The 57,671-nt window shown below is 61.2% G+C and carries 42 protein-coding genes and 1 pseudogene (2 of these 43 cut by a window edge); 11 read left to right on the forward strand and 32 right to left on the reverse strand.

Annotation, left to right across the window (positions count from 1 at the left end; genetic code table 11):
- Together EQV97_RS16405 and hemE are read left to right on the forward strand one after the other, a co-directional pair.
- Positions 1-1,412, forward strand: partial view of an FAD-dependent oxidoreductase gene (locus EQV97_RS16405; RefSeq protein ID WP_045061932.1) — the 3' portion only. The gene continues 7 nt to the left of window position 1, outside the view; only the last 1,412 of its 1,419 coding nucleotides appear in the window; its start codon lies off the left edge, out of view; the stop codon is at positions 1,410-1,412.
- Positions 1,413-1,661: 249 nt separating this feature from the next.
- Positions 1,662-2,729 carry a uroporphyrinogen decarboxylase gene (gene hemE / locus EQV97_RS16410; protein ID WP_122841490.1) on the forward strand — a complete coding sequence of 356 codons (1,068 nt, stop codon included), beginning with the start codon at positions 1,662-1,664 and terminating at the stop codon, positions 2,727-2,729.
- Between the two features lie 123 nt (positions 2,730-2,852).
- Here hemE and EQV97_RS16415 read toward each other — a convergent pair whose 3' ends face one another.
- Complete coding sequence (locus tag EQV97_RS16415; protein ID WP_122841491.1) at positions 2,853-4,127, reverse strand: MFS transporter; 1,275 nt, start codon at positions 4,125-4,127, stop codon at positions 2,853-2,855.
- Between the two features lie 119 nt (positions 4,128-4,246).
- Here EQV97_RS16415 and EQV97_RS16420 point away from each other — a divergent pair, with 119 nt between their 5' ends.
- On the forward strand, positions 4,247-5,149 hold the full coding sequence (locus tag EQV97_RS16420; protein ID WP_240889266.1) for a LysR family transcriptional regulator: 903 nt from the start codon (positions 4,247-4,249) through the stop codon (positions 5,147-5,149).
- 66 nt (positions 5,150-5,215) lie between these two features.
- Here EQV97_RS16420 and EQV97_RS16425 read toward each other — a convergent pair whose 3' ends face one another.
- Genes EQV97_RS16425 through EQV97_RS16520 form a run of 20 tightly spaced genes read right to left on the reverse strand, consistent with a single transcriptional unit; the run spans position 5,216 to position 23,284 of the window.
- Entirely contained in the window at positions 5,216-6,442 is a 1,227-nt protein-coding gene (locus EQV97_RS16425; RefSeq protein WP_122841493.1) for a beta-ketoacyl-ACP synthase, read from the reverse strand.
- Positions 6,442-7,170: a 3-oxoacyl-ACP reductase FabG gene (fabG, locus tag EQV97_RS16430; RefSeq protein ID WP_240889267.1), complete on the reverse strand. Its 729-nt coding sequence runs from the start codon at positions 7,168-7,170 to the stop codon at positions 6,442-6,444. Before fabG ends, EQV97_RS16425 begins: the two co-directional genes overlap by 1 nt.
- A complete protein-coding gene (locus tag EQV97_RS16435; RefSeq protein ID WP_240889268.1) occupies positions 7,163-7,627 on the reverse strand; it encodes a hotdog family protein in 465 nt (154 codons plus the stop codon). Before EQV97_RS16435 ends, fabG begins: the two co-directional genes overlap by 8 nt.
- On the reverse strand, positions 7,624-8,820 hold the full coding sequence (locus tag EQV97_RS16440; protein ID WP_240889269.1) for a beta-ketoacyl-[acyl-carrier-protein] synthase family protein: 1,197 nt from the start codon (positions 8,818-8,820) through the stop codon (positions 7,624-7,626). Before EQV97_RS16440 ends, EQV97_RS16435 begins: the two co-directional genes overlap by 4 nt.
- On the reverse strand, positions 8,817-9,338 hold the full coding sequence (locus EQV97_RS16445; RefSeq protein ID WP_240889270.1) for a hypothetical protein: 522 nt from the start codon (positions 9,336-9,338) through the stop codon (positions 8,817-8,819). The genes EQV97_RS16440 and EQV97_RS16445 overlap by 4 nt, the downstream gene beginning before the upstream one ends.
- Positions 9,338-10,063 (reverse strand): class I SAM-dependent methyltransferase, encoded by a 726-nt coding sequence (locus EQV97_RS16450; protein ID WP_122841498.1) that lies wholly within the window; start codon positions 10,061-10,063, stop codon positions 9,338-9,340. Before EQV97_RS16450 ends, EQV97_RS16445 begins: the two co-directional genes overlap by 1 nt.
- Positions 10,060-11,307, reverse strand: a complete 1,248-nt coding sequence (locus EQV97_RS16455) for an NAD(P)/FAD-dependent oxidoreductase (RefSeq protein ID WP_122841499.1) — start codon at positions 11,305-11,307, stop codon at positions 10,060-10,062. Before EQV97_RS16455 ends, EQV97_RS16450 begins: the two co-directional genes overlap by 4 nt.
- Complete coding sequence (locus EQV97_RS16460) at positions 11,294-12,454, reverse strand: sodium:proton antiporter (protein ID WP_225569309.1); 1,161 nt, start codon at positions 12,452-12,454, stop codon at positions 11,294-11,296. The genes EQV97_RS16455 and EQV97_RS16460 overlap by 14 nt, the downstream gene beginning before the upstream one ends.
- Positions 12,451-14,793, reverse strand: a complete 2,343-nt coding sequence (locus tag EQV97_RS16465) for a hypothetical protein (RefSeq protein ID WP_240889271.1) — start codon at positions 14,791-14,793, stop codon at positions 12,451-12,453. Before EQV97_RS16465 ends, EQV97_RS16460 begins: the two co-directional genes overlap by 4 nt.
- Positions 14,777-15,388 (reverse strand): outer membrane lipoprotein carrier protein LolA, encoded by a 612-nt coding sequence (locus tag EQV97_RS16470; RefSeq protein WP_240889272.1) that lies wholly within the window; start codon positions 15,386-15,388, stop codon positions 14,777-14,779. The genes EQV97_RS16465 and EQV97_RS16470 overlap by 17 nt, the downstream gene beginning before the upstream one ends.
- Positions 15,385-15,810, reverse strand: coding sequence for an acyl-CoA thioesterase (locus tag EQV97_RS16475; RefSeq protein WP_045061919.1), 426 nt, complete (start codon positions 15,808-15,810; stop codon positions 15,385-15,387). Before EQV97_RS16475 ends, EQV97_RS16470 begins: the two co-directional genes overlap by 4 nt.
- On the reverse strand, positions 15,803-17,347 hold the full coding sequence (locus EQV97_RS16480; protein WP_122841502.1) for an aromatic amino acid ammonia-lyase: 1,545 nt from the start codon (positions 17,345-17,347) through the stop codon (positions 15,803-15,805). Before EQV97_RS16480 ends, EQV97_RS16475 begins: the two co-directional genes overlap by 8 nt.
- Complete coding sequence (locus EQV97_RS16485) at positions 17,328-18,272, reverse strand: glycosyl transferase (RefSeq protein ID WP_240889273.1); 945 nt, start codon at positions 18,270-18,272, stop codon at positions 17,328-17,330. The genes EQV97_RS16480 and EQV97_RS16485 overlap by 20 nt, the downstream gene beginning before the upstream one ends.
- Entirely contained in the window at positions 18,269-19,003 is a 735-nt protein-coding gene (locus tag EQV97_RS16490; protein WP_122841675.1) for a glycosyltransferase family 2 protein, read from the reverse strand. The genes EQV97_RS16485 and EQV97_RS16490 overlap by 4 nt, the downstream gene beginning before the upstream one ends.
- A gap of 44 nt (positions 19,004-19,047) precedes the next feature.
- Entirely contained in the window at positions 19,048-20,730 is a 1,683-nt protein-coding gene (locus tag EQV97_RS16495) for an acyl-CoA synthetase family protein (RefSeq protein ID WP_240889274.1), read from the reverse strand.
- Positions 20,727-21,272 (reverse strand): hypothetical protein, encoded by a 546-nt coding sequence (locus EQV97_RS16500; protein ID WP_240889275.1) that lies wholly within the window; start codon positions 21,270-21,272, stop codon positions 20,727-20,729. The genes EQV97_RS16495 and EQV97_RS16500 overlap by 4 nt, the downstream gene beginning before the upstream one ends.
- Positions 21,269-21,523, reverse strand: coding sequence for an acyl carrier protein (locus EQV97_RS16505; protein WP_045061913.1), 255 nt, complete (start codon positions 21,521-21,523; stop codon positions 21,269-21,271). The genes EQV97_RS16500 and EQV97_RS16505 overlap by 4 nt, the downstream gene beginning before the upstream one ends.
- Before the next feature lie 9 nt (positions 21,524-21,532).
- Positions 21,533-21,793: a phosphopantetheine-binding protein gene (locus tag EQV97_RS16510; protein WP_122841506.1), complete on the reverse strand. Its 261-nt coding sequence runs from the start codon at positions 21,791-21,793 to the stop codon at positions 21,533-21,535.
- Positions 21,774-22,583, reverse strand: coding sequence for a lysophospholipid acyltransferase family protein (locus EQV97_RS16515; RefSeq protein WP_225569316.1), 810 nt, complete (start codon positions 22,581-22,583; stop codon positions 21,774-21,776). The genes EQV97_RS16510 and EQV97_RS16515 overlap by 20 nt, the downstream gene beginning before the upstream one ends.
- Entirely contained in the window at positions 22,559-23,284 is a 726-nt protein-coding gene (locus EQV97_RS16520; protein WP_122841508.1) for a beta-ketoacyl synthase chain length factor, read from the reverse strand. Before EQV97_RS16520 ends, EQV97_RS16515 begins: the two co-directional genes overlap by 25 nt.
- A 353-nt stretch (positions 23,285-23,637) precedes the next feature.
- On the opposite strand from EQV97_RS16520, the gene EQV97_RS16525 reads away from it, so the two are divergent.
- Positions 23,638-24,408, forward strand: a complete 771-nt coding sequence (locus tag EQV97_RS16525; RefSeq protein WP_122841509.1) for a ParA family protein — start codon at positions 23,638-23,640, stop codon at positions 24,406-24,408.
- A gap of 96 nt (positions 24,409-24,504) precedes the next feature.
- On the opposite strand, the gene trxC is transcribed toward EQV97_RS16525, so the two are convergent.
- Positions 24,505-24,939 carry a thioredoxin TrxC gene (gene trxC, locus EQV97_RS16530; RefSeq protein WP_201149616.1) on the reverse strand — a complete coding sequence of 145 codons (435 nt, stop codon included), beginning with the start codon at positions 24,937-24,939 and terminating at the stop codon, positions 24,505-24,507.
- A gap of 112 nt (positions 24,940-25,051) precedes the next feature.
- Here trxC and EQV97_RS16535 point away from each other — a divergent pair.
- Positions 25,052-25,210: pseudogene (locus EQV97_RS16535) on the forward strand (helix-turn-helix domain-containing protein); the annotation flags it as partial.
- 6 nt (positions 25,211-25,216) lie between these two features.
- Here the strand turns inward: EQV97_RS16535 and selO are convergent.
- The 4 genes from selO to EQV97_RS16555 all read right to left on the reverse strand — a co-directional run bounded on the left by selO (position 25,217) and on the right by EQV97_RS16555 (position 33,674).
- Positions 25,217-26,680, reverse strand: a complete 1,464-nt coding sequence (gene selO / locus EQV97_RS16540) for a protein adenylyltransferase SelO (protein ID WP_225569318.1) — start codon at positions 26,678-26,680, stop codon at positions 25,217-25,219.
- Between the two features lie 48 nt (positions 26,681-26,728).
- Positions 26,729-30,079 (reverse strand): mechanosensitive channel MscK, encoded by a 3,351-nt coding sequence (gene mscK, locus EQV97_RS16545; RefSeq protein WP_122841512.1) that lies wholly within the window; start codon positions 30,077-30,079, stop codon positions 26,729-26,731.
- 33 nt (positions 30,080-30,112) lie between these two features.
- Positions 30,113-31,855 carry a potassium/proton antiporter gene (locus tag EQV97_RS16550; protein WP_122841513.1) on the reverse strand — a complete coding sequence of 581 codons (1,743 nt, stop codon included), beginning with the start codon at positions 31,853-31,855 and terminating at the stop codon, positions 30,113-30,115.
- Positions 31,856-32,048: 193 nt separating this feature from the next.
- Positions 32,049-33,674, reverse strand: coding sequence for a methyl-accepting chemotaxis protein (locus tag EQV97_RS16555; RefSeq protein WP_240889276.1), 1,626 nt, complete (start codon positions 33,672-33,674; stop codon positions 32,049-32,051).
- A gap of 385 nt (positions 33,675-34,059) precedes the next feature.
- Here EQV97_RS16555 and EQV97_RS16560 point away from each other — a divergent pair, with 385 nt between their 5' ends.
- The 3 genes from EQV97_RS16560 (at position 34,060) to EQV97_RS16570 (ending at position 36,627) form a co-directional block, all read left to right on the forward strand.
- Entirely contained in the window at positions 34,060-34,290 is a 231-nt protein-coding gene (locus EQV97_RS16560; protein ID WP_045061903.1) for a hypothetical protein, read from the forward strand.
- Positions 34,287-34,589, forward strand: coding sequence for a cell division protein ZapA (locus EQV97_RS16565; protein ID WP_045061902.1), 303 nt, complete (start codon positions 34,287-34,289; stop codon positions 34,587-34,589). Before EQV97_RS16560 ends, EQV97_RS16565 begins: the two co-directional genes overlap by 4 nt.
- A gap of 100 nt (positions 34,590-34,689) precedes the next feature.
- Positions 34,690-36,627, forward strand: coding sequence for a methyl-accepting chemotaxis protein (locus EQV97_RS16570; protein ID WP_240889277.1), 1,938 nt, complete (start codon positions 34,690-34,692; stop codon positions 36,625-36,627).
- Positions 36,628-36,775: 148 nt separating this feature from the next.
- On the opposite strand, the gene EQV97_RS16575 is transcribed toward EQV97_RS16570, so the two are convergent.
- Both EQV97_RS16575 and putA read right to left on the reverse strand, forming a co-directional pair.
- Positions 36,776-38,578, reverse strand: a complete 1,803-nt coding sequence (locus EQV97_RS16575) for an acyl-CoA dehydrogenase (protein WP_240889278.1) — start codon at positions 38,576-38,578, stop codon at positions 36,776-36,778.
- A 212-nt stretch (positions 38,579-38,790) separates the two neighbouring features.
- Positions 38,791-42,741 carry a trifunctional transcriptional regulator/proline dehydrogenase/L-glutamate gamma-semialdehyde dehydrogenase gene (gene putA / locus EQV97_RS16580; RefSeq protein ID WP_122841517.1) on the reverse strand — a complete coding sequence of 1,317 codons (3,951 nt, stop codon included), beginning with the start codon at positions 42,739-42,741 and terminating at the stop codon, positions 38,791-38,793.
- Between the two features lie 463 nt (positions 42,742-43,204).
- Here putA and putP point away from each other — a divergent pair, with 463 nt between their 5' ends.
- Positions 43,205-44,689, forward strand: a complete 1,485-nt coding sequence (gene putP / locus EQV97_RS16585) for a sodium/proline symporter PutP (protein WP_122841518.1) — start codon at positions 43,205-43,207, stop codon at positions 44,687-44,689.
- A gap of 179 nt (positions 44,690-44,868) precedes the next feature.
- A complete protein-coding gene (gene rlmJ / locus EQV97_RS16590) occupies positions 44,869-45,705 on the forward strand; it encodes a 23S rRNA (adenine(2030)-N(6))-methyltransferase RlmJ (protein ID WP_045061897.1) in 837 nt (278 codons plus the stop codon).
- Between the two features lie 139 nt (positions 45,706-45,844).
- Here the strand turns inward: rlmJ and msrA are convergent, their stop codons facing one another.
- From msrA to aceE, 4 genes are all read right to left on the reverse strand, one after another.
- A complete protein-coding gene (gene msrA, locus EQV97_RS16595; RefSeq protein ID WP_122841519.1) occupies positions 45,845-46,492 on the reverse strand; it encodes a peptide-methionine (S)-S-oxide reductase MsrA in 648 nt (215 codons plus the stop codon).
- Between the two features lie 174 nt (positions 46,493-46,666).
- The gene (locus EQV97_RS16600) at positions 46,667-49,360 is read right to left on the reverse strand and encodes a GGDEF and EAL domain-containing protein (RefSeq protein WP_240889279.1); all 2,694 of its coding nucleotides are present in this window, start codon (positions 49,358-49,360) and stop codon (positions 46,667-46,669) included.
- 405 nt (positions 49,361-49,765) lie between these two features.
- Positions 49,766-51,733 (reverse strand): dihydrolipoyllysine-residue acetyltransferase, encoded by a 1,968-nt coding sequence (gene aceF / locus EQV97_RS16605; RefSeq protein WP_240889280.1) that lies wholly within the window; start codon positions 51,731-51,733, stop codon positions 49,766-49,768.
- A gap of 11 nt (positions 51,734-51,744) precedes the next feature.
- Positions 51,745-54,390: a pyruvate dehydrogenase (acetyl-transferring), homodimeric type gene (aceE, locus tag EQV97_RS16610; protein WP_122841522.1), complete on the reverse strand. Its 2,646-nt coding sequence runs from the start codon at positions 54,388-54,390 to the stop codon at positions 51,745-51,747.
- A 384-nt stretch (positions 54,391-54,774) separates the two neighbouring features.
- On the opposite strand from aceE, the gene glnE reads away from it, so the two are divergent.
- A protein-coding gene (glnE, locus tag EQV97_RS16615) for a bifunctional [glutamate--ammonia ligase]-adenylyl-L-tyrosine phosphorylase/[glutamate--ammonia-ligase] adenylyltransferase (RefSeq protein ID WP_122841523.1) crosses the window boundary here: on the forward strand, positions 54,775-57,671 show its 5' portion. Its footprint extends 43 nt past the window's final position; only the first 2,897 of its 2,940 coding nucleotides appear in the window; it begins with the start codon at positions 54,775-54,777; its stop codon lies off the right edge, out of view.

A 57,671-nucleotide genomic window follows, 5' to 3' on the forward strand; every position in this document is an offset into this window, starting at 1 on the left:
AACGTCTGAATAATGACTTCCAGTTCATCGAGGTCGGGCGCAAGGATCCGAAGAAGAAACTGTTGCGTCAACGCAAGAAAGAGTTCGTGGAGATCTACGAACCTTTCAAACCCCAGCATTCGGCCGATCAGGCCCACCGCTGCCTGGGTTGCGGTAACCCGTATTGCGAATGGAAGTGCCCGGTGCACAACTTCATTCCGAACTGGCTGAAGCTGGTGGCCGAGGGCAACATCCTCCAGGCCGCCGAACTGTCGCACCAGACCAACACACTGCCGGAAGTGTGCGGGCGAGTGTGCCCGCAGGATCGTCTGTGCGAGGGTGCGTGCACCCTCAACGACGGCTTCGGCGCAGTGACCATCGGTTCGGTCGAGAAATACATCACCGATACCGCGTTCGCCATGGGCTGGCGCCCGGACATGTCCAAGGTCAAGCCGACCGGCAAGCGTGTTGCGATTATCGGCGCGGGCCCGGCCGGTCTGGGCTGTGCCGACGTACTGGTGCGTGGCGGCGTGACCCCGGTGGTATTCGACAAGAACCCGGAAATCGGCGGCCTGCTGACCTTCGGTATTCCCGAGTTCAAGCTGGAAAAGACTGTGTTGAGCAATCGTCGCGAAGTCTTCACCGGCATGGGCATCGAGTTCCGCCTGAACACCGAAGTGGGCAAGGACGTGACCGTCGAGCAACTGCTTGAAGAATACGATGCCGTGTTCATGGGCATGGGCACCTACACCTACATGAAGGGCGGCTTTGCCGGTGAGGACCTGCCGGGCGTGCATGACGCGCTCGACTTCCTGATTGCCAACGTTAATCGCAACCTGGGCTTTGAAAAGTCGCCGGAAGATTTCGTCGACATGAAAGGCAAGAAGGTGGTGGTGCTGGGTGGCGGCGACACGGCGATGGACTGCAACCGTACGTCGATTCGCCAGGGTGCCAAATCGGTGACCTGCGCCTATCGTCGCGACGAAGCCAACATGCCGGGCTCGCGCAAAGAGGTGAAGAACGCCAAGGAAGAGGGCGTGAAATTCCTCTACAACCGCCAGCCGATCGCCATTGTCGGTGAAGACCGCGTCGAAGGCGTGAAAGTGGTTGAGACCCGTCTCGGCGAACCGGACGCCCGTGGCCGTCGCAGCCCCGAGCCGATCCCGGGCTCCGAAGAAATCATCCCGGCCGACGCCGTGGTGATCGCCTTTGGTTTCCGCCCTAGCCCGGCGTCTTGGTTCGAACAGCACAGCATCCAGACCGACAGCCAGGGCCGCGTTGTGGCCCCGGAGCAAGGTCAGTACAAACACCAGACCAGCAACCCGAAAATCTTCGCCGGTGGCGATATGGTTCGCGGCTCTGACCTGGTGGTGACGGCGATCTTCGAAGGCCGCAACGCCGCCGAAGGGATTCTGGATTACCTGGGCGTCTAAGCCCAATCCTGAGCTGAAATGCAGTAACTCCTGTGGGAGCTGGCCTGCCGGCGATAGCATCACCTCGGTCTGACTGACTACCGAGGTGGCCGCATCGCTGGCAGGCCAGCTCCCACAGTTGTTTCTCGGTGTTGCGAACACTGTGTTCCAGCGCGACAAATTGACCCGATAGACAAAAGGCTGACCTGCAACCGTGCCTTTTGCCTCGCGCTCTGAGAAAATGCCCGCACTTTTTTTCCGGATGCCGACATGACTGCCCTGAAGAACGACCGTTTCCTTCGCGCCCTGCTCAAGCAACCCGTAGACGTCACGCCTGTGTGGATGATGCGTCAGGCCGGTCGCTACTTGCCGGAATACCGCGCCAGCCGTGCCAAGGCCGGTGATTTCATGAGCCTGTGCATGAACCCGGAGTTCGCTTGCGAAGTCACCATGCAGCCGCTCGACCGCTATCCGCAACTGGACGCGGCGATCCTGTTCTCCGACATCCTGACCATTCCTGACGCCATGGGCCAGGGCCTGTACTTCGAGACGGGCGAAGGTCCGCGCTTCAAGAAAGTCGTCAGCACCCTGGCCGACATCGAAGCCCTGCCGATTCCTGACCCGCATAAAGACCTCGGCTACGTCATGGACGCGGTCAGCACCATCCGCCGCGAACTGAACGGCCGTGTGCCGCTAATCGGCTTCTCTGGCAGCCCATGGACCCTGGCCACCTACATGGTCGAAGGCGGCTCGTCGAAAGACTACCGCAAGACCAAAACCATGCTCTACGACAATCCGCAGGCCTTGCACCTGTTACTGGACAAGCTGGCTCAGTCGGTCACCAGCTACCTCAACGGCCAGATCATGGCCGGTGCCCAGGCGGTGCAGATCTTCGATAGCTGGGGGGGCAACCTCTCGGCGGCGGCTTACCAGGAGTTCTCCCTGGCCTACATGCGCAAGATCGTCAGCGGCCTGATCCGCGAACACGAAGGTCGCAAGGTACCAGTCATCCTGTTCACCAAGGGTGGGGGGCTGTGGCTTGAAAGCATCGCCGATGCCGGCGCTGATGCGCTGGGTCTGGACTGGACCTGTGACATCGGCAGTGCCCGTGATCGCGTCGGCGGCAAAGTTGCGCTGCAGGGCAACATGGACCCGACCGTGCTCTACGCCAAGCCTGAAGCCATTCGTACCGAAGTCGGACGGATTCTGGCCAGCTACGGCAAGGGCAGCGGGCACGTATTCAATCTCGGCCATGGCATTACACCGGAGGTCAATCCGGAACACGCCGGCGCGTTCCTGCGCGCGGTGCATGAGTTGTCGGCGCAGTATCACGAGTAATCGTCGCCCAATAAAAAGCGCCCGGCTGATGCCGGGCGTTTTTGTTTGGAACACGATCAAAAGATCGCAGCCTGCGGCAGCTCCCATACTGTAGGAGTTGCCGAAGGCTGCGATCTTCTGCTTTTAAGCTTTAACACCACCCAGCGGCGGCAATTTCGCCAACTTCAATGCCACCAGCAGCGCAATCACCAGCAAGGTACCCACGAACAACCCGATCCCGTTCCAGCCACCCAGGTGCCAGAACACACCGCCCGCCGTCCCGGCAATGCTAGACCCGGCGTAATAGCTGAACAGGTACAGCGACGACGCCTGGCCCTTTGCCCTGGTTGCGCGTCGGCCAATCCAGCTGCTCGCTACCGAATGCGCGCCGAAGAAGCCGAACGTGAAAATCAGCATGCCGATGATCACCACCGGCAATGACGTGAACATCGTCAGGGCGAGGCCGCCGATCATCAATACGATGGTCGACCAGAGCACTTTGCGGCGCCCCAGTTTGTCGGCCAGCGAACCTATTTTTGCCGAACTGTAGATCCCCGACAGGTACACCACCGACAGCAGCCCGACGAAGGCTTGTTCCATGTGGTACGGCTCGGCCAGCAGGCGATAGCCGATGTAGTTGAACAAGGTGACAAAGGCCCCCATCAGCACAAAGGCTTCGAGAAACAGCAGCGGCAAACCGGCGTCGCGAAAATGCATGGTGAAACCGTCGACCAGGCTGCGTGGGTGCAGCGAACGTGGACGGAAGTTGCGTGATTCGGGAAGTATTTTCCAGAACACTGCCGCTGCAATCAGCGCCAGGCCCCCGATGACCAGCATTGCGGTATGCCAGCTGACGAAGTCGATCAGCACCCCGGTGATCAGGCGTCCGCTCATCCCGCCAATCGCATTGCCGCCGATGTACAGCCCCATCGCGAGCCCGATGTGCTGCGGGTGGATCTCTTCGCTCAGATAAGTCATGGCCACCGCGGCCAGGCCACTCAATGACAGGCCGATCAGCGCGCGCATCAGCAGCACGCCGTGCCAGCTTGGCATCATCGAGCTGGCGATGGTGCACAGCGCCGCTGCAAATAGCGCGGCGACCATCACCGGCTTGCGTCCGACCCGATCGGAAATGGGCCCGGTGATCAGCAGGCCGATGGCGAGCATGCCAGTGGCCACCGAGAGAATCAGGCTGCTCTGGGCTGCATTGATCGAATATTCGTGGGACAGCAGCGGCATCATCGGCTGCACGCAATACAGCAGGGCGAACGTCGCAAAGCCACCGCAGAACAACGCCAGCACTGTGCGCATGAACATCGGCGTGCCTTTCTCGATGTAAATCTCCTTGAGCTCGGCAGCGACATCATCCACTGCGCAAGGTGGGACTTCATGGGCGAGTGGCGCAACAACAGTTTTCACTTCGGACCTCGGGAGCGGGTAGCCGGTCAGGCAATGGAAAAAGCATATAGCTGCCTAATGATTCAATCCAATATATTATTCGACCTGTTTAAGAGCTTTTGCGACCTAATGAGGTTTTCATGGAATTGCGTCATTTGCGGTACTTCATCGCCGTCGCCGAAGAACTGCATTTCGGCCGCGCCGCACAGGTGCTGGGCATCTCGCAACCGCCCTTGAGCCAGCAGATTCAGGCACTGGAGCAAGAGGTAGGGGCGCGATTGTTTGAGCGTACCAATCGTCGGGTCGAACTCAGCGAGGCGGGTCGGTTGTTTCTGCAGGAGGCGCGGCTGGTGCTGGCGCAGGTCGACAAAGCTGCCGACGTCGCCCGTCGGGCGCAATTGGGCGAGCTGGGGGAGCTGAAAATCGGCTTTACCTCATCGGCGCCATTCAACTCGACCATCCCCCAGGCGATTTTCGCATTCCGCCAGCGCTTCCCGGCGGTGCATTTGAACCTGCGGGAAATGAGCAGCACCCAGGTGGCCGATGCGCTGGTGGATGAGTCGATTGAAGTCGGCATCATGCGCCCGCTGGGGCTGCCGGATTCCCTGAGCGTAGTCGAGCTGATGAGTGAACCGCTGGTGGCGGTACTCAGCTCCAAACATCCGCTGGTGAACGGCAGCGAGGAGGGGTTGTTCCTTTCAGCCTTGGCCCTCGAACCTTTCGTGTTTTTCCCGCGCAGCTACGGCAGCGGCCTTTACGCGCAACTGCTGAGCCTGGCCCGCGACTCCGGTTTCAGTCCGCACTTCGCCCAGGAGGCTGGCGAGGCAATGACCATTATCGGGTTGGTGGCTGCAGGGTTGGGCGTCTCGGTGCTGCCGGCGTCTTATCAGCGGATGCGGATTGACGGAGTGGTGTACCGGCCCTTGCTCGATCCGGCGGCGGTGTCGGCGGTCTGGCTGGCGCAGCGCAAGGACCAGAAATCGCCGATGGCGCGGGCGTTTGTGGAGTTGTTGACGAGGAAGGTCGAGCCGCTGCAAGCGTGACTGCCTTGGCTTGAGTTCACCCCGTAGGAGCTGCCGAAGGCGGCGATCTTTTGATCTATATGTGTTTCAAGACCACCGCCGAAAAATCAGCGAAGTATTCACCCCGCCAAACGCAAAATTATTGTTCATCACATACTGATTACTCATCTGCCGGAATTCGCCGCGCAGGTAATCGAGCTTGCCGCAGTGCGGGTCGATGTCGTCCAGATTGAAGGTGTGGGCATACAGGTCGCTGTTCATCATTTCGATGCTGAACCACGACTCCAGTGCGCCACAGGCGCCGAGGGTGTGGCCGAGGAAACTCTTTTGCGAACTGATAGGCATGTGCTCGCCAAACAGCGCGCTGGTCGCCAGGGTCTCGGCAATGTCGCCTTGTTCCGTGGCAGTGCCGTGGCCGTTCACGTAGCCGATGTCACAAGGCTGCAGGCCCGCGTCTTCCAGCGCCAGTTCCATGGCCCGGCGCATGGTGACCTGCTCCGGACGGGTGGTGTGCTGACCGTCTGCGTTGCTGCCAAAGCCGACCAGTTCGGCGTGAATGCGCGCGCCGCGGGCCAGTGCGTGTTCCAGTTCTTCGAGCACCAGCATGCCGCCGCCTTCACCGATCACCAGGCCGTCGCGGCCCTTGTCGTAAGGGCGCGGCGTGGTCTGCGGGGCGTCGTTTTTCAGGCTGGTCGCATAGAGCGCGTCGAAGACCATGGCTTCGGTGGGGCACAGCTCTTCGGCACCGCCGGCGAGCATCAGCGGCAGGCGGCCGAACTTGATCGATTCGTAGGCGTAGCCAATGCCCTGGCTGCCGCTGGTACAGGCACTGGACGTGGGGATCAGGCGTCCTGTGAGGCCGAAGAAGATGCTGATGTTCGCCGCCGTGGTGTGCGGCATCATGCGCACGTAGGAATTGGCGTTGAGCCCCTCGGCCACCGAGTTGAGCAGCATATTGCCAAACGCTTTGATTTCGTCGGTGCTGCCAGTGGACGAGCCGCATGCCACGCCCATGCGTCCGTCCTTGATCGATTCATCGCCCAGCAGCCCGGCATCGGCCAGCGCCTGCTCCGCAGCACCTACCGCCAGGCGCGATACCCGGCCCATGCTGCGCAGTTGCTTGCGGGTCCAGTGGGCGGGCACCTTGAAGTCATCGATGGGCCCGGCCAGACGGGTGTTGAGCTCGGTGAACCGGTCCCACTCGTCCATCCGGCGGATGCCGCTGCGGTTGGCCGCGAAGTTGCCGGCTATGGTTTCCCAGTTGCTGCCCAATGAGGTGATACCGGCCATGCCGGTGACGACGACGCGCTTCATCAGCACAGGCCTCCATTGACGGCCAGAACCTGGCGGGTGATGTACGACGCTTCCGCCGACATCAGGAAATTCACCGCGCCGGCCACCTCTTCTGGGGTGCCCATGCGCTGTGCGGGGATCATCTTCATCAGTTCTTCCACCGGCACGTTTTCATCGAGCATCGCCGTGTCGATCAGGCCGGGTGCGACACAGTTGACGGTGATCTTGCGTTTGCCCAGCTCGATCGCCAGGGCTTTCGCCGCGCCGATCAAACCCGCCTTGGAAGCGCTGTAGTTGACCTGGCCACGGTTGCCGATCAGTCCCGATACCGAGGTAATGCAGACAATGCGCCCGGCCGCACGGCGACGGATCATCGGCATCATCACCGGGTGCAGCACATTGTAGAAACCGTCCAGGTTGGTGCGCATCACCACATCCCAATCATCCTCGCTCAGCGCCGGAAAAGCACCGTCGCGGGTCAGTCCGGCGTTGAGCACCACGCCATAATAGGCACCGTAAGTTTCTACGTCCGCTTCAAGGATCACCTTGCAGTTGGGGCGGTCGGACACATCGAATTGCAGTATGCGGGCTTTTCGCCCCAAGGCTTCGACCTCTTTCTTGACCGCGCCAGCTTCCGCCAGGCCACTGCGGCAATGCAGCACGATGTCATGGCCGGCCTGGGCCAGGCGCAGGGCAATGGCGCGGCCGATACCACGGCTGGAGCCGGTGACCAGTATGGATTCAGTCATGACTGGACTCCTTTGATTCATCAAGATATTGCGCGGCCTGAGGCGGGCGGAACACGTTCAGACGAGCGGTGGCGTGGATGCCGGGGGCATTGATATGACATTCGAATACACCCATGCCGTTCTCATCTTCCAGTGAGCGCAGCCCGTGTATGGTCAGCTCGGTGCCAATCGGGAAGTGTTCGACATTGCATTCGAACTTGCGGGTACCGAGCAGGAAACCCAGCTCGACCGCATCGCCGCGCTGGCGGGCGTGGCAACCGGCATAGGCGGCGACGCTCTGGGCCATCAGCTCGATGCCGACCCAGGCCGGCAAGCTGCCGTCGGGGCGGCTGAACAGGCCTTCAGGCCTGACCACCAGGCGGGTGTGGATCTGCTCCTCGTCGAACGACAGGATCTGTTCGATCAGGATCATGTCGCCAGCGTGCGGCAGCAGTTCGGCGAGCGGCCAGTCGATCATGGTGCGTCTCCGATTATCAGGCTGACGTTGTTGCCACCGAAGGCGAAGGAATTGCTCATCAGGTAGCGCGGTGCAATGGACGACAGGCGATCCGTGCCGGTCACCCAATTCAGCGGTGGCAGGTCCGGGTCGGGTTGGCCATCCCAGACATGCGGCGCCAAGGCGTGCTGCAGATTGTCCTTGCACAGGCTCAGCCAGCAGAACGCAGCTTCCAGGGCGCCCGCTGCGCCGAGGGTGTGGCCGGTCAGCGGTTTGGTCGACGAGCAGGGCACGCCCGCCGGGAACAGGGTGGTCACCGCCAGGCTTTCCATCGAATCATTATGGTGTGTGGCCGTGCCGTGCAGGTTCAGGTAGGCAATCTGGCCCGGTTGCAGATTCGCACGATCCAGGGCCTTGCGCATGGCCTGCAGTGCGCCGCGGCCAGCCGGTTCCGGCGCGGAAATATGGTGTGCATCGGAACTTGCACCGCTGCCCAGCAGCGCAATCGACGGGCTGCCGCCGGGCTGTCTGGTCATCAGGAACAGTACGGCCGCTTCGCCGATGTTGATGCCGTTGCGATTGACTGAAAAGGGGTTGCAGCGCTGACCGGACACGGCCTCCAGCGCAGAGAAACCGTTGAGGGTCAGTTTGCACAGGCTGTCGACTCCGCCGCACAGCACCGCATCGCACAACCCCATGTTCAACAGGCGCTGGGCGCTCATCAGTGCCCGGGCACTGGAGGTGCACGCGGTAGAGATGACATAGGCCGGACCGCTGGTTTGCAGCCAGTCGGCGAGGAAATTCGCCGGCGCGCCGAGTTCCTGTTGCTGGTAGTTGTAGTCAGCGGGAAACACGTCCTCGCGAATGTAATGGGCCAGGCCGCGGCTGGCTTCGTCTATGCCTGAAGTGCTGGTGCCCAGGACCACGCCAATGCGATGGCGGCCGTAGGTCGCAATCGCCTGGTCAATGTCCTCGCGAATCTGCAGGGCGGCTTCCAGCAGCAGCTGATTGTTGCGGCTGGCTTGCTCCGTGAGTTCGACAGGGATGGCCGCGAGCTCGCCGCGCACAGCCGCCACCGGCACCGTACGATCGACAATCCAGCCGGCTTCGTCGCGCATGCCGGAGCAGTCGCCGGCAAACAGGTTGCGGCTGACTTCCTCCTTGCCCCGACCCAGGGCGCAGATCACCCCGAGGGCATTCAAATAGGCAGTCATGGCGTATCCCCGCTCAGGGGCGTGACCTGGTATTTCGGACCTTCGGGCAGGGTCAGATCGAAGTTTTGCGGTTGCCTGTAGCGCACGTCCCAACGCTCGGGCAATGACCGTTGCGTACCGTGTTGCCAGGCGCTGGGGTAGTTGCCCTGCAATTGATCCCTGGGGGTCAGCGCAAACAGCAAGGCAGCAAACAATTCCCGCGCTTCGGCATTGGGTGGCAGCAGGCCGTCGGCGTGCCAGGCGCCGTCGACCAGTTTCTGCCGGGCCTGGGGAATGCCCAGCAGGTCCATCATCGACCAGCGAATGCCCGGCCCTTCGCGCTGGATCACCAGCACCCAGTCCAGGCGCTGGTCGGCTTGCAGGCGCTGGATATGCAGTTGCATGGGCAGTGCCAGGTCAGGCGTTTGCTCGGGCAGCGGCGCCCGGCTGGTGCAGGCGCTCAGCAGCAGTGTACCGAGCAGCAAACATGTGGGAGCCAGCCTGCAGGAGGTGAATTGCGCGGTGTTGAAAATACTCATCAAACGGCACCTTCAAGCGGTTTGCGCGCAACCACATTGACCAGGGTTTCTTCTCGCTCACCAACGGCTTTTGGCCGTTGCAGGCCCAGGCGCTCCAGCAGGCCGAAATCCCTGGCGCGACTCCACCACAGGTAGGGGTAGGACACGTTCTGCGGGCCGAACTCGAAACCCTGTTGGCGAATCATCTGCAGATACCCGGCGGCACTTTTTTGCACATGCATGGGATGGCGAAACAACCAGCGAATCACCCAGGTATCAATGTAAGCCTCGGTGGATTCGGCGAACAGCAGATACCCTCCAGGTTTCAATACCCGATAGAACTCGGCCAGGGCCAGGTCCTGCTCTACCAGATGATGGAACGTCTGGTGACAGAACAACAGGTCGACACTGGCGTCCGGCAGTTGAATGCTCGCGCAGTCACTGCCGATCAATTCCACTTCGATGCACTGGCGAGCGGCTTCTTCACGGCTGAGTTCGAGACTGTGAGGGTCGGCATCCAGGCCAGTCAGGCGTTGTGGTGCAAAGGTCTGGTGCAACAGCTGGAACGACTTACCCTGGCCACAACCGGCATCGAGCAGCACGGGATGAGCGGGTGGTGGTTCGCTGAACAGGCTGCGCAGGTCATTGATCGCCACCCGCAACACGTGGTGCTGCCAGGTGTGGCTGCGCAGGAACCAGAAACCGAAGCGGGTTTCCTCGACGTAATTGTCGCTCAGGAAACTCATGTGGCGTCCCTTGCGCACAGTTCCGAGAGCATCCGCAGCCGGCGTTTGGGTTCGGCGACGAACGGGTTGCGTTCGTCCCAGGCATAACCGGCGAGGATCGCGCTGATCATGCGGCGAATGTCCGGTGAACTGCCCGGATGGTAGATCACGTCCTGGAAGGTTCCGGCATACCAGCCTTCCACGTAGCAGCGAAACGTATCGACGCCACGCTTGAGCGGGACGGCGAACTCGCTTTCCCAGTCGACATTTTCACCCTGCAGTTGGCGATGCAGTACCGCAGTGGCCATGCTCGCCGAGCGCATGGCAATGGTCACGCCGGAGGAAAACACCGGGTCCAGGAATTCGGCGGCGTTACCCAGCAGCGCGAAGCCGGGCCCGTGCAGGGATTTGACGTTGGCCGAATAACCACCGATGGTGCGCGCGGGGGTGTCCCAGACTGCGTTGTCGAGCACGGCCGACAGGCTTGGGGTTTCGGCGATAAAACCACGCAGGCAGTCGTCCAGATTGTCCGCGCGCCCTGCGAAATGTTCCGCCGCCGCGACCACGCCCACAGAGCACCGGCCATTGCTGAACGGGATGGTCCAGAACCAGATGTCGCGCTGGGTTGGATGGGTGGTGACGAGGATTTTGCTGCGATCGAAGGCCGGATTGTCGATATGGTCTTCGACATGGGTGAACACGGCCTGGCGCACCGGAAAGTTCGACGGCGCTTCGAGGTCGAGCAGGCGCGGCAGGACCCGCCCGTAGCCGCTGGCATCGAGTATGAATTGGGCTTCTATGCGGTACTCGCTGCCATCTTCACGCAGCACGCCGAGCTGCGGTTTGGCCAGGTCGGGCACCACGCTGACGATGGTTTCACCGTAGCGGATTTCGACGCCTTGCAGCGCTGCCTGGTCCGCCAGCAGCTTGTCGAAATCGGCACGCAGCACCTGGAAGGTGGTCGGTTTGCCGTTGCTGAAGGTGTCGCCAAAATCGAATGCGCTGTACTGCTCGCCCCAGGCGAAGGCCGCACCGGTTTTCAGTTGGAAACCGGCGGCGTTTACTGCATCGAGCATGCCCGCTTCCTCGACGAAGTCCAGGCAGTGGGACAGCAGGCTTTCGCCAATGGAAAACCTCGGGAAATGCTGACGCTCGATCATCAGCACATCATGCCCTTTGCGTTTGAGCAAAGCGGCGGCGATGGCACCCGAAGGGCCTGCGCCGATGACAACCACCTGGCGACATTCCGTTTCAACTGTTGGCATGGGGGTTCCTTGCCGGGGCGGCGATGTTCATGGGGATTCGGTGCATGCCGACCAGTGCCGGCAGCAATGTCGCGATCAGTCCCATCAGCATCAGCGCAAAATACAGCGCCGGGCTGATGAGATGTTGTTGCAGCAGCAGGTTGAGAAAGACGATCTCGCTCAAACCGCGAATATTCAGCAGGACGCTTTCCCGCCAGCGACTGGCGCCTTCAAACGAAGCACCGGCCCAGCCCAGGCCCAGCCAGTTGCCCAGCAATTTGCTGGCTATCGGCAACACCAGCAATGCTGCCAGCTGCCCCCAGCCAAGGCTGGCCATGGCGCTATGGACGTCGATTTGCACGATGCCGAACGTGAGAATGAGCGGGATCGCGATGTTCGTCTGCAACCGGCTCATCCAGGCCGCCGGTAGCGGAAGGACTAATGGCACTTTCAAGGCCGCCATGCACAGCAGGTAGCCGATGCCGAGAATCAGTGCATTGAGCTTGAAGTGTTCGGCAACCACCAGCAGCGCGAAGAAACAGCCGCTGTGCAACAACGGTTGGCGCATGCCGAGCAGGCTCAGCAGTAACGGCAGGCAGGCTCCTGCCAATGGTAGCAGCAGACTGCTCAAGTGCAGGCTGCCCTGGGCGATGGCGAACAGGGTCCAGCACGTGAGGTCGATCAGGATGGCGGTCTGCACCAGGCGCCGCGTTGCAGTGCTCGGGTAGTTGATGTGCCGCAAGTACAGGTACAACACCGGAATTGCGGTGATGGCGAACAGCAGGCCGACAGCCAGCGAGCTGATCCAGGGCTGCGCGGGCAACAGCCATACCGCAGTAGCCAGTCCGCAAGCGAAGGGCATGCAGAAACTCGGCAGGGCAATTTTCAGGCTCTGGCGGTCCAGACGCAGGTCGATGACGTCACTGAGGATATGCCCCAGTAACAGGGCAAAACTCAGGCTGTAGAGGTTTTTCAGCCAGGCCGGGGAGATAAGCTGGGCGCCACTCAATTGCCAGCCGGGCTCGATCCAGAAGTACATCAACAGCGGCAAACCGATGGTGGCCAGCAGCAACTGGCTGACAATAGGGATCAGGCCAAAGCGGCGCCCGACATAGGTCGCCAGGGCAAACAGACTCAGGGCCAGGATCCAGAACAGGGCGATCATCATGCCACCGACTCCGCCGTTGCAACCGCATGACTCTGGCGGCCAGCCCACGGCGCCAGCATGAAACTGAACACCAGCCCCAGGCTCACCGACAGGCCGAAGTTGCTCACCGCCGGCGTGCTCGACACGGCCAGCAGACCGAAGGACAGCCAAGTGGTCAGCGCCGCCAGCAAGGTGCCCAGCAGGCTCACTGCCGCCCCACCGACCTGCTCGCGCATGAGGATCGCGTAGTCGACGCTGATGGCGGTGACCAACAGCAGGCCAAACAGGCTGAACAAGGTCAGCGGCTGCCCCAGCCAGCCCAGACTGGCCAGGCTGCACACCGCGGCCAGCAGCGGCAGAGTGACAATGCGCAAGGCGCCGCCAAGGCCGAACGGCAGGATCAGCACCAGCACGATCAGCACGCAGGAAGCCAGTTTCAACTCGGCGGCGCTGATCTGGGTCGCGGCGAAGACGCTGTTCAATTCACCCAGGCGATCGACCAGCTCCACACCCGGCAGGTCCAGGGCCTGAACCTGCAGCAACGCGGGGTTATTCAAGCCTTGCAGGCTCACCATAGCCGCTACGCCTCCGTCATCGGTCGAACCCAGCCACAGGGCGCGATAGGGCTCTGCCAGTGGGCCGCGTAGCGCCGTGTCGACATCCTGGATCGGCAACGCGCGCAAGCTTTCGAGTTCGGCTTGCAGTGCTGCCACCGGTACGCCGAGATCAAGCAACGGCTGCCAGTGTTGCGCCAGTTTGTTCAGCGCTTCGCGAACCTGTACCTGTTCGCTGGGCGGGCTGACCAGTTGATTGAGGGACAGGTAACCCTGGAGTTTCTCCAGGTTGACCAGTTGATCGAGTCGCTCGCTCAGCGCGTTCTGGCGTTCGAGTAATTGCTGCTGATCGGCCGCGCGCACCAGGAAGAACTGGCTGGTGGGCTGATAACCGGTGATCCGGGCAATGGTCTGGGCTTCGTCCGTCAGCTGCTGGGGCGCGCCGACCCATTGGCGAATATCGTTCTTGCTGTCGAGCTGTAGCAGGCCGGCGACGCAGAAGGCGACCAGCACTGCCAGCAATACCGGGGTGCTGGCCCGCTTGAGCAGTGCTTCGCGGCACAGCAGCAAGCTTTCGCAAACCCTTAACGGCCATTGAGCAGGGCGCAATTGCACCCCCTTCAGCAATGCCGGTAGCAGGCATACCGCGCACAAGTAGGCGCCGATCAGACCCGCTGCGGAGAACACCGCGATCTGGGTCAGCGCTGGAAACGGAGTCCAGGCCAGGGCGAGGTAACCGATGCAACTGGTGATCAGGCTCAGCGTCAGGCCGGGCAAGGTCAGGCGCAGGGCTGGCCAGCTGCGCCAGGGTTTCAGGCTCCAGCTTTTGGACAGGTAATGCAGCGGGTAGTCGACCGCCACGCCGATCAGGCTCGAACCGAGCACCAGCGTCATCACATGCATATGGCCGAACAGGGCGACGCAGGCCGCCGCACCGAAGAGCATGCCCACCAGCACCGGGACAAAGGCGAGCAAGACGCGCCAGCGCCGGAAGGCCAGCAGTAGCAATAATAGAATGCCGATCGTGGCGCCGCCGCCGACCCAGGTCATTTCGCGGGTGGCTTGCTGCTGGCCGTTTGCGGCATAGAGCAGGCCGCTGGCCGCCAACAGTTGTACCTTGGCCTGGGCGGCTTCGGCACGGCTGCTTTGGAGCAGTTCGGCGACCTGCAGGGGCAGCTTCATGTCGAATGCATTCCCGGTGGTGCGCGCGCGCAGCAGCACCCAGCTTATGCCGTCAGTATCAGCCACCAGCGCACCGCTGCCGATGTCCAGTTGTACGGCGCCGTGTTGGGGCTGGCTGTTCTGGATGCGTCCGGTCAACCCCAGCCAGTCTTCCTGGCTGGGTACCAGGCTGAAGCCGGTGAAGGGGTCGAAAAGGCCTTGCACGCGCTGCTGGATGAACGCGTCGGGGTGCTCGATCAACTGCTGGCGATCTTCGAACGAGAGCATCGCCAGGCGACCCTGCAGCAGCTGGGTGCGCAGCGCCGGCAAGTCGGCTTGCAGGTTCCACTGGACCTTTTCGAACAGGCCGCTGGCTTGCCATTGCTCGCCGAGTTGCTGCGCCATGGCCACAGCCTGTTGCCGATCAGCGTGGCCGACCAGTACCAGCATCTCGCGGTTCAAGGGTTCCTGCATGCGCTGCTCGGCGCGTGACTCCAGTGCATCCGGTGCCGTGCCTGGTACCAGCTCCATCAGGTTGGCCGACAGCGGTGGGCCGTTACGCCATTGCCAACCGGCCAGCGCCAGTACCACCAGTAGCAGGATCAGGAAAATCTGCGGGAGCCTGCGTTCACTCGGCAAAGTCATGTTGCTCCGAGTCGCTCAACGGTTGCGCGGCGGTACTGTCCTGCATGCGTAAAAGGGTGCTGTCGCCTTGGGTTTCCAGCAGTTCGATACTGTGCACCAACTCGGCCCCGGCAATGTTGATCTGGTTGAACACCTGCTTTAACAGCAGCGAACGCGGGATCAGGGTCAACTTCCAGTCCTTTGCATCGCCACTGAGCGACAGGTCGAAGTCTCGTTGCAGCCCGCTGCTGTCACCTTGCAGCACCGCGAGGAACAATCGGTTCTGCTCGGCTCCGGCGCTCTTGCCCGGCAGCATTTGCCAGCCGTTGCCGTCGCGCCGGGCGATGCCCTTGGCGGTGATCCGATAATCTTGCTGCAGCGGTGTTCTGAGCAGCCAGAGCAGGCCGTGGTTTTTCGCCAGGACGAATGTGCCCTTGCTGGTCAGCGGCTGGGGCAGGGCGCGCAGGTGTTTTTCCTGGATGAAACTGCCGTGGATCACGTCAGGTTTGCCCAGTTGATCGCTGAGCTGCTGCAGATCAAAAGCCTGGGCCAGTGAAGTACCCAGCAGCATGACGCCTGCCACCAGAAATTTGCAGCAGGTTGTCCGCCAGTTCATTCGAGCACCTTTTCCACTGCATCTGTAAAGATCTTCGGGGACGCCAGCTGCATTTCGCGATTGCTCATATCGACGGCGACCTGTACGGATACGGCGCGGGTCAGGCGTTCGCCGGTTTCCAGGTCGGTGATCAGGTAGTTGATCTTCAACCGGTTCTCCCATTCCACCAGGTTCGCCCGGACGTTGAGCTTCTGGCCGAACACCGCGCCACGCACATATCGCAGCTGCAGGTCGATCACCGGCCAGGCGTAGCCCGACTCGACCATGGCGCTGTAGTTGTGGCCGATGCGGTCCAGCAACGCACAGCGGGCGACTTCCAGGTACTTGATGTAATGGCCGTGCCAGACGACGTGCATGGTGTCGACGTCGAAAAACGGCACGAGGATTTGCGTATCGATGTGAAGCACGCCCTTGCTACGCATGCAGCCTCCAGTGTTGTTCGGCTATACGCTGCAGGCACAGGCGCAACTCGCTCTCCAGGGCCCGGTCTTCGATCACTGGCGGGAAATCTTCAGCCAGCTGCGCGTGCATGGCGGCAAGTGCCGGCGGCAATGTACGCGCGTCCTCGGCTTTACTGCGTAACCAGACGCCCTGGTTGGCGGCCAGCAGCGTCGCGGCAGCCACTTGTTCGGTCAGCTCCAGCACGCGAATGGCATCCCGTGCAGCGATGGTGCCCATGCTCACCTTGTCCTGATTGTGGCACTCGGTGGAGCGGGAAAAGACGCTGGCCGGCATGGTGTTCTTCAGGGCTTCTGCGGTCCACGCGCTCGTACCGATCTGCACCGCCTTGAAGCCGTGATTGAGCATCGCCCGATCAGCCGTGGCACCCGACAGGTTACTCGGCAAGCCATGGTTGTAGCGCTCGTCGACCAACAGCGCGAGCTGACGATCGAGCAGGTCGGCGACGTTGGCAACCAGGTTTTTCAGGCTATCCATCGCAAAGGCGATGTGGCCGCCGTAGAAATGACCGCCGTGCAGCACCCGCTCGGCTTCAGCGTCGATGATCGGATTGTCGTTGGCACTGTTGAGTTCTATTTCGATGAACGAGCGCAACCAGTTCAGGCTATCGGCCAATACGCCGAGCACGTGGGGCGCACACCGCAGGGAATAGCGATCCTGCAGGCGATGCAGCGGTGCGGTGGGAGCGTCGATAGCCAGGTCCTTGCGCAGCCATGCAGCGACCTGCATCTGCCCCGGATGCGGTTTCGCGGCGAACAGGCGCTCGTCGAAGTGTTCCGGATTGCCTTGCAGCGCCACCACGTTCATTGCGGTAATGCGGGTGGCCAGTTGCAGCAGGTAATCGGCTCGCGCGTAGGCCAGGCAGGCCAGGCCCGTCATGACGGCGGTACCGTTCATCAATGCCAGGGCTTCCTTGGGCCTGAGCACCAGGGGTTCCCAGCCCAGTTCGCGATGGACGTCGGCCGCTGGCCGGCGTTCGCCACGAAACATGACCTCGCGCTCGCCGGATAACGTCGCGGCGACATACGACAACGGAGTCAGGTCGCCGCTGGCGCCCACCGAGCCTTCCTCCGGTATCAGCGGCAGGATGTCGTGTGCAAGGAAGGCCTGGAGGCGTTCCAGCAGTTCCACGCGAACCCCCGACACACCCTGGCACAGCGACTGCAAGCGTGCAGCGAGCACGGCGCGGGTCGCCTGGGCGTCGAGTAACTTGCCCAGGCCGCAACCGTGGAATGTGTACAGGTGACGAGGCAGCGCCTCGACGTGATGCAGCGGCACCGCGACTACGCAGGAGTCGCCATAGCCGGTAGTCACGCCGTAAATCACCCCTTCCTTGTCCAGCAGCGAATCCAGGAACTGCGCGCCTTTGGCGATGCGCTGGCGAAACAGGGCGTCGCCTTGCAACTGCACAGGCACCTGGCGGTTGGCCAGGGCCCGCACATCTTCAATACGCAGGGGGAGTTCGCCGAAGGTTACCGGCTCAAGCGTTGGCGTCGTCATCGGTCTTCCAGAAAGGGTAAAAGTTGAACCATTGTTGTGGTGCTTCGAGGCAATAGTGACCCAAGCGTTCGGCGTAGCGGCTCGCCCACTGATGAATGACCTGTTCGCGCTCGCTGCGTTTCCAGGTAACGGCATCGGTGAACGGCTCGAGTGTCAGTCGATAATCGCCCGTTGGCTTCTTCAGGCACAACAACAGGTTTACCGGGCATTTGAGCAGGCCAGCCAGCAGCCATGGGCCCTGGGGAAATGCGGCCTGATGGCCAAGAAAGTCCACCGTGACGCTACGCCCGCCGTGCAGGGGGACACGATCGCCGGCAATTGCCAGCCATTCGCCCCGTTCCAGGCGCTCGTGCAGTTGCAGCATGATCACCGGGTCCAGCTCGCTCACCTGAATCAGGCGCAAGTTGGTCGCGCCGGCTTCGCCCAGCAATCGGTTGAACTGCTCGGCATGCTTGGTGTGCACCAGCACGTTCATGGTGACCTTTTCGCCGATCTCCGCCAAGGCGCGGCACACCTCGAGATTGCCCAGGTGCGCACCCACCAGCATTTGGCCGCGGGAGGCACGCAATTGATCGCGCAGCAGGGCCGGGTCGATGATTTCGATCTGCTCGATGCTCAGCTTGCCGTTCCAGACGTCGAGTTTGTCGAGCATCGAGTCGGCAAATGCCATGAATTGGCCGAAGACGCGCCAGTGGGTCGGGCGCAAGTCGCTGCGCCCGCTCCAGTCGGCAAGCCGTTGCTGGTATTGCCAGGCGCTGTGGCGAGCGCTTCGACCAAAGAGGAAAAAGTACAGGACAATGCCATACAACAGTGGGCTCAACAGGCGCCGGCCCAGCACCCGGGCACCGAATGCCGTGAGCTTCATCAACCAGAAACTGCCGCGCTCCTCACGGTCGGCCCAGTGCGCCTTGTTGTTGCTGCTCATGTGCGCCACCGCTGCCAGAGCATCGCCGGCGCGCGCAACAACATGCCGAAAAACAGCCGCGTGTGCATGCTCGAAATCAGTACGTTGTCGTGGAGCAGGCGAAAGTGTGAAACGCCATCCAGCGGATAATGCACCCGGGTGGGCCGCCACAGCATCGGTTGATTGCGCCAGGCCAGTCGCACCAGGATGTCCGAGTCGAAATCCATGCGCTTGCCGATTTTCGCCGAGTCGATCAAGGCCAGTACGGGCGGCAGCGGATACACGCGAAAGCCGCACATCGAGTCGCGAATCTGCAGCGACAGGGTGTTGATCCAGACCATCACGTGGGTCAGGTAGCGGGCATACAGGCGGCCCTTGGGGACGCTGGCGTCGTATTGCGGGTAACCGCAGATCACCGCCTCGGGGTGGGCGCGAGACTGCTCGATGAAGGTGCCGATGTCCTGCAGGTCGTGCTGGCCGTCGGCGTCTACCTGCAATGCATGAGTAAACCCCAGGCGCGCGGCTTCGCGCAGACCGGTCATGACCGCACCGCCCTTGCCCTGGTTGGCGGCGAGGCGAATCAGGAATACCTTTTCGCGCAGCGCCAGGTGATCGAGCACTTTTGCACAGGACGGGGCACTGGCATCGTCCACCAGGATGCAGGGAAGACCGCTGCCAAGTACCGCCTCGACCACGGTGGTAATCGCGGTTTCGTGGTTGTAGACCGGAATGACGGCGCAAGGGTTATGCATGAGCACGTCCCCCTGGGCGATTGAGTGCGCAGCACTTGCCAGAATCAGGCATCGCTCGCCGCCTCCAGCAGAATCCGTCCACTGGAACAGGTCGCGGTTTCATTGCGATAAGCGAAATACAGCTTGCCGCGCATCGGATCAAAACGCAGGTGCAACTGGACCTGATCCCCAGGGCGCACCAGTTGCTGGAATTTCAGGACTTCCATACCGGCGAATTTTTCCGGCAGGTTCATCAATCGTTGGCCCAGGGCGAGGGCCCAATCGACCTGCACCACACCGGGCAACACCGGTGCCTTGGGGAAATGGCCGCTGAAGAACGCCAGGTCCGGTGGCACCGCCAATTGCAGGCTCCACTCGCCATCGTCTTCGATCTGTTGCAGTACTTCTGGCAATTTCGGTCGAGCAGCCAGCAATAACCCCTCGACATCCGCTTGCGGCAGCTTGCCCTGGCTGTTGAACGGCAGTTGTCGCAGAAAACGCCAGCGTCGCGGCAACGCCAGGGTTTCGCAGTGCAGGCCCAGGTGCTGGCGCAGCTCCTCGGTAACGGCGCGCCGGCCCTGGTTGCGCAACGCGTGCAAGCCTGACTCGCTCAAGACCAGCAGCGCGCCCAGCGACGCGCGGTTTTCCTGCACCACACCCATGCGTGCTTCAGCCACCCAATCATGGGTGCTCAACGCCTGTTCGAGCATTGGAAGCGAGATACGTTTTTCTTCCAGTTTGACGATTCGGTCCAGCCGCCCCTGGAGCTCAAAACGGCCGTCGGCGGCAATTTGCGCGGCATCGGCGGTATGTTCAACGTGGCCTGGGGGCATGTAGGGAGAGCTGACAAGCAACGCACCGTCACTGTCCAGCGCCAGTTCAACGTCGGCAAATGGCTGCCAGGGCTCATCGGCCTGACGCCAGGCAATACCGCCGGTTTCCGAGCTGCCGAGGATTTCCGTCGGCCATTGCTGCAGGCGCTGGTGCAGGCTTCGCGCCGCTTCGGCCGGCAAGGCGCCACCAGAAGAAAATACCCGGCGAACTGCACTCAGGGCGGGCCAGTCAAGGTTGTCGCCCATGCGCTTGAGCAGCGCCGGGCTGGCGACCCAGGCGAAGGTCGGGCACTCGCGGCTGGCGCGCTGCAGATCTTCCGGAAACGCCAGCTGCTTGCGCACGAACGGCCGACCGGCGCACAGCGGCCACAGCACCCGGAAGAGCAACCCATAGATGTGCTGGGTGGCGACGCTGCCGATGATGCAGGCCTGGCCAAGGTCGGCACCCCAGAGGGTCTCCAGGGCCTGCACTTCATTGGCCAACTGGCCCAGGGTTTTGTCGATGCGCTTGGGCTCGCCACTGGAACCTGAAGTGCACAGGCTGAGTTGGCATTGGTCCAGGTCGAACTCGACTGCACCCAGGGGCGCGCCCCGGTAATCCTCCAGATGGGCGTCGTCGGCCAGGTCGGTCAGCCACAGGTCGACTTCCGTGGACCAGCGTTGCCGGGTAACGGGTTGCAGGTCGGCCGGAAGTAGCACGCTGGCGCCGGCGCGCCAGGCGCCAAGCAGGGCGACGGCCAGGTCGGCGGCGTCTTCCAGGTGCACGGCAACGCGCCGTATGCCCTGGCTTTCGAGGCCGGCAGCCAGGCGCAGTGCGCGTTCGCACAGCTGGGCGTGGGTCAGCACCGGCCCGGCCGTCACGGCGCGCTCCGGTTGAGCCTTGAGCAGCAGTTGCTCAAGTTTAATCCAGTTCATGGGTGGCCTCGTACCCGTTGTCGTATCAGCCATTCAATGGCAAACATCAGGCCCATTAATCCATAGGAGATCAGGCCGGTGTACAACATCCACCAGTTCAGCGGCGCCCAAAGAGTCAGGGCTGTCGCCAGCAAGCCGTTACAGAGAAAAAACACACTCCAGGCGATCGTCACCTGGCGGGTATAAACAATGGCCCGGGGCGGCAGTTGCGGCTCACGCAACCGTGCCAGGCGCTCGACCATCGGCGGACCGTATTTCAGGCTCAGGCCAAACAAACCGAGCATGAACCCGCTGATGAGCACCGGATACCAGCGCAACAACAGTGGGCTGTCGAACAATGCCAGCAGCAGGCAAAAAATGATCGCGGTGACGGCCATCCACAGGCTGCCGGGTTTGCGCGGGCCGAGCAGCGCGCGCCCCAGCCAGAGGCTTCCCAACAGCAGGCCAAACTGCCAAGGGGCAAAGTGTTCCATGCCGAAATACACCGCGAAGGGGTACAGCAGGCCCGCCAGCAGCAAGCCGAGGCCGATCAGTCGCCTCATGCGGCCGGTTGAACCAGGCGGTAGACCGCTTCGACCACGTCACTGACGGTACGTACCGTTTTGAACTCCTCGGCGGCGATTTTCTTGCCGGTCTGACGTTTGATGTGATCGATCAGGTCCACGGCGTCAATACTGTCGATCTCCAGATCCTGATAAAGATTGGATTCGAGCTTCACGCGTTCAGGGTCCAGTTCGAAGAGTTCGACCAAGGCATCGCGCAAGGTGTTGAAAATGTCGTCACGAGTTTGCATGGTCCGGTCTCAAGCTGCCTGTTTTGCAGTAACGAACGCCGCAAGGCTCGCCACATTGCTGAAATGATTGCGTGTGTCTTTGGCGTCGGCGTCGATCTTGATGCCGTATTTTTTCTGGATGGCCAGGCCGAGCTCCAGTGCATCGACCGAATCCAGACCCAGGCCTTCGCCGAACAGGGTCTGGTCGTCGCCGATGTCTTGCGCGCTGATGTCTTCAAGGCCCAGGGCGTCGATGATCAGTTGTTTGATTTCACGGTGTAGATCGCTCATCTTCGGCGAGCTCCTTGATGTAGTAGGAATGCAAGTAATCGTTCAGCTTGCGCGAGGCTTGCGGTGCAGGGCCGCAGGCGGCAAAGGCCTGTGGGTCTATATCGGCCCCGACATGGAAACTGAAGTGCACACGGCGTTTGGGGATGCGATACCAGGGTTCGGCTTTGGTCAAGGTGCTGGGATTGACCTTGATGGTGACCGGGGTGAGGATTTTCGCACCGCGCAGGGCAATGGAAGCGGCGCCCCGATGAAAGGCCGGCGATTGGCCGGGCTGGGTGCGGGTGCCTTCGGGGAAGATGATCAGCGTCTGGCCGCTTTTCAACGCGTCGGCGGCGGCGTCGAGCATGTCCATGCTGCCGTCGTTGCTGATGTATTCGGTGCTGCGCAGAGGGCCGCGAGTGAAAGGGTTTTCCCACAGGCTTTGCTTGACCACGCAGTTGGTGTGGCGCACCAGCCCAATCAGGAACACCACATCGATCAGCGACGGGTGGTTGGCAATAATCATTTGCCCCGGCCTGCCGAGTTTTTCGGCGCCCTGGATATCGTAGGTCAACACGCCGGCCCGAGCCATGAACCGCACAAAAAACCAGAAGCAGCGACTTACGGTTCGCCGCGCACGCAGGCGGTGGGTCTGCGGATCCCCGGGCAGGCAGTTGAGCACGGGGAAAATCACCAGACGCAGGCACAGCCCGCCCAGCCCGAACAGGGCGAAGCTTGCGGCGGTCGCCAGCAGTCGCCAGTAATAGGCGTCGCGGCTCTTTTCGGTCAAAGGTTGCGTTGCCAGGTCCATACACGATTTTTCCACGCATGTTGGCAGGTAGTCTGCTGGCCGAGCAGGGTATGCAAGAGATTCAGGGCATGGGGCCAGTGAGCGTTTGACACTGTATCCGTAGCGCTGTTCAGGGACAGCTGCCAATCGTTGCCGGGTGTGATCAGAAGGCCCAGTGCATAAGGGAACGGCACGTCGTCGATCCACCGCGAGTAGGCCTGCGGCGGCTGTTCTTCGGTGATCACCAGCAACACGGCCGGCGCGCCTTCGCCGATCAACGCCACGGCTTCCAGCATGCCGTGTTCAAGCCCGTCGCCGGCAGCAGCCAGGGCGGTCATCTCGCTGGTCTCTGCGCGCATGATCGACCACAGTCCAATGATCGCGTTGTGCACGGACAGGCTGAACTGGGTCGGTGACAGCGGCTGATCGGCGGCCAGGTCGCTAAGGATGTCGAACGTGCGCGGTGTTTCACCATGGCGGGAAACAAAGACCAGCGGCAGGTCTTTGCGACCATCGGCCAGCGGCCAGCCGACACTGAAGGCCATGCGCGCCAGGCGGCTGAGCCGGCGTCGCTGCATGGCGGGCAGAAATGAGACGTCCGGGGCTGCATCGCTGGCCTGCAGGACCACCGGTTGGCGACTCCAAGCCTGCCAATCGTCCACGCTTTCGAGCCCAGGGGCCCATGCGCGCCATTGGGCGATGTTGAAATTGATCACAGACATTCATCCCGCCCTGAGGGCTTTTTTGACGCGGTGAGTCACGGAACCAGCGACAAGCATGGCGCGGCGTCAAGCGCCAGGTGGCGCGCATTATCCCGGTGCAGCCAGCGTGTAGCAAATGCTGGTTACATTTTGCTCAAGGAAAATGGACCGGCTGGTTCCTCGGTAAATATCATTTGGCATTATCCATATCGGGACCAGCGTGTATGTCGGCTCAATCCGATCATCCTGTCTGATCTTGGCCCTTTTTTATTCAGAGTTTTCGCATGACCCTGTAGTCCAATTCCCAACGAGGTAGCGAAGCGACGCTTGGGACCACTACACTCGGTCATTCTTTGATACACGGAGGTTTCGACATGCGGCGCGTGGTGTTTAATCAAAAAGGTGGCGTAGGCAAATCCAGCATTGCCTGCAATCTGGCGGCGGTCAGCGCCAGCGAGGGCTATCGCACCCTATTGGTGGATCTCGATGCCCAAGCCAACTCCACTCAATACCTGACCGGACTTACCGGCAATGACATCCCGATGGGGATTGCCGATTTTTTCAAGCAAACCCTGTCCTCCGGGCCGTTTTCCAAGAAAAACCAGGTCGATATCTACGAAACACCCTTCGATAACCTCCATGTCATTACCGCCACCGCAGAATTGGCGGACTTGCAGCCCAAGCTCGAGGCAAAACACAAGATCAACAAGCTGCGCAAACTGCTGGACGAGTTATCCGAGGATTACGACAGGATCTACCTGGACACGCCCCCGGCTCTTAACTTCTATGCGGTATCGGCGCTGATTGCCGCCGATCGCGTGCTAATACCCTTCGATTGCGACAGCTTCTCGCGTCAGGCGCTTTATGGGTTATTGGCGGAGATCGAAGAGTTGAAGGAAGACCACAACGAGGGCCTGGAAGTAGAAGGCATTGTGGTCAACCAGTTCCAGGCCCGCGCGAGCCTGCCCCAGCAAATTCTTGACGAGCTGATCGCTGAAGGGTTGCCGGTGCTGCCGGTATACCTGGGCACGTCGGTGCGGATGCGTGAGTCGCACCAGGCCAATACGCCGCTGATTCATCTGGACCCACGGCACAAGTTGACCCGGCAGTTTGTGGAGCTGCATAACCTGCTGGAAAACGCCTGAAGATCAAAAGATCGCAGCCTCGGCAGCTCCTGCAGGGTCCGAGATGGACCATGATTCTTTAGGAGCTGCCGAAGGCTGCGATCTTTTAGGCGGTGGTCAGATCCCCTGGCTACGCAACCAGCTCATCAACTGTGGCAACGCAAACGCCCCGCTCTGGCGCGCCACTTCCCGCCCGTTCTTGAACAGAATCAAGCTGGGAATCGAGCGAATCCCCAGTTGAGCCGACAACTGCTGGTTGGCCTCGCTGTCCAGCTTGGCCAGCCGGCATTTGCCTGCCAGTTGCGCGGCCGCCTGTTCGAACACCGGCGCAAATGACTTGCACGGGCCACACCAGTCGGCCCAGACGTCTACCAACAATGGCAAATCACCCTTGATCTGGCTGGCGTAATCTCCTTGCTTGAGTTCAAAAGGGCTCTTCAACAACACTGGCGCTTTGCAGCGACCGCATTTCGGCTGATCAGCCAGGCGCCCGGCCGGGATCCGATTGAGCCCGTTGCAATGGGGGCAGGGGATGAGCAGTGGTTCGGTCATGAGCAAGGATCCTGATAAGAAGCCGATTTGACTGATTTGGAGACGTTTACTCCTGTTTTCAATCGTGCAGCGTATTTCGGTGAAACCAGGCTGATTCAAACCGCAGAAGACTTATTTGATGCGCGAGCACGGCCTGAGTCAGAGCGAACGTGCGGGTGTGGGAGCGCAGTCGGTCGTGTCGGAAATCCTGAGCGGCAAGCGTCAGCTCAACCTGCGGCAGGTCCGCTGGCTGGCTGAACGCTTCGGGGTGTCGATCGAAACGTTTATCTGACAACCATCACGAAGAACAACTGATCTCCAGATGCTTGCCCCACTCTGGCGGCCGTTCGGCGTAGGCCTCCATCCCTGGCTGCTGCTCGAATGGATTGCTCAGCACCGCATGCAGTCGGCGGACTTCTGAATAGTCCCCGCTCTCGGCAGCATCGATGGCTTTCTGTGCCAGGTAGTTGCGCAGGATATACAGCGGGTTCACCGCATGCATCCGTTGGCGGCGTTGTTCCTGATCGACCGTGCCTTCGCGAGCAACCCGCGCAACATACAGCTCGGCCCAGGCATCGAAGCCCTTGATGTCGACAAAGTCATCGCGCAATCGGGCGACGGCCAGCTCCGGTGATTCATCGCCGAGGCGGCGAAAGAACAGGGTGTAGTCGACCGCGCTGTTCTGCATCAGTTGCAGCAGGTGTTCGAGCAGTTTCTGGTCATCGTCCTCGGCGGTAGTCAGGCCGAGCCGGCGGCGCATCAGGTCCAGGTAATGGGCCTGGTACAGCGGCAGGTACAGGCCGAGGGTTTCTCGCAGGGCCTCGACGCTGATGAACGGCGTCAGCGCCTGGGCCAGCGCGCTGAGGTTCCACTGGCCGATCGGCACCTGATTGCTGAAGGAATAACGGCCCTGATCATCGGAGTGGTTACAGATGAAGTTGGCATCGAAGTCATCCAGGAATGCGAAAGGCCCGAAGTCGAAGGTGATGCCCAGGATCGACATGTTATCGGTGTTCATCACCCCATGGCAGAAGCCGTAGGCTTGCCACTTGGCGATCAGCTCGGCATTGCGTTCGACGATCTCGCGAAACATCGCCAGGTAGGGTTCGGGCTGTTCCAGGCATTCGGGAAAGTGCATGGAGAGTACATGCTGGCCGAGCTCGTCCTGCTGTTCGGGACGCTTGGTGTAGTAGAAATACTCGAAATGCCCGAAGCGGATGTGGCTGGGTGACAGGCGCAGGACCATGGCCGCGCGTTCCTGCTTTTCGCGCCAGACCGGGGTGTCCGAGCCGATCACGCACAACGCGCGGGTCGTGGGAATGTTCAGGGCGTGCAGGGCTTCCGAGGCGAGGAATTCGCGGATCGAGGAACGCAGCACTGCGCGACCATCACCCATGCGCGAAAACGGCGTCTGGCCGGCGCCCTTGAGGTGCAGGTCCCAGTGCTCGCCGGCCTGGTTATAGACCTCGCCGAGCAATAGACCGCGACCGTCGCCCAGCTGGGGGTTGTAGGAGCCGAACTGATGGCCGGAGTACACCATCGCCCTGGGCACTGCGTCGGCCCAGAGCTTGTGGCCGCTGAACAGCTCGGCAAACTCCCGGGTCTGAGCTACGGCCGGGTCGAGGTCGAGCAGCGCCATGGCAGAAGGGCTGACCACCACGAGGCGTGGATTGTCGATCGGCTCGGGCAACACATGGGCAGAAAACGCGTCGCCCAAGCGGGCGAAGCGATTATCGAAGGTCAGTTCGTCGAGGGCTTTCACCGGCCATCTCCAGCAGAATGTCCGAGCATTCTGCTAGGGATAGGCGGGTTAGTCGAGCTTGGCGGCAGGCGGTTCCTGTGGTGGTTTGCCATCGACCAGCGGCACAATGGTTTTGGCTTCCGGTTCAATCGGCACCATCTTGTATTCCTGGCCGTGGAGGTTCTTGAGGTAGACCTCCATCTGCCGGAACGAAATGTTGATGTGCTGTTTCTTGAACTCGCGATTGATGAAGCGGTTGACCTCGTCGAGCACCGGGTTGCGGTCGCCAAGGTCACGCACATGCATGCGCAACTCATGGTCGAGGGTGCTCTCGCCGAAGTTGAGGAAGTACACATGGGGTTCGGGATCCTTCAGGACCCGCGGGTTTTCCCGGGCAGCCTTGAGCAGCAGCTCTTTGACCAGGTCCAGGTCCGAACCGTAGTCGACGCCAAGCTTGAGCGTCACCCGGGTGATGGTGTCCGTCAGGGACCAGTTGATCAGTTGGCCGGTAATGAACGTCTTGTTCGGGACGATGATGTCCTTGCGGTCGAAGTCGGTGATGGTGGTGGCGCGGATGCGGATCTTGCTCACCGTACCCGACAGGTTGCCGATGGTGATGGTGTCGCCAATCCGCACGGGACGTTCGAACAGGATCATGATGCCGGAGATGAAGTTGGCGAAGATCTCCTGCATACCAAAACCCAGGCCGACCGATAGCGCTGCCACCAGCCATTGCAATTTGTCCCAGCTCACCCCAAGGGTCGACAGGGTCGAGACGAAACCGACGCCTGCAATCACATAGGACAACAGCGTGGTGGTGGCGTAGGCACTGCCCTGCGCCAGGTTCAGCTTGGACAACACCAGCACTTCGAGCAGCCCCGGCAAGTTGCGAGCGAGGGCGAAGGTAATACCGATGATGATCAGTGCGCCGAGCATGTCGCCGATGCTGATCGGCACCATGCTCATGTTGGCGCCGGTGCCGCTGGTGTATTCGTAGAGGGTAATGTTGTCCAGATACGAGAACACGGTGATCAGGTCCGACCAGACCCAGTACAGCGCTGCCATGAACCCGCCCAGCAACGCCAGGCGGATCAGGCGCAGCGACTGTTCGTTGACCTTCTCGATGTCCAGGGTCGGCTCTTCGATCACCGCTTCGCCATCACCCGCTTCCTTGGCGGCCTGGCGCTTGGCCAGTGCGCGCTGATAGGCCAGGCGTCGGGCGGCAACGCTGAGGCCGCGCACGAACGTAGCTTCAATGACCAGCCAGAACATCAGCAGGTACAACGTGTTGATCAGCCGATCACTGAGTTTGAGCGCCGTGTAGTAATAGCCAAAGCACACCGCGACGAACAGCGCGATGGGCAGCGCGGTAAACAGGATGCCCACGGCCTTGCGGAACAGCGAGGCATTCTGGTGAGTCGGGCTGCTGATCAGCAGGCGGCTGAGCAACCAGGCCATCAGCGCATAACAGGTCAGCACCACCGGCATGCCCAGCACATCATCGGCCAGCGCCGCCGGTTGCAGCTCGGCGACCGCCACCACGGCAACCAGGGCCATCACGACCAAACCGAGTCGACGCACCCAGCCCTGCAGGAACTCGACCTGTGGCTTCTCCCAGCGGAAATGCAGTTCCGCCACGCCACCCGGGGCCAATATGCGGTAGGCGGTGTAGAACACCAGCCAGGCTTGCGCCATCTGCAACAGCGCCGCGCCCATATTGGCGTTCTGCCCGCGGGCGTCGATCTGCAGCGCCAGGCCGCAAAGGGCCAGGCCCAGTGACACCGGCATCGCCAGCAGGATGTTGATCAAAATAGCCTGCGGCGTGTGCCACTGGCTGTCACGCTTGAAGTGGCCGATGTCCTGGTGAACCTTGTTCAAGCGGGCATACAGGCTCTTGCGGCGCCACAGCAGTGCGCCGATCAGCAATGCCAGGGGCAGGAACAGCAATGGTCGCTGGGTCAGCCCGTCGGACAGTTCGCTCAGGCTCGAAGCCCACGGCAGGGTGGTGACCTGACGCTGCAGGCGCTCCGGCACGCCGTGCATCCACTCGAAGTCCAGTGGCTTGTTGCTTGGGATCCAGAACATCTGCTCGTCGAGGGTGGCGCGCAGGTTTTGCGCGGTACTCAGCAGTTGTTTCTGGTTGAGTTGCAGGGTAATGGATTCGTTGAGTACGGCGCTCAGTTCGCGGTTCAGCCGCTCCAGCAGGTCCGCCCGGGTATTGGCCAGTTCCAGCAGGCTCTTGCGCAACTGCGGGGTAACCTGTTCCGGCTGTTGGGTGGACAGCAGGTTGTCGACATAGATGGTCGGGTTGCTCAGCAGCTCCCGTTGCTGGCTGACATCAAACTGATACAGACGGATGTCGGCGATCTGGTCCGCCAGATCGCGGTCCAGCTTGAGCCGCGGCAAGGCCTGTTTCTGCTTGTAGAGGATTTTTGACAGCAGCAGGCTTCCCTTGAGCACGTTGATCTGCTCGTCCAGGGCCGAGTCGCTCTGGGTGACGCTGTCGAGTTGCTGTTTGGTCTGCAGGTTCTGTTGGGTGACGATGTTGAGACGGTCGGTGGTTTTGAGCAGGTAGTCGGACAGCTTCAGGTTGATCGAGCTTTCCGTGGCCAGCAAACTGCTGCCCCCGGCTTTTTGTGCCTCGATGGACTGTTGCGTCACCGTCTCCTGGGACTGTGCCAGGCGCTTCTGGTTGATCAGGTTCTGCAGCTCCTGGATTTCCTGATCCAGGCGATCCGATTTCTCGGTAAGCAAGTCATGCTGGCTGTTACCCAGGTCCTGCAACTGGCTGTTGCCCGCCAATTCCTGGCGACGCAGGGGGATCAGCGCGTTGAGTGCCGCAAGTTCGGCGTTGAGCTGGTCGCGCTGTTCGCCGCTCAGGGTTTTACCCGCGTCCTTGCCGGCCTTGAGGATGTTGTTGATCTGCTGGATGCGGGTCTGGCTGGCGGAGATTTCTGCCTGGGCACGCTCGGGCCGGGTCTGGGCGGTGATGACCAGGCTGTTGGCATCGGCGAGGGCTTTTTGCAGATCGCTCTGTTGGGTAGATCGCTCGGTGAGCATTTGCTCCAGCTGCTGGATCGACAGGTTGGCGAAGCGCTGCTCCACCGGCAGGACCTTGGTGCCCTTGAGGCGCACCAGTTCGCGCTGGTTTTCTATGTTCTGCTTGGGCGCGGTAGCCAGCTGCTGCTTGAGCGCTGCCAGTTTCTGCTCGTAATCGCGCTGATTACCCAGCTGGGTGAGGGTGTTTTGCAGGATGCTCTGCAGGGCCTTCTGATCGGCTTCCGGCAGCTTGCGGTCGGCAATCTTGTCCAGGCTCGCCTGCACGGCTTCGCTGGTGGGCGGTTCGGCGGCTTGCAGCGTACCGACAGAGAGGCTCAAGCCCAGCAGGGCCATGAAGAAATAGGTGCGCAGGGTTGACATAGAGACCGATCGAAAGCTGGCGAAGTGTGGAGTTTAGAGGAAGAGTCCCGGACCCGGGCGACTTCCTTCGGGGAATCTGACGCCGACTTTGCCAATCTTGTTCCCGTCCATGACCGCGACGGTCCAGATGGTGTTGTTCCACTCCACCTGGTCACCCACTACTGGCGCGCCACCAACTTTCTGCGCGATGAAGCGGCCCAGGGACATGTCCGGATCGATGCCTTCGACCTTCAACCCGTACAGGGCCGCAACCGCAGCCAGCTGGGCATCTCCTTCGAGTACGAAGTCGCCGAAAAAGCGCAAATCCAGCCCCCGTTGCGGGGCCTGGCTGAAGAGTTTTCCAAGCGCCGGGAGGTTGTGTTCGTGGCCGATAACACAGAGCAAATCATCGACTTCCAGCACCGTACTACCCGACGGATGGAGCAGCTGCTGGCCACGAAACAGGGCCGCAATGCGCGTGCCTTCGGGCATTTTCAACTCGCGAAGGGGCGAGCCGATGCACCATTTCTCGGCCCCAAGGCGATAAACGAACAGCTCCCATTCGCTGGTCACATGCACTTCCAGCGCGGCCCTGGAAATCGGCAACGGCTCAGGCGGAACGGTGACCTTGAGCAACTTCGCCACCCAGGGCAGGCTCGTGCCCTGCACCAGCAGCGACACCAGTACGATAAAGAATGCGAGGTTGAAGTAGAGCTGGGCGTTGGGCAGGCCGGCCATCAGCGGGAACACCGCCAGGATGATCGGCACCGCGCCGCGCAGCCCCACCCAGGAGATAAAGGCTTTTTCGCGGCCGTGGAAGGCCTTGAATGGCAGCAGGCCAACCATCACCGACAGCGGCCGTGCAAACAGGATCATCCACAGCGCCAGGCCCAGGGCGGGCAAGGCGATCGGCAGCAAGTCGTGTGGCGTTACCAGCAGGCCGAGCACCAGGAACATCCCGATCTGCGCCAGCCACGCCATGCCGTCGAGCATGTGCAGGATACCGTGACGGCTGCGCACCGGACGGTTGCCGATCACCAGGCCACACAGGTACACCGCGAGGAAGCCGCTGCCGTGCAGCGCGTTGGTCAGCGCGAACACCGCAAGCCCGCCAGCGATCACCAGGATCGGGTACAGGCCGTTGGCCAGGTTGATTCGGTTGACCAGCTGCAACATGACCCAGCCGCCACCCAGGCCAATGACGCCGCCGATGCCGAACTCGCGCACCAGATGCCCCAGCAGGTTCCAGTGCAGCCCGGTCTCGCCGCTGGCAAGCATGTCGATGAGGGTGACGGTGAGGAACACCGCCATCGGGTCGTTGCTGCCGGATTCGATCTCGAGGCTGGCGCTGACCCGCTCGTTCAGGCCCTTGCCGCCCAGCAGCGAGAACACCGCCGCCGCATCGGTGGAGCCGACGATGGCGCCGATCAGCAAGCCCTGGATCATGTTCAGGTCGAACAGCCAGGCGGCCGCCATGCCGGTCAAGCCAGTGGTGATCAGCACCCCGACCGTGGCCAGGGACAGTGCTGGCCACAAGGCCACGCGGAAACTGGACACCCTTGTTCGCAGGCCACCGTCGAGCAAGATGACGGCCAGTGCCAGGTTGCCGACCAGATAGGCTGTGGGGTAGTTATCGAAAATGATACCGCCGCCGTCGACCCCGGCCGCCATGCCCACCGCCAGGATGATCACCAGGATAGGGATGCCCAGGCGCGACGAAAGTGAACTCACCAGAATGCTCGCACCTACCAGCAACGCGCCGATCAAGAACAGGCTGTTGATGGTCGTCGCATTCAAAGGCAGTACTCCAGGAAAGCTGAAAGGCGGGCACAAACTGACCATGCAGTCTGCGTGCCAGCGATTCTAACCTGTTGAAATGTGATGCTGTCAAAAAGCTTTTGCGGATCAATGCCCAACAGCTGAATCCGCCTTGGCGCAGTCCCCCGTGGGAGCTGGGAAGCCAGCTCCCACGGGGGACTGCCTTGGCGTGTTAAAGGTGGAAGCGTCCCACCATTCCATTGAGATCAACCGCCAGGCGCGATAGCTCATTACTGGCCGCGCTGGTCTGGCTCGCCCCGGTTGCCGACTGCACCGACAGGTCCCGGATGTTCACCAGGTTGCGATCCACTTCCCGCGCCACCTGCGCCTGTTCTTCCGCCGCGCTGGCGATCACCAGGTTGCGCTCGTTGATCTCGACAATGGCATTGTTGATCGTGTCCAGCGACAGTCCGGCTCCGCGGGCAATGTTCAGGGTCGATTCGGCACGCTCGGTGCTGTTGCGCATCGAATTCACCGCATGCTCGGTACCGCTCTGGATGCTGCCGATCATGCGTTCGATTTCGCTGGTCGATTGCTGCGTACGATGGGCCAGTGCACGAACTTCGTCCGCCACCACGGCAAAACCGCGACCGGCCTCACCGGCGCGGGCCGCTTCGATCGCGGCGTTCAGCGCCAGCAGGTTGGTCTGGTCAGCCAGCCCACGAATCACATCCAGGACTTTGCCGATATCCCTGGACTCGTTGGCCAGGTCGCCGATCAGGCTTGCGGTGCTCTGCACGTCGGCGCTCATGCGTTCAATGGCGCTGACGGTTTCCTGAACCAGGTCGCGGCCGTCGCCGGCAGAGGTGGTGGCGTTTTTCGACGCTTCGGAGGTGCTGACCGCGTTGCGTGCAACTTCTTCAACGGCGCTGGTCATTTCGTTCACCGCAGTGGCGGCCTGTTCGATTTCGTTGTTCTGCTGGGTCAGGCCGCGGGCGCTTTCATCGGTGACGCTGTTGAGCTCTTCAGCGGCGGAGGCCAGTTGAGTCGCCGAACCGGAAATTCGCTGCAACGTGTCGCGCAGTTTTTCCTGCATCTTCGACATGGCCAGCAACAGGCGGCCGGCTTCATCTTCGCCATCGACGGTGATCGGGCGAGTCAGGTTGCCCTCGGCGATGGCTTCGGCAGCCTGCAGGGCATTGGCGATCGGCTTGGTAATGCTGTTGGTCAACAACCAGGCGAACAGCAGCGTCAGGCCTGAGGCCAGGACCAGCAGCCCGACAACCAGGTTGAATGCTGAGGAATACTGCTCGGCAGCTTCGTGGCTCGTTTCAGCGATCTGCTGGGTATTGATCTCCAGCAACCTGGCGAGTGCCGTGTTGACCGCCTCGGAATTGGCCAGCAATTCGGTGTTGAGCATTTTGCGCAGGTCTTCGACCTGATTGTTGCGCGACAGGCTCTTCATCTGCTCCTCAAGCTGACGGTATTGCCCCAGCAGTTGCAGGTACTGGTCGTAGGCTGCCCGCTCGACCGGCCCGTCGATCAGCGGTTCATAGACTTTCTGCGCCGCGCGGATCTGCTGATGACGCAGCTCGAACAGCTCATAGGTTTTCTGCTGCACGTCGGGTTCGCGGTTGGTCAGCAAGCGGTAGGACAGGACCCGCAGGCGCAGCGTCAATTGCGTGAACTCGTCGAGGCTTTTCACGCTAGGCACGCTGGCGGAGGCGATGTCTTCGCCCGCCGCGCGGATCTTGCTCATCTGGTTCAAGGCAAACACCCCCAGAACCAGCATCAAACCGCCAATCAGGGCAAAACCGAGGAAGGCCCGCGGAGCGATATTCATATTACGAAGAGACATGGTGTGTACCGGAAAAGGCGCATCCATGCGGCGCTGAGACTGTCGTATGGAGGGCTTATCGGTCATCAGACTGAAGTCTTGAGTGCCTGTGCGTATTTGTCGCATCCACAGCACACTCACTGTAGGAGCTCGCTCGCGATGGTCGTGAACGATGACGCGAGCATCGAGGGATATGCGGTGGTCTTTCGTTCGTTGCGAGCAAGCTCGTGCCTGCAACAAGGGTTATCGACGAAGTGCAGGAACCAGATCCGCCAATCACAGTCTTTAAAGCTCGCGAGAAGGGTCGCCCGCCAGGAAAATCAAGGCCTTGCGCCTGAATAACCCTGGCATCCGTGGTGACTTTTCTTTATCGTACGCGCCCTTTGAAAATGCTTGGAAAATCAAAATGTTGGAAGCCTCCCTTAGCCAATTGGAACAGCTGGTCAGCGACCTGGTACAACAGAACCAGGCGTTGCTCGCCACGAACCAGACCCTGAGCGCAGAATTGGCCCAGGCCAAAGATGAAAACGAAAACCTGCAACTGAACCTGATGGAACAGGAAGAGAAACACGGCGCTACCGCAGCGCGTATCCAGGCCTTGGTCGAGCGTGTCAGCGCCGGCCCTGTCAGCGCATGAGTCAGGGTGCCGCCGGGGTAAAAGTCGTCTCCATCCTGGGGGAGGACTATTCGATCAGGGCGCCGGCCGGGGAGGAGCAAACCCTGCTGGACGCCGCCATGATGTTGAAGGCTGCACTGGCTGACACGAAGAAGAGGTACCCGACGCTGATCGGTGACCGGCTGCTCGTGCTGGCGGCGATGAACCTGTGCTCTCAGCAGATCGAGATGCGCAAGCAACACCAGCTCGAACTCGACCGTTATCAAGAGCAAGTCAGCGCCACGGTTGAAGTGATCGCCAAGACCATCAATCAAGCCTGATCGGCTTTGCGCACAACCAAAGAATAAATTGTCGATTGTCTTGTATACAATCGGCACGGCTGTTGCAGTGTTCCAGCCTCTTATTCTTTGGGGGTGCTCCATGCAGTTCTGGCGTCGCAGTATTCAATGGCAACTGATCCTGAGCATGGGTACCGCCCTGCTGGTCAGCGTGCTGATCGTGGTTGGCATTTATACCCTCGTGGTCAATCGTCTGGCCCAGAGTTATCTGGTCGAACAGGCGCTGCCGTCCAGCATCGAAGCGATGCGCAACGACATCGAACGCATCCTTGTTCAACCGCTCACTGCCGCCAAGGACATCGCCAGCAACAGCATGGTGCGCGACTGGCTGGCCGGGGGCGAAAACAGTGCCCAGGCGCCGGGTTTTGTCAGCTACCTGGAAGGTATTCGCGCCGAGCACAAGGCCTTCACTGCATTGATAGTGGGCACCGGGTCCAGCCATTACTACACCGAGAAGGGCCTGGACCGCACGCTCAGCCGTGCCAACCCCAAGGACGCCTGGTTCTACTCATTTCTGGACAGCGAGCAGCCGCGCACGCTCAATATCGACAATGACACCGCGACAGGAGAGTTGGCGCTGTTCATCGACCTCAAGGTCGAGCAGGCCGGTAAGGTCGTGGGCGTTGCAGGGCTTGGCCTGAGCATGAAGGAGCTTTCCGAGCTGATCCACAACTACAGCTTTGGTGAGCGCGGCAAGGTCTACCTGGTGCGTTCCGACGGCTTGATCCAGGTTCATCCCGAAGCTCGGTTCAGTGGCAAACGCACACTGTCCGAGCAGATGGGTGAGGCCGCCGCCCGGTCCGTCATGGGTCAAACAACTGCCACCAGCACTAACTTCATGCGCGAAGACGAAGATTTTCTGGCACTGAGCCTGCCCTTGAGGGATTTGGGCTGGACACTGGTGGCCGAAGTGCCGCAGTCGCAGATCTACGCTGAAGCCCGGCGTGCCATGTGGATGAGTGGCGGCATTGGCCTTGCCGTCGCCCTGGTATGCCTGCTGTTGGTGGTATTGCTGGCCCGTGGCCTGGTGCGGCCGATTCGTCAGGTAACAGCGGCGCTGGTTGCCATCGGTAGCGGTGGTGGAGATTTGACTCAACGTCTGGACTCCAGCCGGGCCGATGAGCTCGGTGATCTGGCGCGGGGCTTCAATCGCTTCCTGGACAGCCAGCGCGACATGATCGGCGAGGTGCTGACGACCAGCGAGCGCCTGCGCACAGCTGTAGGTCAGGTTGCCAGGGTCGTGGACAATACCGCCGAGCGTTCCGGCCGCCAGCAGGAAATGACCGACATGGTCGCCACTGCCGTGCATGAGATGGGCCTGACCGTACAGGAAATCGCGCAGAACGCCGGTAACGCTGCCGTCGCGTCGCAAAGTGCACGGGACGAGGCGATGCAGGCGCGGGAAGTGGTGGGCGGGTCCATTCGTCATATCGAGAGCATGTCCGACGAAATTGGCCTCGCCGCGGCAGCTGTGGGTGAGCTGGCGCATCAGGTAGGGTCTATCGATCAGGTGTTGGCGGTGATTCGCGGGATTTCCGAGCAAACTAACCTGTTGGCGCTCAATGCTGCGATTGAAGCGGCTCGCGCTGGCGATATGGGGCGAGGGTTTGCGGTGGTGGCGGATGAGGTGCGCACGTTGGCCCGACGCACGCAGACGTCCACCGATGAGATCCAGCAGATGATCGGCAGCCTGAAGCAAGGCGCGGAGAATGCGGTGTCTTCGATGCATTCCGGACAGGCGGCCACCGGTACCGGCGTTGAGTCAAGCCAGCGGACGGGGGCGTCGTTGACCGCGATTACTGGTCAGGTCGAACGGATCAGCGACATGAACCATCAGGTAGCGACGGCGACCGAAGAGCAGTCGGCAGTCACTGAGGAGATCAACCGCAACGTACAGGGAATTTCCGACCTGGCGCGGGCGACAGCGGGGGAGGTCAGGGCTTGCCGTGAGGATTGCCAGACGTTGCAGCGGTTGGCGGATGATCTGGCGCGGCAGATGGGCAGTTTCAAGCTGAGCTGATTAAGGCGGTGACTGGGTCGACGCCATCGCGGGCAAGCCCGCTCCCACAGGAATCTGTGTTGTTCACGGAGAGGGTGTTCAACACACAGATCCCGTGGGAGCGGGCTTGCCCGCGATTGGATTTGAGCAGCACTACTTTAGGCTTTGGTTAAAACCACTCATCCTGCATCCCAAGGCACACATCATCCCGGGCCTCAAGAATCGCCAGCTCATGGTGGCAGCCCGGCACTTCCCAGGTGAGGAAGTACCGCGCCGCCTGCAGCTTGCCTTTATAGAAGCTGACATCCGCTGCATTGCCCCTGGCCAAGCCTTCTTCGGCGCGAATCGCCTGCTCCAGCCAGCGCCAGCCGATCACCGTGTGCCCGAACACTTTCAAGTACAGGGCAGAGTTGGCCAGGCTGCTGTTGACCTTGCCTTGACCCAGGTCGGTCAGCAGGCCAATGGTCACGGTTTGCAGGCGCGCCACCAGCTTCTCCAGCGGTTCACGCAACGGCGTTAACGACTCGTAAGCCTGAGCTCGCTCGGCCGTGTTGGCGATCAGGCGGATCAGTTGCTTGAGCCCGGACCCACCGTTCTGCGCCAGCTTGCGCCCCAGTAGATCCAGCGACTGAATACCATGAGTGCCTTCGTGGATCGGATTCAAACGGTTATCGCGGTAGTACTGCTCTACCGGGTATTCGCGGGTGTAACCGTGACCGCCGAGGATCTGGATCGCCAGTTCATTGGCCTTGAGGCAAAACTCCGACGGCCAGGATTTGACGATTGGCGTCAGCAGGTCCAGCAGTTCATGCGCCAGCTTGCGCTCGCTTTCAGTCTCAAGCGTGGTGGTGTCATCGAACAACCGCGCCGCGTACAGGCCGAGGTCGAAAGAGCCTTCCACATACGCCTTCTGCGTCAGCAACATGCGCTTGACGTCGGCGTGCTGGATGATCGCCACGGGTGCGGTATTGGGATCCTTGCTGTCGGGCACCCGGCCCTGTGGCCGCTCGCGCGCGTATTCCAGCGAGTACAGATAGCCGGCGTAGCCGAGCATGACGGCGCCCATGCCGACGCCGATCCGCGCTTCGTTCATCATCTGGAACATGTAGCTCAGGCCGTGGTGCGGTTTGCCCACCAGAAAACCCACGCAGTCGCCGTTATCGCCGAAGTTCAGCGCCGTGGACGTAGTGCCGCGCCAGCCCATCTTATGGAACAGACCGGCCAGCAATACATCGTTGCGCTTGCCCAGGCTGCCGTCGTCGTTGACCAGGAATTTGGGGACAATGAACAGCGAAATACCCTTCACCCCGGCCGGCGCGTCCGGCAGTTTGGCCAGCACCATGTGCACGATGTTTTCCGACAGCGGGTGATCGCCGCCGGAAATGAAAATCTTGTTGCCCTTGAGCCGGTAAGTGCCATCGGATGCAGGTTCGGCGCGGGTGCGAATATCCGACAGCGAGGAACCGGCATGGGGTTCGGTCAATGCCATGGTGCCGAAGAAACGGCCGTCGATCATCGGCTGCAGAAAACGCCGCTTTTGCTCGTCGGTGCCGAAGCTTTCGATCAGGTTGGCTGCGCCCATGGTCAGGAACGGGTAAGAGGTGGACGCCGCGTTTGCCGACTGGAAGTGTGCGAAGCAGGCCTGGGACAACAGCGTGGGCAATTGCATGCCACCGGCTTCGAAACTGCGCGCGGCATTGAGGAAACCGGCTTCGAGAAAAGCGTCCACTGCGGGTTTCACTTCCGGGATCAGAATCGCCTGGCCGTCCTCGTAACGGGGTTCGTTCTCGTCGCCCTTACGGTTGTGCGGCGCGAAGAATTTTTCGGCAATGCTGCGAGCGGTGCCCAGGGCGGCATCGAAGGTCTCACGATTGTGCTCGGCGAAACGCTCGCGCCGGGTCAGGCCTTCGGCATCGAGGACTTCGTACAGCTCGAAAGCCAGATTGCGGGAACTGAGCAACGTCTCGGACATGGCGGCCTACCTTTTTTGGAATGGGCCGAGTCTAGACGTGGGGAGGGCGGGGTGAACAGGAAGATTGATTCTGGTGATGGACAAGTAAAAGATCGCAGCCTTCGGCAGCTCCTACAGGGGATCGAATTTCTCTGTAGGAGCTGCCGAAGGCTGCGATCTTTTGATCTTGCTTCTAAACACCAGGCACCCCCAAAGGGTGCCCGGCTTATCGGTTAACCGATCGTCATCAGGCTGGCGTTACCACCTGCCGCGGCGGTGTTGACGCTCAACGCCCGCTCGATCACCAGACGCTCCAGGGCAATGCTGGTTTCGCCCTGGGACAACCCATGAACGCCAACAATCGCGCCTGCACGCTTGGCCACCTGCTGGCAGACCGCACGCAGCTGGTCGGAATGGCCGTGATGCAGAACCGCATCAAACACCACTTCGTCCTTGCTCCAGTCGGAAACCAGCTTGATGCGAGCCTGTACGTCCTTCGGCAGGCGTGCGAACACGGCCCTCGTCAATTCGGCTTCCGGCCACACGGCCGAACCACCGACTGCCAGCACGGCCGCCAGTTGAGTCAGCAGGTCGCCTTCGACTTCCGCCAGGCACAGTACGTGTTCGCGCGGCAGGATGGCGTAGCTGTTGCGCTCGCCGGTCGGGCCCGCCAGAACACGGGTAATACCGCTCTGCGATTGCGTCGCGAACTGCACGCACAAGGTTGCCAGGTCGGCGAACTTGTTGCTGTCGGCCCAGGCTTTCAGGGCTGTCAGCGGCTTGCTCATGGCGTCACGCAGGCGAACGTCCGGTGCTGCGAGAGCATCGCCCCGAGCAAAGGATTGTTCGATCGCGTCGGTAGGACGAGTCGACAGCAGGCGGTACAGGTACAGCGGACCACCGGCTTTCGGGCCGGTGCCCGACAGGCCTTCGCCGCCGAAAGGTTGAACACCTACGACTGCGCCGACAATGTTGCGGTTGACGTAGACGTTACCGGCGTTGACGTTGTCGATCACCTTGGCGATGGTCTCGTCGATGCGCGTGTGCACGCCCAGGGTCAGGCCGTAGCCGGACGCATTGATCTGCCCGATCAACTGGTCGATGTCCTTGCGCTTGTAACGGACCACGTGCAATACCGGGCCGAAGATCTCCCGTTGCAGCTCGTCGAAGCTTTCCAGCTCGATCAGGGTCGGCATCACGAAGGTGCCGCGTTTGACTTCTTCGCTGTTGGCGATCGCCACCTGGTAAACATTGCGCCCTTTGTCGCGCATGCCCTGGATGTGCTTCTCGATCCCAGCCTTGGCTTCGGCGTCGATCACCGGGCCGATGTCCACGGACAGGCGCTCCGGGTTACCAAGACGGCATTCCGCCATGGCGCCCTTGAGCATTTCGATCACGCGGTCGGCGGAATCTTCCTGCAGGCACAGCACGCGCAGAGCCGAGCAACGTTGGCCGGCGCTGTCGAAGGCCGAGGAAACGACGTCTATGACCACCTGTTCGGTCAGTGCCGAGGAGTCGACGATCATCGCGTTCTGGCCGCCGGTTTCGGCGATCAGCGGGATCGGACGGCCCTGGGCATCCAGGCGACCAGCGACGTTGCGCTGCAGCAAGCGTGCGACTTCGGTGGAGCCGGTGAACATCACGCCTTTGACCCGATCGTCGCCGACCAGGCGGGCACCCACAGTTTCGCCACGGCCCGGCAGCAACTGCAGGACGCCCTCAGGAATGCCGGCCTCCAGCATCAGGCGCACGGCCTGGGCGGCCACCAGCGGAGTTTGCTCGGCAGGCTTGGCCAATACCGGGTTGCCGGCCGCCAGTGCTGCAGCGACCTGGCCGCTGAAGATCGCCAGCGGGAAGTTCCACGGGCTGATGCAGACCACAGGACCCAGTGGGCGATGTGCGTCGTTGGTGAAATCGTTGCGCGCCTGCACCGCGTAATAACGCAGGAAGTCCACGGCTTCACGCACTTCGGCGATGGCGTTGGCGAAAGTCTTGCCGGCTTCGCGAGCCAGCAGGCCCATCAGCGGCTGGATCTCGCCTTCCATCAAGTCGGCGGCACGTTCCAGAATCGCGGCGCGTTCGGCGGGCGGGGTGGCCTGCCAGATCGGTGCCGCGTTCAGGGCGCACTGGATCGCGTTGTCGACGTCTTCGACCGTCGCTTCCTGCACATGGCCGACCACGTCACGCAGATCCGACGGGTTCAGGACCGGCGCAGGGGTTTCAGTGCTGGAGGCGCAACCGAGCATCGGCGCGGCTTTCCAGTTGTTGTGAGCGGTGGCCAGCAGGGCGCAGGACAACGAGGCCAGGCGATGTTCGTTGGCCATGTCGATGCCGCTGGAGTTGGCGCGCTCGGCACCATACAGGTCACGCGGCAGCGGGATACGCGGGTGTGGCAGGCCGAAGCCGCCTTCCAGCGTCGCCATCTGCTCGATGCTGGCCACTGGATCGGCCACCAGCTCCTGGATCGAAATGGACTGGTCGGCGATGCGGTTGACGAACGAGGTGTTCGCGCCGTTTTCCAGCAGGCGACGTACCAGGTACGCCAACAGTGTTTCGTGGGTGCCGACCGGTGCGTATACACGGCACGGACGGTTCAGCTTGCCTTCGGAAACCTTGCCTACAACCTGCTCATACAGCGGTTCGCCCATGCCGTGCAGGCACTGGAATTCGTATTGCCCCGGGTAATAGTTCTGCCCGGCGATGTGGTAAATGGCCGACAAGGTGTGGGCGTTGTGCGTGGCGAATTGCGGGTAGATGACTTCCGGTACCGACAGCAGTTTGCGGGCGCAGGCAATGTAGGACACGTCGGTGTACACCTTGCGGGTGTAGACCGGGTAGCCTTCCAGGCCTTCGACCTGTGCGCGCTTGATTTCGCTGTCCCAGTACGCGCCTTTCACCAGGCGGATCATCAGGCGATGACGGCTGCGACGAGCCAGGTCGATCACGTAGTCGATCACGTAAGGGCAACGTTTCTGGTAAGCCTGGATCACGAAGCCGATGCCGTTCCAGCCGGTCAGTTGCGGCTCGAAGCACAGGCGCTCCAGCAGGTCCAGCGACAGCTCGAGGCGGTCGGCTTCTTCGGCATCGATGTTCAGGCCGATGTCGTACTGCTTGGCCAGCAAGGTCAGCGACAGCAGGCGCGGATACAGCTCTTCCATCACGCGCTCGTACTGCGCCCGGCTGTAACGCGGGTGCAGTGCCGACAACTTGATGGAGATGCCCGGGCCTTCATAAATCCCACGACCGTGGGATGCTTTGCCGATCGAGTGGATGGCCTGTTCGTACGACGCCAGGTATTTCTGCGCGTCGTGCTCGGTGAGCGCGGCCTCACCCAGCATGTCGTATGAATAGCGGAAGCCTTTGGCTTCGAACTTGCTCGCATTGGCCAGGGCTTCAGCAATGGTTTCGCCGGTGACGAACTGCTCGCCCATCAGGCGCATGGCCATGTCGACGCCCTTGCGGATCATCGGCTCGCCGCTCTTGCCGATGATGCGGCTCAGGGACGAAGTCAGGCCGGCTTCATTGTGGGTGGAGACCAGTTTGCCGGTCAGCAGCAAGCCCCAGGTGGCAGCGTTAACGAACAGCGAAGGGCTGTTGCCAAGGTGCGGGTGCCAGTTGCCAGTGCTGATCTTGTCGCGGATCAGTGCGTCACGTGTGCCTTTGTCCGGGATACGCAGTAGCGCTTCGGCCAGGCACATCAATGCCACGCCTTCCTGGGAAGACAGGGAAAATTCCTGCAGCAGGCCCTGGACAATCCCGGCCCGGCCGCCGGCGCTCTTCTGGTTGCGCAGTTTTTCCGCAATCGAGGCGGCGAGTTTGTTGGTGGCTTCGGCCATGCTCGCTGGCAGGCGTGCCTGCTCGATCAGCATCGGCACGACTTCTGGCTCAGGGCGGCGGTAGGCGGCAGTGATCGAGGCGCGCAGTACCGATTGCGGCAAGATGCTTTCAGCAAATTCCAGGAAGCACTGATGAGCATGATCCAGAGGCGCATCGACAGCGTCGTCGGAATCCTTGGTCAAACCGTTCAGTTCGGTCAGGGTTGCACCACCCTCGAGTTTCTCCAGGTAATTGAAGATGGCCTGCTTGATCAGCCAGTGCGGCGTGCGATCAATCGAGGTCGCGGCAGCCTTCAGGCGTTCGCGGGTCGGGTCGTCAAGTTTGACCCCAAGAGTGGTGGTAGCCATATTTTTATCCTCATGTTTGCCACAACTGCGTGGCATCAGCTGGCGGCAAGATTAGCCCTGCACTGATCGAGGTGCAACCGGGTGCAACCCTTTTTTTGTCGGAATTACAGGCAGTTCGTCAGGAAATAAATTCCGGTACGAACGTACTGCTCCTGCTTGGTGCTTTTACTTATAGCAATCGATGAAAACCGCCCTAAAAGGGAGCAAGAAACGGCATTTGGCAAATAATTCCGACTAGGTGCAACTTATTCACGAGAAACAGGTTGCACCTTATTTGCTTTGTTGAATAGCATTCGCGGCGAAGGTGCAACCGGCTCCAAAGTCAGGTGTGCCGGCTGATGGCTTTCCTGGGGAAACATCAGTCATAAATGCGCGGGATACACAATCGTCTGTCAAACGTCGTCGTTTGCGAGCGGTTAGCCAAAACCGCCGCTACATAAAAACAAAGCCAGGGCGTAACTTAATGAGCGTTAGCAATCCAACCCTGATCACGTTCGTGATCTACATCGCAGCAATGGTGCTGATCGGCTTTATGGCCTATCGCTCCACCAACAACCTTTCCGACTACATTCTGGGCGGTCGTAGCCTGGGCAGCGTGGTAACCGCATTGTCCGCCGGCGCCTCCGATATGAGCGGCTGGTTGCTGATGGGCCTGCCGGGCGCTATCTACATGTCCGGTCTCTCCGAAAGCTGGATCGCCATCGGCCTGATCATCGGTGCCTACCTGAACTGGCTGTTCGTCGCCGGCCGTCTGCGTGTGCAGACCGAGCACAACGGCGATGCGCTGACCCTGCCGGACTACTTCTCCAGCCGTTTTGAAGACAAAAGCGGCCTGCTGCGGATTATCTCGGCGGTCGTGATTCTGGTGTTCTTCACCATCTATTGCGCATCCGGCATCGTGGCTGGCGCCCGTCTGTTCGAAAGCACCTTCGGCATGTCCTACGAGACTGCGCTGTGGGCCGGTGCTGCGGCGACTATTGCCTACACCTTCGTGGGTGGTTTCCTGGCAGTGAGCTGGACCGACACCGTGCAAGCCACGCTGATGATCTTCGCCCTGCTGCTGACGCCAATCATCGTGCTGCTGGCCACCGGCGGCGTCGACACCACGTTCCTGGCCATCGAAGCACAAGATCCAAGCAACTTCGACATGCTGAAAAACACCACCTTCATCGGCATCATCTCGCTGATGGGCTGGGGCCTGGGTTACTTCGGCCAGCCGCACATCCTCGCGCGTTTCATGGCGGCGGATTCGGTCAAGTCGATCGCCAAGGCGCGTCGCATCTCCATGGCCTGGATGATCCTGTGCCTGGGAGGCACCGTGGCTGTCGGTTTCTTCGGCATTGCGTACTTCTCGGCACACCCTGAACTGGCCGGTCCCGTGACTGAAAACCACGAGCGCGTGTTCATCGAACTGGCGAAAATCCTCTTCAATCCATGGATCGCCGGTGTACTGCTGTCGGCCATTCTTGCGGCGGTGATGAGCACCCTGAGCTGCCAGCTGCTGGTGTGCTCGAGCGCCCTGACCGAAGACTTCTACAAGACCTTCCTGCGTAAATCCGCTTCCCAGGTCGAGCTGGTCTGGGTCGGCCGCGCCATGGTGCTGCTGGTTGCCCTGATCGCCATCGCGATGGCCGCCAACCCGGAAAACCGCGTACTGGGCCTGGTGAGCTATGCCTGGGCCGGTTTTGGTGCTGCGTTCGGTCCGGTTGTGCTGATTTCCGTGATCTGGAAAGACATGACCCGCAACGGCGCACTGGCCGGTATCCTGGTCGGCGCGATCACCGTGATCGTGTGGAAGCACTTCGAACTGCTGGGCCTGTACGAAATCATCCCGGGCTTTATCTTCGCCAGCCTGGCGATCTACATCGTCAGCAAGCTCGGCGCACCGACGGCGGGCATGCTGCAGCGCTTCGCCGCAGCCGAGGCAGATTTCCGCCTGAACAAGTAATTGCGATGAGCTGATGCTCTGAGCCTTTGCCGAACTTGAAAACGGCCCGCTTCCTCTGGAGGTGGGCCGTTTTTTTATGCCCCCGAGGCGCGAAGTGGGCGTGCTCAGCCCGCTCGGCCGCGAAGCCCTGACGTTACGCTCGGTACAGGGTAAACTTGCCGGCCTGCGCAGGAGCAATCATGAATTATCGTCACGCCTTCCATGCCGGCAATCACGCCGACGTGTTCAAACACCTGACCTTGACCCGCCTCATCGCCCTGATGTCGCGCAAGGAGCAGCCGTTTGCCTATCTCGATACCCACGCCGGTATCGGCCTGTATGACCTGCAGGGTGATCAGGCCAGCCGAACCGGCGAGTACCTTGAAGGCATTGCGCGTCTTTGGGATCAACCGGACTTGCCGGCATTGACCGCCGATTACATGAAGGTGTTGCATGACATGAACCCGGATGGCCAGTTGCGCTATTACCCGGGGTCGCCGGAGCTGGCGCGGCGTCTTACGCGACCGCAGGATCGGGTAATGCTCAACGAGAAGCACCCCGAGGATGGCCTGTTGCTCAAGGACAACATGGCCGGCGATCGACGGGTCAAGGTGCACCTGGGCGAGGGCTGGCATGTGCCTAGGGCCATGTTGCCGGTTCAGGAGAAGCGTGCGGTGATGTTGATCGACCCGCCGTTCGAGCAGCTGGATGAGATGCAGCGCTGTGCGGCGTCGCTGAAAGAGGCTATCGGCCGGATGCGCCAGACGGTGGCGGCGATCTGGTATCCGGTCAAGGACCAGCGCATGTTGCGGCGCTTCTATCAAGACCTCGCAGGCACCGGCGCGCCGAAGTTGTTGCGGGTAGAGCTGCTGGTGCATCCACTGGATACGCCAAACAGCTTGAACGGCTCCGGGCTGGCGATTGCCAATCCGCCATGGGGGCTCGAGGAGGAGTTGCGCGAGTTGCTGCCGTGGTTGTCGCAAAAGCTTGGGCAGACCCAGGGCGGCTGGCAGATGGACTGGTTGATCGCCGAATAATAGCGGCGATCTAACACCCGTGTAGGAGCGAGCTTGCTCGCGAGAAGCCAGTGAGCACTGCGGGGTATCAGGTTTCCCGCGTTATCGTTGACGACCATCGCCCAGCAAGCTGGCTCCTACAGGGGGAAGCGGTGTCCGATCAGATCGGGCAAGTCACGCCAGTGCCGCCGATCCCGCAATACCCTTCAGGGTTTTTCGCCAGGTACTGCTGGTGATACGCCTCGGCGAAATAGACCGTCGGCGCTTCTTCGATTTCGGTGGTGATGGTGCCTTTGCCGGCTTTGGTCAGCTCAGCCTGGAACACTTTCGCGCTGGCCTTGGCCGCTTCCAGTTGAGTCGGGTTGGTGGCATAGATCACCGAGCGATACTGCGTGCCGATGTCGTTGCCCTGGCGCATGCCTTGAGTCGGGTTGTGCAGCTCCCAGAACATTTTCAGCAGCGCTTCGTAGCTGACCTTCGCTGGTTCGTAGACCACCAGAACCACTTCGCTGTGGCCAGTCAGGCCCGAGCAGACCTCTTCGTACGTGGGGTTGGGCGTGAAGCCGCCGGCGTAACCGACCACCGTACTGACCACGCCTTCGCGCTGCCAGAATTTGCGTTCCGCACCCCAGAAGCAGCCCAGGCCGAAGATCGCGAAATCCACGTCGGTGACGAACGGGCCCAGCAGCGGGGCGTCGTGGACGAAATGTTTCTCCGGCAGGGACATAGGGGTTTCGCGGCCAGGCAGAGCTTGTTCTTTAGTCGGGAGCACGTCTTTATTCACCAGTATTTCCGAGCGCAGAACCATGATCAGTCCTCTCAGTCAGGTTGGATGTAATAGGTAGACCACCAGTGTGCCCAATGATGCCGTTTAACGCACTACCCCTGTAGGAGTGAGCCTGCTCGCAATACGGTACGTCAGTGACGTGGACGCTGGCTGACACGACGCTGTCGCCAGCAGGCTGGCTCCCACATGGGCGTCTCAGGCAATCGGGCCACGTGGATAGCGTTTGAGCTTCTCGATCAGCTCGCTGCCGGGGATTGGCCGGTCGAACAGGTAGCCCTGACCGACGTCACAGCGGTGGCGGCGCAGGAAGGCCAGCTGCTCGGCGGTCTCTATGCCTTCGGCTACTACTTTGAGCTTCAGGTTGTGGGCCATGGCGATCACTGCGGAGGTGATTTCCATGTCGTCCTGGTTGTCCGGGATTTCGTGGATGAAGCTTCGATCGATCTTGATGATATCGATCGGGAATTTTTTCAGGTAGCTGAGCGACGAATAGCCGGTGCCGAAGTCATCCATGGCCAGGGTCAGGCCCAAGCGCTTGAGCTGGTCGAGTTGCAAGTGCGTGTCTTCGGTCGCTTCGAGCAGCAGGCCTTCCGTCAGTTCCAGCTCCAGCAGATTGGGCGGTAGCGCTTCTTCCTTGAGGATATTGGCGATGGATGCCACCAGGTCCGGGTCGGAGAACTGCTTGGGCGACAGGTTGATCGCTACCTGCAAATTGCCCAGGCCGGCTGCAGTCAGGTCTTTGCTCATGCGGCAGGCCTGGCGTGCAATCCATTTGCCGATCGGGATGATCAGGCCGGTTTCCTCGGCGACGCTGATGAACTGGTCGGGGCGGATCATGCCCTTGTCTGGATGGTTCCAGCGCAGCAGCGCTTCCATGCCCAGCAGGCGCCCACTGCGCAGGCACAGCTTGGGCTGGTAGAACACGTCCAGTTCATTCTGGGTCAGGGCGCGACGCAGGTTGTTCTCGACGAACAGTTTGTAGCTGGCCTCGGCATTCAACGTCTCGGTGAACACCTGAACCTGATGCTTGCCGTTGGCCTTGGCCTTGTGCAGCGCCAGGCCGGCGTTGCGCATCAGCGTCTGCGGGTCGCGGCCATGCAGCGGCGCACACGCCAGGCCGACGGAGCCAGTGACGCTGATCAGCTGGTTGTCGACGAACATCGGCTTGTCGAGCGTCGCCAGCAGCTGGTTGGCGACCTGTTGGCCGGTGCAGAGGTCCGTGTCGTCCAGCAACACGGCGAATTCGTTGCTGGCAAAGCGCGCCAGGCTGCCGCTGGGGCTCAGGCTGTTGCGCAGCCGGCGGGCGAGGCTGATCAGCAGCTTGTCGCCGGTCTGGTGGCCGAGGCTGTCGTTGATCCGCTTGAAGTTGTCGATGTCCACCAGCAGCAGGCTGATGGGCGTATCGGTATCCCGGGCGAAGCGTTCGTCGAGGTTGCGGATGAAGGCGGGTCGATTGCCGAGGTTGGTCAGGTTGTCTGTGTAGGCGAGGCGTTCGATTCGTTGCTGGGCGAGTTTGCTCTGGGTGATGTCTTCGTAAATGCCAATGTAATGCGTCAGCTCGCGGTTGTCGCCGTACACCTTGGAGATCGACAACTGGCCCCAGTAGGGCTCGAGGTTTTTGCGTCGGCTTTTGAATTCGCCCTGCCAGCTGTTGCTCTTGGCCAGCGCTGAAGTCGCGTCGAACAGCAATTCACTGAGGTTTTCCAGGGCCGGCAGTTGGGACAGTTGCTGACCGTGAACCTCCTCGGTGCTGTACTGGGTGATCGCGGTAAAGCTGGGGTTGACGTACTCCACGATGCCATCGCAATTGACCAGCAGAAAGGCGTTCGCGCTCTGCTCGACGGCCCGCTGGAACAGGTGCAGGGCACTGGTGGCGGTGCGGCGGTTGTGATTGCTGATCACTTGGGCAAACTGGTCCGCCAGCTCGCCGGCAAAGGCTATTTCGTCCGACTGCCAGGCGCGGGCGGTGGCGTTCTGCTCAAGGCATAGCACCCCGACCACCTGGCCGTCGACCCGAACGCTGGCGTCGAGCATGGCGATGACATCCCGTGGCTGCAGGCATTCGGCCAGCTCGCGGGTGCGCGGGTCGCGCATGACATTGTGGGCGTCGATGGCGCGGCCGGTGTGCAGGGCTTCCAGATAGTCAGGGAAACCACTGACATCGATCGGGTCCGGCAGCTGATGCTTCTGGCTCGTTCGGTGATAGGCCGAGATCGGTACCAGCATCGACCCTTCGAGGTTCCACAGGCTGGCGCAATCGACCTCGTAGATATCGCAGGCACTGCGGGTGATCAGCTCGGCGGCTTCCTGCAGGGAGTTGATGCTGGTGTAGCGCTGACGCGTCAGCAGAAGGATCAAGTCTTGCTGCGCACGCACTCGTTCCAGGTGCATCAGCTGTTCCTGCTGGGTGCGCTGGTTGAGTTCAAGGGCGATTTGCAGGCGCGAGTTCTGGGTTTCCAGGTCCAATGCGGCCAGTAGAGGGTTGCCTTCGAACAGTTCGTCCACCACCAGCAGGTAGCCGCGCAACAGCTGCCGGTTGTGCTGTTTGAACGCTTCGCCCAGCTCCAGCAGCTTCAAGGCGCCGGCGGGGGTGTGCAGGGTATAGCGGATCAGGTAACTGGAGGCTTCGGTGAGCTGCTGCTGAATCGCATCATGCAGTTGATGGCGCGCTTGCGGCTCCATCAGGCTGGCGTAAGGCGAACTGATCAGGGAGCAGAGCTCAACCGCCGCCAGGCCAAATTGTCGTTCGCAGTTGGGGTCGAGAAACAGCATCGCCCAGCTGGCTTCATTCAGCCGCTCGAAACGCAGCATGCCGAGCCGCGAGGGCACAGGCAATTGCGTCACTACCTCGGCCGCCATACGGCTGGCGGCATCGGGTTGGCTTTTCATGAAGGGAGACTCGCTGCGAAAGTACTGGTCGCGCCGGGCTCGCGCCCTCTTTTCTGTTGCGTGTCGCAAGGTTGCATCATTGCGACACCGACTGACAAGAGAGATGGAGGCCAAGTGCTATAAGAATATGTCGGCAGGGATTGGGAATTCTGCAGTCGTGGGCCGAAAGTATTATTTCTGCCCGAAAGAATCGCAGCACCGAGGGCTGCGATCCGGGGGGGCGGGGGGCAGCACAACGGAATATCGATTCTCTGCAACAGGTAGCCTGTACCGCCCGGCTGCAGGAAGCCTTGGTTAAAACATTCAGGCAAAAAAAAGCCCCGCCAAATTGGCGGGGTTGAGGTACGAGCGTGGCGCTCGGAAAACGCGAAACGCAACGGGCCCTCCAGGGAGGGCCGGCTGGTGTTACAGCAGGATGGTGCGGATGTCGGCCAGCAGGTCGCTCAGGCGCTTGGTGAAGCGTGCAGCAGCGGCGCCGTTGATCACACGGTGATCGTAGGACAGCGACAGTGGCAGCATCAGTTTCGGCTGGAAGGCTTTGCCATCCCAGACCGGCTGGATGGTTGCCTTGGAGACACCGAGGATCGCCACTTCCGGCGCGTTGACGATCGGCGTGAAGCCGGTGCCGCCAATGTGCCCGAGGCTGGAAATGGTGAAGCAGGCACCTTGCATGTCGTCAGCGGTGAGCTTCTTGTCGCGGGCTTTGGCAGCCAGCGCAGCCGCTTCAGCCGCAAGCTGCAGCAGGCTCTTCTGGTCGACGTTCTTGATGACCGGTACCAGCAGGCCTTCAGGGGTGTCGACCGCGAAGCCGATGTTCACGTACTTCTTGCGAATGATCGCCTTGCCGCTTGGCGCCAGCGAGCTGTTGAAGTCCGGCAGTTCCTTGAGCAGATGCGCGCAGGATTTGAGCAGCAGCGGCAGGATGGTCAGCTTGACGCCGGCCTTCTCTGCAACGGCTTTCTGGGCGATACGGAACGCTTCCAGGTCGGTGATATCAGCCGAATCGAACTGAGTCACGTGCGGGATGTTCAGCCAGCTGCGGTGCAGGCTGGAAGCGCCGATCTGCATCAGGCGAGTCATCGGCACTTCTTCGGTTTCACCGAAGCGGCTGAAGTCCACGACCGGAATCGGCGGAATGCCCGCGCCACCGGTTGCGCCGCCAGCAGCGGCCGGTGCTTCCTTGGCCTTCTGCATCATGGCTTTGACGTAAACCTGAACGTCTTCTTTCAGGATGCGACCGTGTGGACCGCTGGCGCCGACCGCGTTCAGCTCGACACCGAATTCACGGGCCAGCTGGCGAACCGCCGGGCCGGCGTGAACCTTGGCGCCCGGCTTGGCCGGGGCCGCAACCGGTGCGGCAGGCGCAGCGGCAGCCGGAGCAGCGTCAGCCTTGGCGGCTGCAGGTGCAGGAGCCGGTGCGGCAGCGGCGGTTGCCGGGGCAGCAGCAGGCGCAGCACCTTTGACCTTGAGCTTGAGGATCAGGTCACCGGTACCCACCTCGTCATCCAGCTTGACGGAAATGCTTTCCACCACGCCGGCGGCAGGCGATGGGATTTCCATGCTTGCCTTGTCGGATTCCAGGGTGATCAGCGACTGGTCGGCGGTGACGGTGTCGCCGGCCTTGACCAGTACTTCGATGATCTTGGCTTTGCCCGACGAACCAATGTCCGGCACATGAATGTCCTGGACGCTGTCGGCAACCGGTGCGGCCGGGGCTGCAGCGGCAGGTGCAGGTGCAGCAGCAGCGGCAGCCGGAGCAGCAGCCTGGGCCGGAGCGGCAGCAGCAGGCGCAGCACCTGCCACTTCCAGATCCAGGATCAGGTCGCCCGTGCCCACTTCGTCATTGAGCTTGACGCTGATGCTCTTGACCACGCCAGCGGCAGGCGAAGGGATTTCCATGCTCGCCTTGTCGGACTCCAGGGTGATCAGCGACTGATCAGCCTCGACGGTGTCGCCGACTTTGACCTGGATCTCGATGATCTGGGCCTTGCCCGACGAACCGATGTCCGGCACATGCACTTGCTGTACGGAGGCAGCAGCAGGCGCCGCAGCTGGAGCGGCAGCAGCAGGCGCTGCCGCCGGTTTCTCTTCAGCCTTGGCCGCCGGCGCAGCGGCAGCCGCAGGTGCCGCAGCCGCGTCACCCTCGACTTCCAGCTCAAGCAGTTCGTCGCCTTCTTTCAGGCGGTCGCCCAGCTTCACCTTGAGGCTTTTGACGATGCCGGCCTTGGGAGCAGGAACTTCCATGCTCGCCTTGTCCGACTCAAGCGTCAGAATGCTCTGTTCGGCTTCGATACGGTCGCCGACCTTCACAAATAGTTCGATTACTTCACCTTCACCGCTGCCGATGTCAGGTACGCGAATGAGTTCGCTCACAGAGTGTCTCCTCAGCAGTCCAGTGGGTTGCGTTTTTCCGGGTTGATGCCGAACTTGGCGATGGCTTCAGCCACCACTTTAGGTTCGATATCACCACGGTCAGCCAATGCTTCCAGGGCTGCCAACACCACGAATTGACGATCGACTTCGAAGAAGTGACGCAGCTTCTTGCGGCTGTCACTGCGGCCGAAACCGTCGGTGCCCAGGACTTTGAATTCCTTGGACGGGACCCACTGGCGGATTTGCTCAGCGAACAGCTTCATGTAGTCGGTAGAGGCGATGACCGGGCCTTTACGGCCGTTCAGGCATTCTTCGACGTAGCTCAGTTGCGGCTTCTGGCCCGGGTGCAGGCGGTTGCTGCGCTCTACGGCCAGACCATCGCGACGCAGTTCGTTGAAGCTGGTAACGCTCCAGACGTCAGCGCCGATGTTGAACTCTTCACGCAGGATCTTCGCTGCTTCACGGACTTCACGAAGGATGGTGCCGGAGCCCATCAGCTGAACGTGGTGCGCCGCTTCGCGGGTGTCTTCTTCGAGCAGGTACATGCCCTTGATGATGCCTTCCTCGACACCGGCCGGCATGGCTGGTTGCTGGTAGGACTCGTTCATCACAGTGATGTAATAGAAAACGTCCTGCTGCTCTTCGGTCATCTTCTTCATGCCGTCCTGGATGATCACCGCCAGCTCGTAGCCGTAGGTTGGATCAAAGGTGCGGCAGTTCGGGATGGTGCCAGCCAGGATGTGGCTGTGACCGTCTTCGTGTTGCAGGCCTTCGCCGTTCAGCGTGGTCCGCCCGGCGGTGCCGCCGATCAGGAAGCCACGGGTACGGCTGTCGCCTGCAGCCCAGGCCAGGTCGCCGATACGCTGGAAGCCGAACATCGAGTAGAAGATGTAGAACGGCAACATTGGCTGGTTGTGGCTGGAGTACGAAGTACCGGCAGCGATGAAGGAGCTCATGGCGCCCGCTTCGTTGATGCCTTCTTCGAGGATCTGGCCCTTCTTGTCTTCCTTGTAGAACATCACCTGGTCTTTATCGACTGGCTCGTAGAGCTGGCCGACGGAGGAGTAGATGCCCAGTTGGCGGAACATGCCTTCCATACCGAAGGTACGGGCTTCGTCCGGGATGATCGGAACGATGCGCGGGCCGATTTCCTTGTCCTTGACCAGTTGCGCGAGGATCCGCACGAAGGCCATGGTGGTGGAAATTTCACGGTCGCCCGAGCCGTCGAGGATGGCCTTGAGGGTATCGAGCGACGGGGTCGGCACGCTGAAGCTGTTGGCGCGACGCTGTGGCACGAAACCGCCCAATGCAGTGCGGCGCTCGCTCAGGTAGCGGGCTTCGGCGCTGTTTGGCTCTGGTTTGAAGAACGGCAGGTTTTCCAGTTCTTCGTCCTTGACCGGGATGTCGAAGCGGTCGCGGAACAACTTCAGGCTGTCGACATCGACTTTCTTGGTGTTGTGCGCAGTGTTCTTCGCTTCGCCAGCACCGGTGCCGTAACCCTTGATGGTCTTGGCCAGGATGACGGTAGGCTGTTCTTTGTGGTTGACCGCTTCGTGGTACGCCGCGTAGACCTTGTACGGGTCGTGGCCGCCACGGTTGAGTTTCCAGATCTCGTCGTCGGACAGATCAGCAACCATCGCCTTGAGTTCTGGCGAGTTGAAGAAGTGTTCACGTACGAACGCGCCGTCTTTGGCTTTGTAGTTCTGGTACTCGCCGTCGATGACTTCGTCCATGCGACGTTGCAGGATACCGTCGACGTCCTTGGCCAGCAGCGGGTCCCAGAAACGGCCCCAAATGACTTTGGTCACGTTCCACTGGGCACCACGGAACACGCCTTCGAGTTCCTGGATGATCTTGCCGTTGCCGCGAACCGGGCCGTCGAGGCGCTGCAGGTTGCAGTTGATGACGAAGATCAGGTTGTCGAGCTTCTCGCGGCCAGCCAGCGAGATCGCGCCCAGGGATTCCGGCTCGTCGCACTCGCCGTCGCCCAGGAAGCACCAGACTTTCTGCTTGCCTTCCGGAATAAAGCCACGAGCTTCCAGGTACTTCATGAAGCGCGCCTGGTAGATCGCCTGGATCGGGCCCAGACCCATGGATACAGTCGGGAACTGCCAGAAATCAGGCATCAGCCAAGGGTGCGGATAGGACGACAGGCCCTGGCCGTCCACTTCCTGGCGGAAATTGTTCATCTGGTCTTCGGTGATGCGGCCTTCCATGAACGCACGGGCGTAAACGCCTGGCGAGGTGTGGCCCTGGAAGTAGATCAGGTCGCCGCCATGTTCGTCGGTCGGGGCCTGGAAAAAGTAGTTGAAGCCGATGTCGTACAGGGTCGCACTGGAAGCGAAGCTGGAGATGTGTCCGCCCAGGTCCGAATCTTTCAAATTCGTACGCATTACCATTGCCATCGCGTTCCAGCGTACCAACGAGCGAATGCGGCGTTCCATGAACAGGTCGCCAGGCATGCGTGCTTCGTGGGTGACGGGAATGGTGTTGCGGTATGGCGTGGTGATGGCGTAAGGCAACTGCGAACCGCTGCGGGTTGCAAGTTCGCCCATACGGGTCATCAGATAGTGGGCACGGTCTTCGCCTTCTTTGTCGAGAACCGATTCCAGGGCGTCCAGCCATTCCTGGGTTTCGACGGGATCGAGGTCTTGCATGGCTTGCTCCAGGGCGGAAAGGCTTCCAGAATCGGTTGCCTGAGTTTGCGACTGGCCTTGTGGGCAGACGATATAAATTCTTGGATTGCCGAGAGGTAGGTTCCGGCGGCGTGTAGTTTTACTACAAATCATCGAGCATTTCAGCATTCCGAATGTATATACGAGTAGTAAAACTACAGATGAGCGGCTTGTGGCCTCCGGCTGCGTTGTGAGAATAATCGTTAAGGTTGGTCTTTTGCCAACCGAAAAAGGTGAAAGCTTGATGATCGCTGCCAACATTAAAACAATTTCAGCTATTTATAACCTTTGTTCGACAGTCGATCAGGTAGTGCCTTTTCGAAAATCACTACATGCAGCCCGTTCCACGCCGATCAAGGATAGACCATGAGCCTCCCTTCGCTGGCTGAACTGCCCGCCATTCTCCTGCCATTGGTCACCCGTGCCGAGCAGTCGTTTCGTGCTGCCGTCGAGGCGCTGGAGGATGATCATGGTCTGTCGGCCTGGCCTCCCGAGCGATGGGCACAATTTGCCCGGGTGAGCGCCGCCAGCGACTTTGTGATTGAACAGTCGGTGCGTGACCCGTCGATGCTGCTCGAGCTGGTGCGGTCCGGGGAGCTGGACCGTAACTTTGCCTCGGGTGAGTTGTGCGCGCAGATTGCCGCAGCGGTGAACCAGGCCGAGACCGACGACGAACTCGGGCGAGCCTTGCGCCGCCAGCGCACCCGGCATCAGGTACGGATCATCTGGCGTGACCTGACGCGCCAGGCCGATCTGGTGCAGACCTGTCGCGATCTTTCGGACATGGCCGACGCCAGCATCGACCAGGCTTATCAATGGCTGTACGCGCGCCATTGCCAGCAGTTCGGCGTGCCCACGGGGCGGCGCAGTGGCGAGCCGCAGCAGATGGTCATCCTTGGTATGGGAAAGCTCGGTGCGGTGGAGCTCAACCTGTCTTCGGACATCGACCTGATCTTCGCGTATCCCGAGGGCGGCGAAACTGTGGGCGTCAAACGCTCGCTGGATAACCAGGAGTTCTTCATTCGGTTGGGTCAGCGCCTGATCAAGGCGCTGGACCCGATGACGGTCGACGGTTTTGTCTTCCGCGTCGACATGCGCCTGCGGCCATACGGTTCGGCGGGTGCATTGGTGCTCAGCTTCAACGCGCTGGAGCAGTATTACCAGGATCAGGGCCGCGACTGGGAGCGCTACGCCATGATCAAGTCGCGGGTGGTGGCGGGTGATCAAGTCGCCGGTGCGCAATTGCAGGAGATGCTGCGCCCGTTCGTCTACCGGCGCTACCTGGACTTTTCGGCTATCGAAGCGCTGCGCACGATGAAGCAGCTGATCCAGCAGGAAGTGCGGCGCAAGGGTATGGCTGACAATATCAAGCTCGGCTCCGGTGGGATCCGTGAAGTGGAGTTTATCGCCCAGGCCTTCCAGCTGATCCACGGCGGCCGGGACTTGAGCCTGCAGCAGCGTCCCCTGTTGAAGGTGCTGAGCACTCTTGAAGGCCAGGGCTACCTGCCGCCGGCCGTGGTCAGCGAACTGCGTGAAGGCTACGAGTTCCTGCGGTACACCGAACATGCGATACAGGCGATTGCCGACCGCCAGACCCAGATGTTGCCCGACGGCGCGCAGGATCAGGCGCGTATTGCCTTTATGCTGGGTTTTGCCGACTGGCCCGCGTTCCATGAACAACTGATGTACTGGCGCAATCGGGTGGCCTGGCACTTCGGCCAGGTCATTGCCGACCCGGACGAAGAGGAAGGCACCGAAAGCGAAGTAGTGGTCGGCGGGGAATGGTTGCCGCTGTGGGAGGAAGCCCAGGATGAAGAGGCCGCCTGTCGGCAGCTGGAGGAGGGCGGGTTTGCTGATGCCACCAGGGCCCTGAAGGCACTCGCCAGTTTGCGCGGCAGCCCGCAGTTGCGTGCCATGCAGCGCCTCGGTCGGGAGCGGCTTGATGCCTTTATTCCACGGTTGCTGGCCCAGGCGGTGGAGCATGCCAACCCGGACCTGGTCCTGGAACGGGTGCTGCCCTTGGTGGAAGCTGTCGCCCGTCGTTCTGCCTATCTGGTGTTGTTGACCGAAAACCCCGGGGCGCTGCGTCGGCTGTTGACTTTGTGTGCCGCGAGCCCGTGGATTGCCGAGCAGATCACGCGGTTTCCGCTGCTGCTCGACGAGCTGCTCAATGAAGGTCGCTTGTTCAAACCACCCCTGGCGCCAGAGCTGGCGGCGGAATTGCGCGAGCGCCTGACGCGCATTCCCGAGGACGATCTTGAGCAGCAGATGGAAGCCTTGCGGCATTTCAAGCTGGCTCACCGGTTGCGGGTGGCTGCATCGGAAATTGCCGGCAGCCTGCCGCTGATGAAGGTCAGCGACTACCTGACCTGGCTGGCCGAGGCCATTCTGGAGCAAGTGCTGGCCCTGGCCTGGCGGCAGACGGTGGCCAAATACGGTACTCCGCTGCGCACCGACGGTACCTTGTGCGATCCCGGGTTCATCATTGTCGGTTATGGCAAAGTCGGCGGGCTGGAACTCGGGCATGGTTCGGACCTGGACCTGGTGTTTATTCATGACGGCGACCCGCAGGCGGAAACCGACGGGGCAAAATCCATCGATGGCGCGCAATTTTTCACCCGGCTGGGGCAACGCATCATTCACCTGCTCACGACCCAGACCAACTCCGGCCAGCTCTATGAAGTGGATATGCGCCTGCGACCGTCCGGTGCCTCGGGGTTGCTGGTGAGTTCGCTTGGCGCGTTTTCGCGCTATCAGGAAAACGAAGCCTGGACATGGGAGCACCAGGCATTGGTGCGGGCGCGGGTGCTGGTAGGTAGCCAGGACGTCGGTCAGGCATTTGAGAAGGTGCGAGCCACGGTGCTGGGCAAGGCCAGGGACTTGCCAACCTTGCGCCAGGAGGTCAGCGAGATGCGTGCGAAGATGCGCGATAATCTTGGCAGCAAGAGTACGGCGGCCGGCACGGCGGCAAATGCCTTCGAGGCCACGGCGCCGTTCGATCTCAAGCAGGACGCCGGAGGTATCGTCGATATTGAATTTATGGTGCAATACGCGGCCCTGGCGTGGTCGCAAACGCACCCGTCATTGCTACGCTGGACCGACAACATCCGTATTCTGGAAGGGCTGGAAGAGGAAGGCTTGATGCCTGCCGCAGATGCCAGCCTGTTGCGCGAGGCCTATAAAGCCTACCGCTCCGCCGCCCACCGGCAGGCTTTGCAGAAGGATGCAGGAGTAATACCGGGCGATCAGTTCGTGGACGAACG

It is taken from the genome of Pseudomonas sp. TMW22090, from assembly GCF_022496665.1.
GTDB lineage: Bacteria > Pseudomonadota > Gammaproteobacteria > Pseudomonadales > Pseudomonadaceae > Aquipseudomonas > Aquipseudomonas gregormendelii.

Coding starts and splice junctions, on each gene's coding strand:
- EQV97_RS16450 (WP_122841498.1), bottom strand. CDS start 10,063: ATGAGTTTCCTGAGCGACAATTACGTCGAGGAAACCCGCTTCGGTTTC.
- msrA (WP_122841519.1), bottom strand. CDS start 46,492: ATGGTTCTGCGCTCGGAAATACTGGTGAATAAAGACGTGCTCCCGACT.
- EQV97_RS16500 (WP_240889275.1), bottom strand. CDS start 21,272: ATGAGGCGACTGATCGGCCTCGGCTTGCTGCTGGCGGGCCTGCTGTAC.
- EQV97_RS16440 (WP_240889269.1), bottom strand. CDS start 8,820: ATGACTGCCTATTTGAATGCCCTCGGGGTGATCTGCGCCCTGGGTCGG.
- fabG (WP_240889267.1), bottom strand. CDS start 7,170: ATGACTGAATCCATACTGGTCACCGGCTCCAGCCGTGGTATCGGCCGC.
- EQV97_RS16570 (WP_240889277.1), top strand. CDS start 34,690: ATGCAGTTCTGGCGTCGCAGTATTCAATGGCAACTGATCCTGAGCATG.
- EQV97_RS16465 (WP_240889271.1), bottom strand. CDS start 14,793: ATGACTTTGCCGAGTGAACGCAGGCTCCCGCAGATTTTCCTGATCCTG.
- EQV97_RS16495 (WP_240889274.1), bottom strand. CDS start 20,730: ATGAACTGGATTAAACTTGAGCAACTGCTGCTCAAGGCTCAACCGGAG.
- EQV97_RS16600 (WP_240889279.1), bottom strand. CDS start 49,360: ATGAAAAGCCAACCCGATGCCGCCAGCCGTATGGCGGCCGAGGTAGTG.
- EQV97_RS16470 (WP_240889272.1), bottom strand. CDS start 15,388: ATGAACTGGCGGACAACCTGCTGCAAATTTCTGGTGGCAGGCGTCATG.
- EQV97_RS16565 (WP_045061902.1), top strand. CDS start 34,287: ATGAGTCAGGGTGCCGCCGGGGTAAAAGTCGTCTCCATCCTGGGGGAG.
- putA (WP_122841517.1), bottom strand. CDS start 42,741: ATGGCTACCACCACTCTTGGGGTCAAACTTGACGACCCGACCCGCGAA.
- EQV97_RS16460 (WP_225569309.1), bottom strand. CDS start 12,454: ATGATGATCGCCCTGTTCTGGATCCTGGCCCTGAGTCTGTTTGCCCTG.
- EQV97_RS16555 (WP_240889276.1), bottom strand. CDS start 33,674: ATGTCTCTTCGTAATATGAATATCGCTCCGCGGGCCTTCCTCGGTTTT.
- EQV97_RS16425 (WP_122841493.1), bottom strand. CDS start 6,442: ATGAAGCGCGTCGTCGTCACCGGCATGGCCGGTATCACCTCATTGGGC.
- putP (WP_122841518.1), top strand. CDS start 43,205: ATGAGCGTTAGCAATCCAACCCTGATCACGTTCGTGATCTACATCGCA.
- EQV97_RS16455 (WP_122841499.1), bottom strand. CDS start 11,307: ATGCCAACAGTTGAAACGGAATGTCGCCAGGTGGTTGTCATCGGCGCA.
- EQV97_RS16515 (WP_225569316.1), bottom strand. CDS start 22,583: ATGGACCTGGCAACGCAACCTTTGACCGAAAAGAGCCGCGACGCCTAT.
- EQV97_RS16485 (WP_240889273.1), bottom strand. CDS start 18,272: ATGAGCAGCAACAACAAGGCGCACTGGGCCGACCGTGAGGAGCGCGGC.
- hemE (WP_122841490.1), top strand. CDS start 1,662: ATGACTGCCCTGAAGAACGACCGTTTCCTTCGCGCCCTGCTCAAGCAA.
- trxC (WP_201149616.1), bottom strand. CDS start 24,939: ATGACCGAACCACTGCTCATCCCCTGCCCCCATTGCAACGGGCTCAAT.
- EQV97_RS16525 (WP_122841509.1), top strand. CDS start 23,638: ATGCGGCGCGTGGTGTTTAATCAAAAAGGTGGCGTAGGCAAATCCAGC.
- aceE (WP_122841522.1), bottom strand. CDS start 54,390: ATGCAAGACCTCGATCCCGTCGAAACCCAGGAATGGCTGGACGCCCTG.
- EQV97_RS16475 (WP_045061919.1), bottom strand. CDS start 15,810: ATGCGTAGCAAGGGCGTGCTTCACATCGATACGCAAATCCTCGTGCCG.
- EQV97_RS16435 (WP_240889268.1), bottom strand. CDS start 7,627: ATGATCGACTGGCCGCTCGCCGAACTGCTGCCGCACGCTGGCGACATG.
- EQV97_RS16445 (WP_240889270.1), bottom strand. CDS start 9,338: ATGAGTATTTTCAACACCGCGCAATTCACCTCCTGCAGGCTGGCTCCC.
- EQV97_RS16420 (WP_240889266.1), top strand. CDS start 4,247: ATGGAATTGCGTCATTTGCGGTACTTCATCGCCGTCGCCGAAGAACTG.
- rlmJ (WP_045061897.1), top strand. CDS start 44,869: ATGAATTATCGTCACGCCTTCCATGCCGGCAATCACGCCGACGTGTTC.
- EQV97_RS16520 (WP_122841508.1), bottom strand. CDS start 23,284: ATGTCTGTGATCAATTTCAACATCGCCCAATGGCGCGCATGGGCCCCT.
- EQV97_RS16480 (WP_122841502.1), bottom strand. CDS start 17,347: ATGACGACGCCAACGCTTGAGCCGGTAACCTTCGGCGAACTCCCCCTG.
- EQV97_RS16510 (WP_122841506.1), bottom strand. CDS start 21,793: ATGAGCGATCTACACCGTGAAATCAAACAACTGATCATCGACGCCCTG.
- EQV97_RS16490 (WP_122841675.1), bottom strand. CDS start 19,003: ATGCATAACCCTTGCGCCGTCATTCCGGTCTACAACCACGAAACCGCG.
- EQV97_RS16560 (WP_045061903.1), top strand. CDS start 34,060: ATGTTGGAAGCCTCCCTTAGCCAATTGGAACAGCTGGTCAGCGACCTG.
- EQV97_RS16575 (WP_240889278.1), bottom strand. CDS start 38,578: ATGTCCGAGACGTTGCTCAGTTCCCGCAATCTGGCTTTCGAGCTGTAC.
- EQV97_RS16505 (WP_045061913.1), bottom strand. CDS start 21,523: ATGCAAACTCGTGACGACATTTTCAACACCTTGCGCGATGCCTTGGTC.
- mscK (WP_122841512.1), bottom strand. CDS start 30,079: ATGTCAACCCTGCGCACCTATTTCTTCATGGCCCTGCTGGGCTTGAGC.